Below are 57,391 nucleotides of genomic sequence, written 5' to 3'. Positions count from 1 at the left end.
ACAGAGGGGAAGAACATAATGCAAAAACAGCTTCTTTCGTTATTCGACCTAAGCTTGCTTCCGTTGGAATTTCTTCGTAATCCATCTTGATCCGGTTTTTCAAGGCATTCTCATAAATGATACGAGCTTCTTCTACCGGAGTATTGTTTAAGTATAAATTCCTTTTACCCATAATCTCTGCCTTTCCATGGGGATTCCTGTCATAGATAAAATACTTCCACCCGCTGCTCTTTTTTTATTCCTTCCTGATTTTGTCCCATTATAAAATAGCCGTCTGCTCTTGTTAAAGTACTGATAAGGCCGGATTTTCCGTGCACAGGCTCTGCATAATACTCCTCTTCCTTCTTTATAAGCCTTACCAGCTGACAGGTGGCCCTGCCCGGTGCTCCGGCCAGGTTGGTGGTCATACGGGCAAAAAGGGAATGAGCTCCTTTTTGATTGGTCATATGTTTATAAAGCCAAGCGACCATGAGTTCAAATACCAGTATGGCAGCCACCGGATGACCCGGCAGGCCAACGACCAAAGTACCAGTTAACGGGTCAAATCCAAAGATGGAGGGCTTTCCCGGCTTTAAAGCCAATCCATGAATGAGAGAATTCCCCCCTGTCACTTCATCAATAATCTGGCTGGTGGCATCTTTTTTCCCTTTGGAGCTGCCACCAGATATCATGACAAGATCACTGGTCTTCATGGATTGCAGCACCTTTTCTTTTAAAGGTTCCTTTTCGTCTTTAAGTACCATAACATTTAGCACCTTAAGACCGTAAGCTTCCGCCTTGGCACTGAGGGCGTAGGAATTAATATCTCTGATTTCTCCAGGTAACGGCTGACGCGATGGGTGTACCAGTTCGTCTCCGGTGGAGATAATGGTTATGGTCCAGGGCTCATATACCATCACCTCTAAAACTCCAAGACTGGCCATAACTCCAATCTCCTGGGGACGGATTCTGGTTCCCTTTTTTATGACCACCTCACCATGACGGATATCCTCTCCCTGTGCGACTACATTTTTACCATGAGCCACGGCATCATAGACTGCCAGGTGATGTTCATCGAACAGTTCACAGTATTCCTCCATGACCACGGCATCGGCTCCCTCAGGAATCATGCCTCCTGTGGGCACATATCCGCAGGTTCCCGCTTTTACAATAAAATCAGGCGAAAAGCCCATGGATACCTCTCCAGCCAGCTTAAGCAGTACGGGAAGCCCCTCCGAGGCTCCCCCGGTATCTCCTGACATTACAGCGTATCCGTCAACCATGGAACGGCAATAAGCTGGAACTGGCTCTCCTGCCATGATATCCTGAGCCAGTATGTGATCCAGCGATTTTAAGAGTTCGAGCCGAAGAATCTTAGGTTCTTTCCCCTCCATGACATCTACCAGTTTTTCTCTCGCACCTTCTAAGGTATGGACCTTTAATAACTCCATTGCTTTTCATGCCTTTCCTTAATAAAGTATCCAGTCTCCTTTGGTGTTCCCGAAAAGAGGAGCTTTCCGGCTTCCATCATATGAACTTCCTGGCATAGATTGTAGATATGAGTGGGCTGGTGGCTTACAATCACCCAGGTGATAGGATCTTCTGTTTGAATGTCTGTAATAATGCGCTCAAACGTTCGGATGCTCTCAGGGTCCATGTTTGCCATGGTCTCATCGATAAAAACCAGTTTCGGTTTAAATATGAGTGCTCTGGCAAAGGAAAGCTTCTGGCGTTCTCCACTGGAAAGGCTGGGAGCAAACTGCTCTTCTTTTCCTGTAAGGCCGCACAGATCAAGCCATTTTCCTATCACTTCCTTTGCAGGAATCTGATTTCTTATTTTTAAAGGGTAGATCAGGTTATGATAAACCGTATCATGAAGCATATAGGGTCTTTGGGTGGTAAAGGTAATGTCCTTACTCCTTAGGCTGCCAAGATCAATCGTTCCCTGATCCGGTCTCATCAGTCCGGTGATGAGCTTTATCAACGTGGACTTTCCACTTCCGTTACTGCCAATTAGCCCATGTATCTTTTTTTCCTGAAACAGCAGGCTCTTAATATCCAGTTGAAAACTTTCAATTCTTTTTTCCAGTTCAATAATTTTCACCATTGTTTTCGTACCTTTTTAACGTATCCATTAGTGTCTGTATGCAAAATGAAAGAAGCAAAAGAACCACTCCAAGGGTAATTGCCTCACTGTAATCCCCCTTGTTCCTCATCAAGGAAATTGCAGTGGTCATGGTTCTAGTTTTATACTGAATGTTGCCTCCCACGATCATAACGGCACCTACTTCACTAATAGACCGCCCAAAGCTGGCTGCCATTGTAAAATAGATATCGTGCTTCATTTCCTTTATCAGCAGAAAAAAGGTCTGACTCCGGCTGGCATTCATGCTGATGGCAAATGTACGGATCTCCGATGCTACATTCTTTGCTGCTGTACAAACCATTCCGCTGACAATGGGAGTAATAATGAATAACTGAGCAATGACCATAGCAGGGAAAGAAAACAACAAGGAAAGCTCCCCAAAAGGCCCTCTGCGCATGAATAGCAGGTAGACAATCAGGCCCACCACCACTGGCGGAAATCCCATAAGCGTCCGGTTGATCCTTAAAATAACTCTCTTCCCATAAAAATCTCTGCTTTCTAATAAAAGACCCAGGGGAATCCCAATAAGCGCAGAAAGAAAAGTGGAAACAAGCCCCAGCCTCATAGTCAGCCATATGATATCCATGGTTTCCCGATTAAGAGTCACATTCATCTGCTCCTTTACTCATTGGCCCCTGCATTGGGAGTAAATAAGGATTGTCCATATTCTTCTATTCCATAGCTTCCAATGAGCTTTTGGGTATCATCGGATAGAATCCAGTCTACAAAGTCCTTTGCTCCCTCCTCATTGATCTTGGAATTCTGCTTGGGATTTACCGCAATGACTCCATAATAATTAAGAAGCTGTGTATCCTTTTCACAGATAATATCCATGGAAGTTTTCTCTTTAGTCGTCAGCCAAGTGGCACGGTCGGATAAGGTATAGGCACCTTTTTCATCTGCCATAAGAAGCGTCGCTCCCATTCCCTGACCAGAGCTTAGATAATTAGGATTCTGATCGGGTGTAAGATTTAAGGATTTCCAAATAGAAAGCTCTTTTGTATTGGTCCCCGAATCATCTCCTCTGGAAACAAAGGGATACTGATTGTCAAAAATAGTCTGGAACGTTGTCTTAACGTCTTCATTTGGCTCTATCTTCCCGGTTGGTCCTACCACCACAAAGTCGTTATACATGACATCGTATCGTTTTACACCATAACCAGCTTTGATGAACTCCTCTTCTTTTGCTTTGGCATGAACAAGTAGAACATCTGCCTCACCGCTTTCTCCCATCTTTAATGCTTCCCCGGTGCCAACTGCTACGGTATCCACTTCCCAGCCTGTCTTTTTTGTGAAATCCGGTAGAATCACATCTAAAAGCCCGGAGTCCTGGGTACTTGTGGTCGTGGATAAGATAATTTTACCTTTTACCGGAACCGCCTCATTACTCTTACCTGCTCCAGTGGTTGTTACAGGCTGGGTCTGTGCCGTTGTTTCTGAGGTCTTGACAGTGCCGCATCCCATTAATAAGATACATACCATAAGGCTTAATAATATCATTCGTACACATTTCATCGTTTGTTCCGTCCTATCCTATTTATTATTGTTAATTGCTTTGAGACTGCATTTTCCTTATCCACCGATCTGGGACATATAATCCTGCTCATAGTACTCCGGGTACTGGGGAGTATGAAAGCTGTGTCCATCTGGCTTTCCATAAATACCAAGTGCAATGGCCCGTTCCAAGGTGACATCACTGGTTTCCCGTCTTAATATGGATTTTAAATCCCAGCCTTTTTCATATTGGAGGCAGGTCTTTAAATATCCGTCCGCGGTCAGTCGAATCCGGTTGCATTCGTTACAGAACTTATGAGACATGGCACTGATAAACCCGATGGAACCAACAAATCCTGGTAAGGAATAGTAACGGGCTGGGCCGCCTTCTTTTGCCGAAGGAATGGGAGTCATCTCTCCGTAGGTGTGAGTGATCAGGGTGCGAAGCTCCTCTTCTTTGCAGAAGGTATAATTCTTACCTAGTCCAATGGGCATCATCTCGATAAACCGAACACTCAACCGATTTCTTCTAGCAAGTCCCACCAGACCTTTTATATCTTCTTTTGATGTATCAGCCATTGGGACACAGTTGATCTTAACCTGTAATTCTTTGTACTTAACCGCTTCTTCTATGGCAGAGTACACCTGATGAAAGCAGTCTCTTCTTGTAATCTGTTTGTATCGGTCTGAGACTAAGGTGTCAAGACTGATATTTACCCCGTCTAATCCTGCTGCAAAAAGGCCAGGGAGGTGCTCCATTAATAGGGCTCCATTGGTAGTCAGGGTAACACGGCTGATTCCTTCCAACCGTTTCATCTCTCCCACCAGGGAAATGATATCCTTCCTGACGAGTGGTTCCCCGCCTGTAATCTTCACATGCTTAATTCCCAATCGGGCAAAGCAGCGGCATAGCCTGATGATTTCTTCAAAAGTCAGTATCTCGCTCTTTGGAAGAAAGACAGCACCGTCCTTTGGCATACAGTATACGCAGGCCAGGTTACACCTGTCTGTGACCGATATTCTTATATAATTGATGTCTCTTTTGAATTGATCTATCATTTCTTATCCTTTTAAGCATGCACCGATACTCCAACAGTGGCATAACTGGCAATGTCTTTACTTACCGTATCAAAGGTATCAAACCGACAGGTATCTTCCATGGATCTTGATATTTTCGTCAATCCCTTTCCAAGTCCCACCTCAATAAAACCTTTGGTTCCTGACTGTGAGAGCAGGGTAATTGATTTCCCCCATTTCATGGTACTGTACATGTTCCGTATCAATTCCTCCGAAAGATCTTTCGCTGTCCATCGAATGCTCTGATCAATACTGGATACTACGGGAATGGCGGAATCAAACATTTTGATTTTTTCTACACTGATGGATAAATCTCTCTCCTTTGTATGATAAAGAGGAGTATGGAATGCAAATTTAGAATCAATGGCATAGATATTAAGAGCACCTCTTTCTGCTGCCATCTCACAAACAGTCCGAATAGCACTTTCATATCCTGAGATTCCAAAACAATAGGGATTATTTTCGCAGGCTATATATACCTTGTCCTCACAATAGCTATCCTTTATGATCTCACCAAGCGCCTCCTTCTCAAATCCGATGATGGTCGCCATACCTTCTTTATTACTTTCCTTTTGGTTGATTTCATAAAGCAAAAAGGCCCCATCTTCAAATGTAATGGCATGACTGCAGGCCAGCGCTGTTATGAGCCCCATACTGTATCCGATGAGATAGTCCGGCACCACGCCCTGAGAGGCATACCACTGGTAGATAACATAGTCACAGGTGTAGATGGATAGCCAGTTATAAAAATTATTTTCCGTATCCAGGGGATCACCATCTAAGTAGGAATCAATATCCAGATCATATCTGTCTTTTAATAAGGCGGAAAGCTGACGGATCTTTTCTCTTTCCTTTTCTGGAAGCTTATGAATTGCTTTCCGGTAGTCCGTACCGATCCCTGCAAACATCATTGCCATACTGGTTTTATTTTTAAGATTACGTTCCATAACTGTCTCCTATATCTTTATGCTTCCGTTTGGTTTTAAAATAGATTTTATTGGTCCGCTTGTCCCATAGAAACCAGCTGACGGAAGATAAAATGATAGCTGTGACACACATTGATAACAATTTGATTCCTTTTAACAACCTTTCCACACTCCTCTCCCACTAAAAGTGGTTCCTCTATACAATTTCCCGGTATAAATAAAATGCTTCCGCGTAAGCCGTATTAACTTCCGCTCCCCGATATCCTGCTACCAGCCTGCTGGTATCCAAGGTTCTTGTCTGGACATTGTTTTCTGTAGAATATGCAGAAAGAGCCTCCAGCTTATCCTCTATCTCATGGCTGATATCTACATAGTAATTGGGATTAAACTTTTGGGTGGAAGCAAATATTTCATAAAACAATACTTTCTTTAAAAAGGGAGTTTTTGACGGACGGCACCAGACCATGGCTGCCTGAGAAACAATACGGTGGTCTGAATTCATATCAGCATCATAATGACAGTACAGAACTTCCGGCTTTATTTCAAAGATGATGCGCTCCAGAGAGGTTACGATGTCAAGCTGCGGAATGGTATCTAACATGATTAGGGGATGGTCTGCGAAGAATATCTCCTGTATTCCCAGCACATCTGCCGCTTTTTTTGCATGAGCTTTTCTTGTGTTCATAATCGCCTCATCAAAGCGCTTGGAATCTTTAGAGCTGATAAATACCACATAAACCTGGTCTCCTGCTTTAGTATGTTTTTTTATGGTTCCTCCGCATCCTAATACTTCATCATCAATATGGGATGCTATGACCAGTACTTTCATCCTTTCGTTCCTCTCTTTCGTGATTTATAGTAATTCTCCAGTATTTGATTCATGGACTTTGATGCCCGAAAGTTTATCTCCAGCCCAGCCTTTCCTGCACAAATGACGGAAGGTGCTTCCTCCTTATCTTCCTTTAAGATCAGCGAAGATTTGGAGCTGCACAGAGTAAGAATTTTAGTAACCAGTTGAAGCATAGTCATAGAATCCTCTGGTGCCAGGTTATAAATCCCGCTGCCGGAACATTCAAGGCATTGATAGATGGCTTTAGTAAAATCATCTACATCAAGTAACTGAATGGTTTTAGAAGGAGCTACAGAAAGCTCTAAATCCTCGTGATTCAACGCCCGCTCAAAAAACAGAGGGACCGCTGCAATATTCTTTTGTCCGGCTCCGGAGATGTTGACAGGGCGGAGAATGATCAGCTTCTTATGGGGGATCAGCTTCTGGCAGAGAAGCTCTGCTTCATATTTTGTCTTAGCGTAATTTCCCATAGGAGCTATGTGAGATTCCTCTGTGACAATTTCTTCATCCCTTGCATAAACCGCAGCCGTGGAAATATAAATAAACTTAGAAAATCCGCAGGACTCAATGAGATTTTTTGTACCTTCCACATTGATCTGATGGAATATCTGACTGTCAATGTCTGCACCAATGGTAGTACGGTTTAGTGCCGCCAGATGAATGATTGCATCAAACTCCTGATTTAAATGAAATTTCTTTGTAATATCGACCGAGTAATATTTGTCCAGGTCATAAGGAGAAGACGGTTCCATTCCCAGTCCATGGATTTCATGCTCCAGTGTCTTGAGTCTGGAAAAAAGATACCCACCCACAAATCCATTGACGCCTGTGATCAGCACTTTCATATATTTTCCTCCCCATATGCAATTGCAATCTGATAATCTTCTCTTTTGATCCATTGAATCTTTAACACCTTACCGTAACATTCAAAAGACTGTATGGCGTCTGAAGAAACCTCTTCTACCGGAAGTGATATCTCACCTAAATCAGCGGTAAGACCAAACGAGAGGGCCTTTGTGATCGCTTCTTTCATGACCCAGGTTCTGCAAAACATCTCATACTTTTCTCCTGGTAAAAGCCTCTCATAAGAGGCTAATTCTTTACCGGAATAAATGGCCTCCAGATCCTTATACTTTCTTTTTTGTAAGGAATGGGCTGTTTCTATATCTATGCCTACCTCCCGGTTCTTATCAGCAATCAGGACCAGATAATTTTCGCTGTGGGATAGATTGAACGTTAAATCAGTGACGGGCTCTAAAACATAGGGCTTTCCATAGGAATTTCTGCAAAACCGGAGCGTATCTGGGGAACAGCTTAAAAAACTGCTTATTATGATTCTGGTCAGGGAACGCCGGAGCATTGCCCTGTTTCTTGACCGCAGAATCGTAATATGATCTAACTGCTCCCTCTCTTCTTTCGATAAATAAGCTTCAAAAGGGATTTCATTTACTTTTCTGCACCGGTCTAAGTCTGCCAGATACACATGTTCCTTTATGAGAACCACCGCCCCACGATCCATCAGAGTAAAAAGTCCATACATACCGGCTAAAACCGCTTTATTAGTTCTGAAATAGCCTCTTCCTTACGCGTATCCGCATTATTGGGATCAAAGTGATTCTTATTTGCGATCTCAATCAAAATCATTTTTATAATAAAGCTCTGGGCGGAGATATCCAGTTTTCCTCCCAGGTAAATACTTTCATAGGGATTGCCCTCTAAGTATCTGGATACTCCCTGATCTACGATCTTTGTATATTTGTCCTGAGAGTCCAGCCCATGAATGAAAAAAGTGACAGGCTTTTGACGAAGAACTACTTTGTTTTTCTTTACATAGCTTGTTACAGAGTAAGGAAGCCTCCCGCCATAGATACCGGTACCAATATAGATATGGGAATAAAGGGATAAATTAAGGTCCCCGGTCTCTGAAATCTTATAGATATCAATGGGGTCATTTGCGTGTGACTTAATCCGTAAAACCGTTTCCTCCGTGGTGTTATTTCTTGAAGCATACAGTACTAAATTTTTCATGCTGCCTCCTGCTCTTAATTCCAAAAACCTTTGAAGTATCGCTGATCCATTCCATCTCTTAATTTTTTCCAATACTCCACATGATTGACATACCAATCCACTGTCTTTGAAAGCCCGGAAGTGATATCATATTGGGGCTGCCAGCCGAGAGCCCTTAGTTTATCCGTATTTAAGCTGTAGCGAAGATCATGGCCCGGTCTGTCATTGACATAGCGGATCAGGGATTCGTCTTTTCCCATAAGAGTCAGGATCCGTTTTGTCAGATCCAGATTTGTGACTTCCTGGGCACCGCCTACGTTGTACACTTCTCCATTCCTGCCTTCTTTTATTACCTGATAAATCCCGCTGCAATGGTCTTTTACATAGAGCCAGTCTCTGATCTGACTGCCGTCACCAAATACGGGAACTGAAATTCCTTCATAAAGATTGGTGATAAACAGGGGGATAACCTTTTCCGGATAAGCGAAGGGTCCGTAGGTATTGGAAGCTCTTGTAATACAGACAGGAAGTCCATAGGTAGCATAATAGCTGTATGCCAGACGATCTCCTCCTGTCTTTGAGGCAGAATAGGGGTTTCTGGGTTTTAATTCTGAGGTCTCGTAAAAACTTCCCTCCTGAATCTGTCCATACACCTCATCCGTTGAGATCTGAATAAACTTTTCCAGAGTTTCACGGTTCTTTAAGGCATGCTCAAGGAGTACATATACCCCGATCACATCCGTCATTAAAAAGTCCTGTGTATTTCCAATGGAACGGTCCACCGCAACCTCAGCTGCAAAATTGACCACTACATGAATCCCCTCCATCAGCGTTTCTACCAGGTTGGAGTCGCAGATATCTCCTTTTACAAACTCAAAATCTTCCCGGTCTATAACTTCTGCCAGATTGTCCATATTACCGGAATAGGTAAGCTTATCCAGTACGGTCACATGGATATCCTTTTCTTTCTCATATAAATATTTCACGAAGTTTGAACCGATAAATCCGGCACCGCCAGTAACTAAATATTTTCTCATCTTCATTCTCCTTCGTATTTTTTATATAATATGCTGGCATTATGGCCCCCAAAACCAAAGGAATTAGAGATTGCCACGTTGACTACTTTTTGGATTGGAACATTGGGTACGTAATTTAAATCCAGTTCCGGGTCTGGCTCTTTATAATTGATGGTTGGAGTAATGATACCCCGATTCATTGTTAAAACCGTAACAATTCCCTCAATAACTCCGGAAGCACCCACGGTATGACCAATCATGGATTTGGTTGAAGAAACGTAAAGGTTATCCGCATGGGACCCAAAACAGGATTTAATGGCCATGGTCTCGTATTTATCATTTAAATAAGTGGAGGTACCATGGGCGTTGATATAATCAACATCTTCCGGCTTCACTCCTGCCTGGTCCATAGAAAGCTTCATGGTCTTTGCCATCATCACACCATCTGCTTCCGGTGCGGTGATATCTCCTGCGTCGCTTGTTATGGCACAGCCACCTACCTCCGCGTAGATTCTGGCTCCCCGTTTCTTTGCATGCTCTTCGGATTCTAAGATCATGATGCCAGCCCCTTCTCCCATTACAAATCCATCCCTGTTTTTGGAGAACGGACAGCAGGCCGTTTTAGGCGTTTCATTCTTTACGGAAAGGGTCATGATCTGGTTAAAGCCCCTGATATAATCCTTTTGAATATGGGAATCGGCGCCCCCTGTAATGACCACATCTGCAAGGCCTGATTGAATCAGCTGCTGCCCCAGTGCAATTGCATAGGCAGATGAGGCACAGGCAGTGGAAACATTAAAATTGGGTCCTTTTAACCCATAGCGGATGGAGATCCAGGCACTGGGAGCATTGGGCATGGATTTTACAATGCTATTACTTTCTGATTTTTCTTTCTCCACATCACCGTAAGCAGTGGTTACAATTCCCAAGATCACAGCCACCCGGCTTCTGTCACAGGCATCAAAATCAATGAAGCTGTCTTTGACCGCCTCATCTGCCGCGACCAACGCCATCTGGGTCAAGCGGGTCATCTTGCCTCGTTCTCTCTTTTTTATCAGCTCTTTTGCCTTTTCTAAAAAGCTGTCATCTACCTGAGCCCCTATCTTCGTCTCTAATTCAGAAGGATCGAACAGCGTAATCTGCCTTACGCCAGAAGCTCCCTTTATCATGTTACAAAAGCTTTCTTCCATAGTATTTCCTAAAGCATTTATCATTCCCATACCTGTAATAACGGTCTTTTTTTCTTTCATGGATACCCCCCTAATGTTCACCATATACCTTTAAATCTGCCGGAAGAAACAACGGATCCAATGACTTTTTATATTCTGCCTTTAAGGTTTCTAAAAGCTTCTCCTCTTTTAATTCCTTATAAAGAGCTTTTAATGAAGCAGACAGGCCTAAGACTTCCTCTACGCTCTCCTGAAACTGCTTATTGTCTAAGAGAGGATCTTCCATGTAACGCGCAATTTCATTAAGCAGAAAGGAAAGAAATCTTATCCCATATTTTTCATAACACTCTTCCAGACTTCCAGTAAATGCAGAATCTCTCTTACGGCAATCTTCCAGGGATAAAAGTCCCTCTCCCCTTCTTCCCTCTTTCCCCTGCTTCTTGAGATCAGAAATTTTTAAAAGAAGAGGCTTATAAAGGGCTGAATGAATTTTGTCCGGCAGATTGGTCAGACACTGTGAAATAATTGGAAAGCCGGTGGAATCCACCATTTCAAAGATTCCAAATAAAAGTACCTGCTTGGTAATCTGGTCAAGCTCTTTTAAGGTAAGCTCTCCTTCTAAAGACAGCATATAGGCATATGCGGCCAGTGAGATTAAAATCTTTGACATCACCAGACGGTTTTCTCCTCTTAATACCAAAGGCTTTCTTCCCGTCACGAAAAGGAACTTAACCATTTCCGTTATCGTTTCATCACTTGTATCAGGGCCTGCATTTACTTCTGCTGTGGAAATTAATTTTAATGGATAGAAATAGTGAAGTCCCAGGCATCGCTCTTTTGCCTTTGCGCCACAAAATACATCCGAAACGTCAAGAGAAGAAGAATTGGTTGCAAAGATACAAGTACTTTTCGCAATCCCTTCCAATCTTTGAAAGATATCCTGCTTTACAGCTAAATCTTCTATTACAGTCTCTATAATCACATCACAACCAGCTAAGTCAGACAGCTTGTCTGTAATCATAGGACTTCCTTTTCCCATACGCTCTGGTTCTCTTTTTAATATTTTCTGAGTTTTCTTCGTGATCTTTTCTATTTGCTCCAGGTTCCTGGATACCAGTATGACTTCGCAATCATACTCCATGAAGGAATAGAAAAGATCCTGTCCCATTCTTCCTGATCCAACAATTCCTATTGTCATTCTTATCCTATTCTACCAGCAGGTCGCTTCCGTATTTCAGACGATATTCATCTCCCGCAACTTTGCTGGTTTTATATAATTTTCCAACCTGCTCATAAAATTTCGCTTCCGGCAGCACGGTCTCCACGACTGCATTGGTTAGATTGTAGTAATCCAGATTATGGTTGATGATGTCCTTTTTCATGGTCTCATAGAGGTCTGTTCCAGGAAATGGAGTCAGCACCGTAAATCCGGCATGATAGATGGGATTATCGCTTACAAACTGTGCCACCCGGTCAAAGTCTGACTCCACGTATTCCGGTCTTACTATGTAGTTGCCATTGACTAAGATACCAAGGCTGTTTAAGAACTTTAAGGCACCGGAAATATTCTCGATGGTGTTTTGTTTATTATAAGCTTCCAGCTCTTCATTGCTGGTGGCCTCTAATCCGCAAATTGTAATTCGAAGCCCTGCTTTAACGGCGAGCTCAATAAGGTCCGGATGCTTGATCACCGTATCCGTCCGCACATCTGCCAGATAATAATGGTTGTTTAATCCTTCCTCAATAATTCTTGTGAATAAGAGTCTGGCTTTTTTAATATCACCGAAGGTATTGGCATCGCAGAAACGGATAATAGGATATTCATCCATTGTCTTTAATTCCCGGATAATGCATTCCACATCTTTATGAAAATATCGTCCGCCCGTGGTCTGCCAGATGCTGCAGAAGTTACATTTATGGGTGCAGCCCTGGGAGGTACTGATATAGTGGATCTTTTTTCCCATCTGCCGAATGGTATAATTATATTTATCCGTCAGCTTTCGGTTTGGCATAACCGTATCCAAAATATGCTGCTCCTTAATATCCTCGGTGCTGAGACTGCAAATGGACTGGGTATAGAAAAGGCTGGTCCCTTTATTAAGCCCAAGCCCTGGAATCTGACTGAAATCGGCCAGCCAGCCATCTGCCTTAAATATCTCTATCATCTTTTTAAAGCTGTATTTTCCAATTCCAACGGTAACAAGATCGGCCTTGGAGCCTGCAAAGGAATCAGGGCAGAGGGTGGGGTGTATGCCACCTACCATGGTTAAAATGTTCTTGTTATATTCCTTTGTGATATTTAAGATTTTAAGCACTGAATTATACTGGGCAGTAATGCAGGTAACTCCCACGAAATCAGGAGAAAACCGTTTTAATTCTTCCACATACGCCTGGGTAAAATCATATCCCGGTATATTATCTTCTTCTGTTTTTTGATCCAGAATCACCACTTCATCGTCAGGTACCATACTTGCCAGCTCATTTAAAGCCAGAGGCGGTCCCACCATGACTCTTCTCCCAAAAGATTTTCTTACGGCGTCATCAGCAAAATCAAACATACGGAAAACTCTGGGAATGGGAGGATTTACCAATAGTATTTTCATTCCTTGTTCCTCACTTTATATTTTTCTTAGTGTAAAACCTGCCTGCATGAATTTGCTTACCTCCATGACAAAGCTGAAAATAAGATCCCCGCTCTCATAGGCGTGTTCCTTTAACAAATTGTCAATGGATATTAGAGCGGCAGGAGGTCCTGCATATCCAACATCTTCAATGGCACTGTAAAACTGGTCTTTGCGGATCCCAAGGCCCAGACATTCTTCGATGATCAGCTCTCTCACAAACTTTGAGGGCATATTTACCACAAAATGCTTTAAGTCTTTTAAATCAATGTTCTTTTCATTTAGCATACGAACCAGAGCATTGTAGAAGATGGATTTTCCATTCTCTTCCATGGCATAATCCCGCATTTCATTAAGATAAATCTGACGGATATGGTGATAGCCCTTCTCGTAATCCTCCTTAGGATTGGTCCAGTGATAGGGATAGCTGTTTCCCATGGCTGACAGCTTTTTGCTTCCCGTGGATTCAAAGTAGGTATCTTCCAGATAAAGCCCTTCCTTTTCATCCTTTGCCGCAGTAAATACCATAGCGCCTGCCCCATCGCAGAGATACCAGCGCAGGAAGATGTCTTCTTTGGTAATCAGGGTCTGATTATAAAATTCCGGGATAAAGCAGGAACTTGCTACACTGGAGGAAATCACAAGAGCATTCTTATACTCCCCTGAGGCCAGCATAACATGGGCCAGCTTAATCGCTTTGTAGATGGAGGTACAGTTGGAATGAATGTGAATTTCTCCGCACATATCAATCCCCAGCTCTTCCTGTATTCTTGTCGTAATGGGCGGAATCTGATGGGAATAAGCACCGCCGTATATTAAGAGATCAATATCCTTTGCCAAAACACCGGCTTCTTCCATGGCCTTTTTAGCCGCTTTGACAGACATTGTTAAGTTGTCGTCCGTAAATGTCCTTGTTTCATTGTCAAAGGCATAGTAGCAGTGATTGATCCCAAGCATTTCTTTAATAATAGGCTGCACTCTTCCTGCCCAGTTCTTAATCTTTTTAGGTGCCTCCTTAAATTCTCCCAGATAATCATTGATTTGGTCAAAATCAATGGGATTTCCCGGAAGGTATGTACCTGCGCCAGATAATTTTACATTGATAGCCATCGGCTGGACTCTCCTCTCTAAGTAAAATAGTATTCTTTAAACCCATCTAAGAAACGAAACCGATTGGCGAAATTATAATCACACCGATGTTCCTTGATAAAAGCAATGAGCTTTTTTGCATAATCCAACGAGCTTTTTCTTGGTACCAGAAGATCGACCATTCCCAGCTTGTCCGCTTCCTGGGAATCAATGAGACTTCCCTTTACAATCATTTCATAGGCATGAAAAAATCCTGCTTCTTCCGAAAGCCTCTGGTTTCCATTGACTCCGGGCAGGAGCCCGAAGGTAGATTCCGGAAGCCCAAGCCTGGCACCTGACTCACAAATTCTTATATGGGAAGATAAGGCCAGTTCAAATCCAGATCCAATGCAGAAGCCACCTATGGCACTTACCACGGGAATCTCCATATGAAACAGCTTTCGAAAGCTTTTTTTACACTCCACATACCATTCGGGATAATGAGTTACCAAACCATCTTCTACTGATGTATGAGAACTGATAAAATCCAACAGCTCTCCCACATCAGCCCCAGAGCTAAAATGCCTTCCGCTTCCATATATAATGATTCCGGAAGCACTTGTGGTCAGGGCATATTCCTCTATGACCTTTGATATCTCTAACAGAAACTGGGATTGCATTTTATTGGCTGGAGGCATATTAATGCAGATATATGCAATTCCTTCCGATTCTTCGTAAATAATGGTCTTAAATTTATGTGTCATCACTTTGTATCTTCCTCAGTTTTTATAAGTGCCAGTTTACAAAAATAACTGGTCTCAGGATCGGTGGTGAGTGTTTTTCCTGACAGACAGCAGTCTTTGTAGGCATTCATACAGCTTTTAATCCCATGAAGCTGCTCTCTCGTCCGCTCCAGAGTCAGGTTTACCATTTCTGTTTCCAAGTCTTTATAGAAGCTTTCGTTCCTTAACATTGCATTGGCAAATCCATGATTGATAAGTTCTTCACAATTCATGATCCGGGCTTCTTTTCCGAATGAAGCTTTGGGAGCGAATAGAAGCTGTAAAAAATAAACACCTCTCAAATGCTTTGGATCATACCGCATAGCGCAATCTTCGGAGAGAAAGCACAGATCAAATACATACATCTTTTCGCAAAGACTCATGGAGAACTCACAATCAATGACTAAAACAGAAATGATATAAGGATTAAAAAGAACCTTTTTTATCTCTAGAAAATCACTGCCCGATAGGTCACTGAAACAGTCCTCTTTCAGTTGCAGGATAATGATGTTATGCTCTCCTGTCTCAATCGCTCCGCTTATAAATGGTTCCAGATCCCTTTCGGTCCTGATCTGGCAGATTAACATATGGTTATCCATCAAATCATTCCCCCCTGTGGGCTATGACTGGTTCTTTGGCTGAAAACATCTCTCTGATATGGGGCGGAATATCGTACACAATCCGATCCTCTGACACAAGAAGCATTTTTACCTTTGCTTTCATCATGGTGGTTTTCTGACCCTCACATACCGCTTTATGGTCGGATACAATATAATTGTTTTCTATCCAGTAACGGCTGTTTATCACAAACCGGTCAAACAGCCGTAATTCTTTGATATACTTGACATTTACCTCTATGACAACCGGATATAGCTTCTCCCGTTCTAAGTCCTCCATCATGGAAAACTCCCGAAAGAAATTCCAGCGCACAGTCTCTAAATAATTTAAATAAACCGAATTATTTACATGTTTGAAAGAATCCAGCTCATGCCCCTGAACTTCAAACCAGCACTGATTGGTTAAAATAATATCATCTCCTGTCCAGTCAGATATCCATGGCCTTTATGAGCTCGCCGAAATATCTGCTTTCTTTCTCGTACACGGGCCAGTAATCAGACCCTGGCTGATCCATCATGTGATCAAAGCATTCCATTTGTCTGGCCGAACAGCGTCTTGCAAGTCCTTCCACCAGTTCCACTGCTTTTAAAAACGCTTCTTTCTTTCCCGTGGTCTCATCCACAAGCCCCAGGCGCAGCGCCTCCTGAGCGCTAATCATATCTCCGGATAAAATCAGCTTTTTTGCTGCTCTTTGCCCGATTAGCTTCGGAAGCCTTATGGTTCCTCCAAACCCAGGCAGCAGGCCCAGGGTCACCTCTGGAAAAGAAAATAAGGCGGATTCAGACGCCAGCCGGTAATTGCAGCTAAGGGCAATTTCAAGACCAGCTCCAAAACAGGCTCCTTCAATGGCTGCCACTGTGATAAGAGGCAGTTCTTCTATGTAGGATAAGATTTTCTTTCCTTCATTCAGTTCTTCTTCCAGTATTTCCGGGCAGTCTTTATACCCTTTGATCCGCTCTACATTGGCACCTTTGCTGAAATTCCTTCCGTTTCCTGTTATAATCAGTCCCTGAAAGGAATATTGCTGCAGCCACTGTTTAAGCTCAGTAAGATCCAGAAAAACAGCATGATCCACCAGATTATCTCTTCCGTTATGAAGTCTCAACACTCCGATGTTTTCTCCTGCCGTATCATATTCCACCATGGGAGACGGTTCTCTGTTCATGATTATAATGCCTCTACGATATCATTTTCCTTTTCATAGACCAGATAGGCTGTCTCAACCACCTCTTTAATGGTGTTTGCCGGATTCTTAAGCAGATATTTCCCAATATTCTGCATCTGGATATTTAAACTGTATTTCTTTTTTAACTGCTCAATCATCTCTACAAACATCAGGGAATCCCCATCTAAATCATCAATGACAGATAAGTCCTCTTTCAGCTCACTGATGGAAACCTCACACTCATCGGCTAAAAATGAGTACACCATGTCTTTAATTTCTTTTTTTGTCTCTTCATTTAATAGTTTCATATGATATCTCCTTTGTTCTTTCTCATTCTTTAATATTTTTTAGAAATAAGTAAAGGCAGCTGCTTAGAATAACCGCAATCACCAGAAAACCAACCAGTTCAGATATATCTGTAGCAACTCCATTGATTGACTGATTGATGAACATGGCAATGATCACAATGATAAGTACCATCTGCTTGATCACCATAACCGGTGCTAAGAGGTAGCCAAACTTATTTTTCTTCATAAGTAAAATGCCTGCCAGAATTCCAGTGGGAAGGAGGATGGCAAGGTCTAAAGCCTGAATCACCAGTGTGGTGTAATGCTCCAGTTCTCCTGGAACTTCCTGATGGACCAGGGGAACGCAAATCCGTTTTAACCACATCATGCCAGCTAATGTCGCAGTTATAATGAGGATAATCCCTACAAACTTTTCAGGAAATCCTTTGTCTAATCTGGACTGTATATCTTCTTCCCACAAAGACAAAAACGTCAGTATAAAGGCGAAAAAGCAGGCCGACAACAATGCCACATAGACTAAAAAAAGTCCGTTATACATAGCTCCAAAGGAATACGTCGTATACGTATAGAGAAGGTATCCTAAAAGCCCAAGCAGAAGAAATCTGCCTTTTAGAGAACCTTTTCCTGCAAGAAGGAACGACCACAGCAGTGTGGGAACTCCTAAGACCAGGGTTATCACATCCTGGGCTCTTGCCTGTAATGCCATGGATACAGACTCATTCCTATAAAGTCCCTGTCCATAAGCCATCACCAGATTTTGATGGATGGAACGTAAGGGTATCTCTCTTCCTCCACCCCGTAAGAAAATGCCTGCGGCTGCGGCAATTCCAGCCAGTATAACAATTAATATGGTTAAGAAACCGATTGACTTTCTATATCTCATTATTCTTCCTATTCGTTTTCATAGATTTACTGTTTTCATATCCAAGTTCAAAAGCTTTTAAATTGATGCCCACCAATTTTTCCTGTACTGCTTCTTTTATGGCTGTACGCCATTTTTCTTCCTCTATATTAGTGATAGCTGCCAATGCCCCGATGAGGACCACATTAACAGTCTTTTGATTGCCGGCCTCTTTTGCAAAAGTTAGGGCATCAATGATCTTATAATGGATTGGCAAGGCCTGAAACCGCTCCTCCAAATCTTCCGGATACTCCGCTGCGCCGGTGATTACAGGCATAGGGTCAATCCGTTGACTGCTTGTAATTAAGGTTCCGCCCGGCTTTAGCCATTCCACATACCTGGCGCCTTCCAGCATCTCAAAGGCGAGAATGATATCTGCGGTTCCTTTCTCTATAATGGGAGAATGAATCTTTTCACCAAACCTCACATATGTAACTACACTTCCGCCTCTTTGAGACATGCCGTGCACTTCAGAGACTTTCACATCCAGTCCGCTGTTTTGAGCCATCTTGCCAAGAATTCTGCTGGCCAGCACAGCTCCCTGACCCCCGACCGCTGAAATCAATATATTCATCTCAAATCCCCCTCATCTTACGCCTCTTTTTTAATGGCATCGAATTTGCAGATTCTGGTGCAAAGTTCGCAGCCAACACAAAGCTCTTTTTTTATCTCTGCCCTGCTACGGGAAAAAGAGATGGCAGGACAACCGATCTTCATGCATGCCTTACATCCTTTGCATTCCTTAATGCTCAGAGGCTTACGAATCAAAGAGGAGTTTTTAAGGAGGACACAGGGACGCTTCGTTATGATTACGGAAGGCTCTTCCGCTTGCGTCTCTTCTATGACGATTCGCTCCAGTTCCGTGATATCGTGGGCGTCTACGGTCTGGATCCGTTTGATTCCAATGGCCTTTGCCAGAGCTACAAAATCAACCGCCTGACTTTTCTCCCCCCGAATGGTACAGCCGGTTCCCGGATGATCCTGGTGCCCGGTCATGGCGGTGGTGGAATTATCAAGTATGATGACCGTAGTATTTCCCTGGTTATATACCACATCAATCAGGCCTGTAATGCCGGAATGTACAAACGTGGAATCTCCGATCACTGCAACGGTCTTTTTTGAGAACTCTTTCCCTCTTGCCTTTTCAAACCCAAAAGCCATTCCAATGCTGGCTCCCATACAGATGGACGTATCCATAGAACTTAAAGGTGCAAACGCCGCCAGAGTATAACAGCCAATATCTCCCGAAACATGAAGCTTTAGCTTATTTAAGACATAAAATACCCCTCTGTGGTGGCAGCCTGGACAGAGAACCGGAGGTCTGACTGGGATATCCTTAGTCAGCTCTGATGTCACTCCATCAATCCTTTCCTTAAGCACGGCGGCACGGACGATTTCCTGATTTAACTCTCCAATAACAGGAATCACATCTTTGCCAATGACCGAAAGTCCCCAGGATTTAATCTTCTCTTCTATTATGGGTTCCAGTTCTTCAATGACATAAACGGTCTTACAGTTCCTTATAAATTCCGTGATCTTCTTTCTGGGAAGAGGATAGGAAAGGCCCAGCTTTAAATAGGAAGCTTCCGGAAGCACCTCCTTGGAATATTGATACGCTATGCCGTTTGTAATAATTCCAATGTCCCTGCTCTGATACTCCACCGTATTAAGCTCTGTAGTCTCAGCCAATGCCTCCAGCTTTCTTAACCGCTCCTCTGCTACCACTCTTCTCTTTTTTGCTACTGCCGGAGCCACGATGTACTTATTGGGATTCTTATCATACTCCTTTAACTGAAAGGGTACTTGATCGAGAAGCTCTACCATGCTTTGCGAATGGGAGATTCTCGTATTTAACCTTAAGATTACCGGAGTGTCAAAGGTCTCACTGATTTCCAGCCCGATCCCCACAAAATCCTTACATTCCTGGCTGTCGGAAGGCTCCAGAATGGGAACTTTGGCTGCCATCCCAAAATATCTTGTATCCTGCTCATTTTGAGAGCTGTGCTGGCTTGGGTCATCTGCGACTGCAAGGAGCAAACCTGCATTTACACCCGGATAAGAAATGGACATCAGGGCATCAGCCGCAACATTCAGTCCTACATGTTTCATGGATACAATGGTTCTGGCTCCTGCGATGGAAGCGCCGATTCCTACTTCTAAGGCTACTTTTTCATTGGGAGACCATTCTGTATTAATGGATTCATACTTTTTAATATTCTCTGTAATTTCCGTACTGGGTGTTCCCGGATAGGCAGATGCAACTGTCACTCCATACTCAAAAGCACCTCTTGCAACCGCTTCATTTCCTAAGAGTATATTTTTCATATGTATTTCATTTCCTTTCGAAATGTTCCTGGAGATTATAAATGTCATTTACCACCTTTTGAAAATGGTTCTCCCGTTCCGGGCTGACCACACCGGCTTCTTCCATGGAAAAATCAACAGATACCCCATCATCATTCACTTCAAAGAAAAAACTGCCTGTTGGTGTATAAGGACCATTTAAGATTAGGAAGGAAATCTTTTTATAACGATCACATTCTATGATTTTATAATCTGCCTTGATGGTTCTTGTGGGAGGGCCGTTCATCTCCTGCAAGAACAAGGCCCCAGCGTCAATGGGCTCCTCCGATGAATATTCTACGGATTTCACACCGGGCCGCCATTTCTTATTATTTCTTCCATCTAATATAAATTCAAATATTTCTTCTAATTTCCCGTATAACACGACACTTGCGTTTGCATATGCCACCGCTCTATCTCCTTTATCTTTCGTATTAAAAAACTTCATTATCCCCTATGACCAGATTACAGGTATCTCCAAGAGAAACCGGGGCCTTTGACAGAGGATCATGTGCTATTAAGTTGCTGTATTCTGCACTTATACAGTATCCAGCACGACTAAAATAATCTGCATAAATGGTAGAGCTTAACACGTTAATGAGAGAAACCGATTCTTTTATGGTTCCTGACGTCTTTAATAATTCGAAAAAGACGGTCTCATTCTCTGCTTCTACATCAAGGATATGGATTCGTTTAAAAGGCTGGTAGTACTTATATACCACATATCCCTTCACCGCCCCCTTCTCCTGATAGATAAATATTTTGTAATCTCCAGAAGGACGATTTAAATATCGCCAGGAAAAGTAATCCGCCTCCTTGATAATGGAAAATGATCTTCCAAAAGAGATCTTAAAGGCAAATTCATTAAAAGCTTCTTTCCACAACGGAAAATTAAGAGAGGTGATGGGAGTGATACTCTCATCCTCTAACTGAGTTACGCTCTCATCTTCTATTATCTTTTTTTCAAGATAAAAATTCGGAGGAAATGTAGTCCACCCTACTCTCCGATGCCCCGGAAGAGAACTTTCATTTGGCATTCCTATTAATATCTGTATTCCCATTTCACCGGCCGCTGAAAGTACATACCGCCCAAGCTTTGTAAACAAATGGCAGCCCTGATATTCTGGTGTGACAAACACATTATTGCACAGTCCGCTCTTTACCAGATTCCCTTGAAACACAGCCTGGCTTTGCAGAATACAATATCCTGCACACAAGGTTTCCTGGTCAAAGGCTCCATAGATAAGATTACGGGAATCAAAGATCCATTCATAATCCCGCATTTCAAAGGACCGGCTAAAAGCGTGCTCCCAGCCATTTACAAACCTAAGCTTTTCCGAATCCTCCGTCAGCAATCGAAATTCCAAGACACTCACCTCACCTTATTGGTTTAACCAATTTATTTTTTTGCTTCCAGGTTCTTTGCCAGCTCAGCAAATGTCATGGTCTTTTCCACTTCTTCATCTTCAATATCCATATCCAGTGCTCCGCTCAGTTCAATGATGAACTGAACCAGGTTCATGGAATCAAATCTATTAGCTTCTTCCAACCTGGAAGTGGGAAGGATATCGTCATCCTCAAAAATATCAGTAGCAAGTGTCATAATAATATCTAACATGGTTTCATTCCCCTTTATCTTCTCCGCTTATTTAGTATCGTGTTCTTTCTTTAAATAGCATCCGCCCCAGGAAAGACCGCCTCCAAAGGCTGCAAGAAATACATGATTTTCGTTTTTTGCTTCTTCCGACTCCAGATATTCGTTTAAGGCAATGAGAACGGAAGCACCGGCTGTATTGGCATATTTGTCCACATTGATGAAGAATTTCTCATCAGAAACGTCTGTGCGTCTGGCAATTTCTTTGATGATGTTTAAATTGGCCTGATGAGTGATGACCCTGTCCGCCATTACCTCATTCCGCTTAGAAAGGAGTCCAATCAGCTCGCTTCCCTTCTCACAGGCAAACCGGTACACACTTTGACCCTCCATAGAAAAATAATAATCCCGTTCCTTTTTAACGGCTGCTGCCGGTAGCATACTTCCTCCTGCCGGAACCTGAATCACATCACAGCCACTTCCATCGGAAAAGAGCAGGATATCTTTCAGTTCATAAGCTCCATGGTCGGATAAAAGAACGGCTGCCGCCCCGTCCCCAAAATAAGGAAACGTAGCGATATCTTTTGGATTTAATATCTTGCTGTATACCTCTGAAGCCACCACGATTACATTCTTGGCCCCGTCATTTATGAGGGAAGAAGCGATCTTTAGTCCGTAGATTCCTCCGCTGCAGACTGAATTAATATCAAATGCAAAGGCATTTTTAATCCCGCATAGTTCCTGTATCCTGGTAGCAGTGGCAGGCTGTATCCGGTCAGGGGAGGATGTTGCACAAATAAGAACCTCAACCTCTACGGGATTCATCCTGGTCTTACGTAAAAGCTCTTTCACCGCCAAAGCTCCAAGATCAGAAGTGCACTCATCTGTCACGTGTCTTCTTGTCTTAATCCCAGCTTTTTCTTCAATGAGCTGCCGGTATTTTGACGGAAACTGGGTCAAGTCATCATTGAATATCTCATTGGCAGGCAGATACTGCGCCGTATTTACGATAAAAGCCATAATCCATCTCCCTTATGTATGTATCAGAACAATTGAAATTCCTGGTCTAATTCATCTACCACCTTCTGAAATCCAGGGGATTCTAAAAAGGACTTGCGATATTTGGATAAATTCTTTTTCATGGTATCATCTTCAACTACCTGAAGAATCAGCGCCTTTAAGTTATCTTTCTGGAACGCTTCTGTATTTGCCATGAAAAGCTTTCCGCAGCCATCCGCTTCCACCACTCTTCCATTGCTGGCCTGCTCCGCATGCCCAGGGCAAATAATGAGGGGAGTCTCATACAGAATGGAATCACTGATGCTGTTAAACCCGCCGTGGGATATGAATAATACAGACCGTTTTAATACCTTGCGGTATTCCTCCAGGCTTAGATTCTCATAAACCGTTACGTGTTCCGGTAAGTTTTCTTCATTTACTTTATTATTCTTGTTGCCGCCAAAGGATACTACCACCTGATATCCTAAGTCTTTGGAGGCATCAATACAGATATCCCAATAGGTATGGCTGAAACAAATGGTACCAAGGCTGATGAATATGGTATCTTTTTTTTCCGTGAGATTTTCTTTGTCCACAAAGGCAGGGCCTACAAATTTAACATTAGAAGGATATTTATATCCGCCGGGATGAAAATCCCTGGAGGTCACCACCATCGTAAATTTTCCTTCCGGCTCCATGATATTCCATGGTTTATCGACCACCTTGCCATACTGCTTTTCCAACCGTTTTATAATGGTGTTAAATTTCATGATATAAGGAATGGAAACCGCTGCGCTTTTTACCAGGCTCATGGTAAAAGCAGGTGTTTCTTTCATCATGATCTTATCTCCCATAAAGCTGCTTACAAAATACACATAGGGGATATGAAAATATCTGGCAGCAATTTTGCTCCAAATAGCCAGGGTATCGCATATAATAAGATCCGGCTTCTCTTTTTCCACTTCTTTCATCATGAAGGGGAGGAGCTTCTCTGTAAATGTATAAAATACATAGAGCAGATTCATGAACTGTGACTGAAGCTTCTCATCTGCCGCAAGCTTATTATAATAATGATAGAAATCATCGGGATATTTCCTCAAATCCACCCCATCCATCTGGTCAAACTTATGGAAATACTGCTCAAAGGTATAATAAATCAGGTTCACATTACGCTGGGATAATTCTTTACACAGGTTGAGCTGCGGGTTTACGTGCCCGGATACCGGAAGACTGATAAACATGATCTTTTTCAATTTCCTTTTTCTCCTTCTCTTCTAACTCTTTCATCAATACAGTTGCCTCAAATAACTGTTCAAAGGTTCCCGCATCGGTCCATTTGGAAGTTAAAATCCCATAGGTAAGCTGTCCCTGTTCTGCATAGTGGTGGAGAACATCCGTGGTTTCATATTCATTTCTTGAGCTTAGCTTCATCTGCTTTAACAGCTCAAATACCTCTGGCTTAAAGATCCATAAGCCGGTGTTGACGTAATTGGAAAAAGGTTCTTTGGGCTTTTCCACCAGCCTGGTAATTTTATTTTTCTTAAATTCCACCACTCCGTAAAGCTTTGGATTATCCGACTGGGTAATAAGAATCTTGGCACTGAAATCCTTTTTCTCTGATTCAAAATCTTTTACAAACGATGTTAGATCTTCCGTCACAATATTGTCACCAAGAATGACCATAAACTCATCACCTCTTACAAATTCCTCTGCGCACAATAAGGCTGCTCCGGTTCCTTCATTGCCTTCCTGAATCTCATAATGAAGCTTTACCCCAAACTCTTCCCCTGTCTTTAGAAGCTTGTAAAAATGCCCTAAATATTCTCCGCTTGTAACGATGAGAATATCTTTGATTCCTACTTTAGCCAGGGTCTCTATGGGGTAATAGATCATGGGCTTTTTATAGACTGGAAGCAAATGCTTGTTGGTAATGATCGTTAACGGATTCAGACGCGTTCCATGACCGCCTGCTAAAATAACACCTCTCATAATCAGCACCTCTCTACTTATGTGATTTTTTGTTTCTTTCAAGTTCTTTTTTAATTTGCTTTTTTAAGACAGAATATCTCCAATTCATAAAAGCCAGATGATTGGGAACCAGGCAATAAACATAATACTTATGCACAAGCTTATTTTTACCAGATAGAATATGAATGTTTTCCAGTATGACCCCGCCATCAGCAGGATGGAAATTAAAATATGCCTTTCCTCTCATAGGGCCGCCATCTCCCTTAAGGACAATTGATTTTTCCTTTATCACTTCTGTTACCTTCAATCTGTAATAGAACAAAGGCATGGTAAAACAGATAGTTCCAATGCAGCCTTCCTCCAGCTGTTTCCGGTCAAAGCTGATCCAAAGAACCGGCATAAAGTCAAACCATTTATGAAACTTTTCTCTGTCATACACATGATCAAAAACAATGCCTTTTTGATCCTCAGAAATAGGAATAAAAACCTGCGAACGTATCTCTATTTTCTCTTTATTATCTAACCAATCCATGGGTTATCCGCCTCTGTGAAATGCTACTCATGCTTCATGTTACGCAGCGCTTTTTCGTCCTGTTTTGTCATCAGCTTACAAATCAGGGAGCTCATGACCTCATTGATCCTGTTTTCTTTTTTCGTCAGCTCTGCATTTAGACCAACTTCTTTTAATAAAGCTTCTATGGGCATAACATCTTTAAGCTCTGTGGCTCTTGCCTTATCTATGTACATGGAAATGCCCAATTCCTGAAATCGTTTTACCGTAGGAAGCCCTTCTGGCGTCAGACCTCTGTACCGGAAATATTCCGGAAGCATTCCTTCCTCTCCTCCCACCTTAATGGTAGTGTCTTTCAGGAATTTTTCTTTCACACCATCTTCCTTTTTACGCTCCGGCCAGTGATAATCTTCCAGCTTTAAGCCACACGCCACATTAAAGGCATTTTGAAGCTGATAAATACGCTCTCCGGCAGTATATATCTCTTCGTCGGTTAAATCCGTATTCAGAATTGCGTTAGTCACCTCTGCAAATTCATTAAAATAGGCAACGCCTGCACTCGGAAGTGCTGTGATAGCAAACAGGCACAGCCCCAGGCAGTCAATGGCATATTTATAATTTTCATGCCAGCATACCACACGGCCTTTTTTCTCTACTTTGGAAAAGTTCTTCTCAGCCTTTGTTTTAAAAATATGCTTTGAAACCACTTCGGAGAAAAATCCGCCAAAAACTGCAGTAAATACATAACCCTTTAAGTGATCTGCCCCTCTGGTAGAGGTGAGATAGCTTAAAGATTTTGCCAGATGGGAATTTGAATGAAGACCAGCAGAAGACTTTCTGATACAAAATGCATACTCTTCGGCATGTAACACAATGGAAGCCCGGTAAGCACCTTCTGCTGCAATATCTCCGATTCCTTCTCTGAGGCAGATCTTATGCATTAATTCTTCCACATCATCTGCATTGCCAAATTCATAAATCTTTTCTGGATTTTTTATGATACCTCTTTGATAACACTCTAAGATGAAGCCAATGGTAGAACCACCCTCAATGGCATCAAAGCCAAGATTGTCACTTAGATTTTTAAGATGAAGAATGCTTGCCCAGTCAAAAATTCCGTTTAACGGACCGATGCCTGCGACTGCACCATAGTCAAGACGATCGCCTTTTTCTCCCTTATGCCGCCCTTCCTTAATCTCATATTCCCTGGCGCACCCGACGGGACAGTAAATACAGGCTTTGCGTTTTGTCTCATGTTTGTACAGGAAGTTCTCAGCGTATAACTCTTTCACCTTTTTATCATCAGCCGCCTGAAAATTACGGATGGGCAGGGCCCCCTGCTTGTGATACCGTTTGATTAGCATTAAGGTTCCCTGAATACTTCCGGATTTTAAGATAACCGATGCCCGGCATTTCTTAATCCACCGATCCCGGATTTCCTTGACCTTTTCCGGATTATATACCTGGGGTTTTCCAACCTTTTTTTCTACAACAATGGCTTTTAAGTTTTTTGCCCCCATGACGCATCCCATACCGGTTCTTCCTGCCACATGGCATTTTGACATGATGACACTTGCAAACCGTACCAGATTCTCACCTGCCGGCCCGATGCAGGTAACCTCTGAACCTTTTCCATGACGCTCCGTAAGAAGCTCGGTCACTTTCTCCGTATACATTCCCCAAAGCTCGCTGGCATCTAATATTTCAATCTCACGGTTGCTTTTAATAAGAACATACACCGGATGATCGGATCTTCCGGAAAATACAAGATGATCGATTCCTACCGTACGGAGCCTGACGTTAAATTCTCCGCCCAGATTGGAATCGCCATACGCGTCAGTAATGGGACTTTTCGCCGTAATGGTACAACGGTTACTGGCCGGAAGCCCAGTGCCTACACTTGGCCCGATTCCAAAGATCAATAAGTTCTTTTCTGAAAGGGCATCATGGTCAGCAGCATCAGAATCATACAAAATCTTCGTATTGATTCCCGGCCCGCCTATGTAATTCGTTCTAAGTTCTCTGGTGATCTCTTCAAATCTCACATCACCAGTGGTTAAGTTAATGGTAGCAATCTGATTGTCATGAATATATTCCACGATTACCAGCCTCCTTGCTATATCCGCTTTTTTCGTTGGTGAAGCCACGCCGCGTCATGTGCCTCCAATGTGGGGTGGTACTTCGCAGCAGATTTGGGTCTTAAAAAAAAGATGGTCACCGGCTGCGGCTAAAGGTATTTTGTAAAATTCCCAGTAGTTCTGTTATTACCATGAGAGCAATGGTCAGTAATACAATCCATCCCCCCTGATCATAGGCGTATGCGTAGCAGACCAGACCAATAAGGACCTCTATGATCAGTACAATCCGGGTCCGGAATCCATAAACCCTTTTCTCTACTTCATCCAGTGGCTTATTTAAGTTTTCCACAGGGGCCAAAATTGCTGCCATGCCTGCGGATAAAGTTAAGAAGGCCACCCCTGCGCCCCTCTCCATCATTACGGGAGGGGTGCGAAGGAGCAGAAGAACGAAAACAATGACTGCATTCGACAAAAAATAACAACACAGTGGATTCTCTGCATGATATCCTCCTGCATGACAGCGAAGAGGAATAAAAAGTGCCAGGAACAGAAAGCATTCCAGCAGTTGTCCCATAAAAAGTCCTATGAAAGCTGCCGATAACAAATTAACAAGATTGAGGAACAGCATCTCAAGACCAAACTGGTAGATAGCCCTGTCCTCTTCCATGAATCTCCCCATTGAGATCAGCTGATCGGCTATCCTGATACTTAATCTTCTGAACATGATATTAGAATTTTCTTAATTTCTTTGCTTCTTTTGGCATCTCAGGCTGATAATAAATATATCCGCATGCCAGATTGCTTGTGGTAACAGCTGATTTAAGAGCAAGAGCAGACACAACATTTCCCATAACAACAGATAATTTTTTCATTTTAATACTCTCCTTTGTTTTAAAATATTGAATTAGAGTTACTTAATTTTGCCTAGTATAGCATAATCTTTTTTTCTGTAAAATATCTTTTCATTTTCTCTTATAAAATAAGCAAATTCTCTTAAATCCCCTTTTTCAACATTTTTTTAATACTTTTTTTGACATACCTATGATAAAATATTTTTTAGTAAAAGAATGGAAGGAGACAGAGACATTTATGATTAAAATTGCTATCTGTGATGACGAGCCCATATTTATTGAGCAGATTAAATCCATGATTCAAAGCACATTATCAGAGGCGCATATCTCTTACTTCACCGATTCTTTCACATCAGGGGAGAGTTTGTGTGAAAAACTAAAAGGAGGTACTTTTTATGACTTGGCATTTCTGGATATTAGCATGAATGGCATGAACGGAATTGAAGTCGGAACGAAACTAAGATATTATTTTCAAATTAAAAAAACCATTATTATCTACATATCTTCCTACGATAACCGGGCAAAAGAGGTTTTTTGCTTAGACACCTTTCGCTTTTTATCAAAGCCTATAGATCCTCAGCTTTTTAAAAAAGATCTTTTAAGTGCTTATAAACGGTTAAATGAAACACAGGACGATTTTTTTTGTTTTAAGGACATTGACAAGGGACAATGCAATATTCCCATTGAGGATATCATTTATATGGAGATATCCAAAGGTCATAAAATTAATGTAATTACAAAAGATAACGGGTATATCTTCTATGGAAAGCTGACGGAAGTATCTGAGAGATTAGAAACACGAGGATTTTTATTGATTCATCATTCTATCTTAATTAATTACAACCATATTCGGCAAATGTCCTATGATAAGGTTCACATGTCCAATCAGACTGAATTAGCAATCAGCGGCCCAAAGAGAAAGGACATAAGGGCGAAGTATTTGCAGCTTAGGAAAAATAAGGAAGATAACAAATGAACGTAGTCATTACATATTTAATTATGAATATCATTCGGACTTATGTAATATATGATTTTATTGATACCTTTTTAAAGAAAAGGAGGACCCCTGTCTGGGCCATTGGAATTGCTTATACAGCCTATTACCTTGCTGGGGCATACTTGTACTTTTATTTATTCAATCCCATGTTAAACATCATTTTTAATTTGACTGCATTTTTTCTCATATGCTATTTTTACAAGACATCTGTATTTAAACGCCTTCTCGCTGCTTCCTTCATCTATATCCTCTCTCTAGCAAGTGAAGATTGTACGGCGGCGGCACTTGTTCTTTTTATTGGAGCTTCCTTTAATACCATCATACAACAAGATTTTTTCGTTGTAATTGGAATCATCTTATCAAATATGATGATGTTCGGTCTGGTAAAATGGAGTAAAATCTTCTTTTACAAACAAGAAACTTATAACACGGATATAAGGCCTCCTCGCTGGCTGGCTATGTTTTTGATTCCTGCCGGTAGTATCTATATCTTAAACAGCATGACGTTAGAGATCATTTCCAATCAAGCCGAATCTTCTTTTTTATTAGCCAGTGCGTCTCTTGTTTTATTAGTCGTTAATATTTTACTGTTTTACTTATATGATAAGCTACTACTGGAAGAGAATTTAAAGTATGAAAACCTCCTTCTCTCTCAACAGAACAATGCATATGAAAAGCAATCCGTTCTGATCCAGCGGTTCCAAAAAAGTCTGCGGGAAGACCGCCACAACATAAATAACCATCTGGCCGCCATATCAGGACTGGCAGAACAAGGGCAGAACACAGAATTGATCGAATATATCAGAAAGCTTACGGTCAATGTAAAAGCCCAGGAAGCCGGTGTCAACAGTGGACATCCGGTCATAGATGCACTGATTAACAATAAGCTTTATCTTTCCCAGCATTTTTATGTAAAAACCCAAGTGCACATCCGGCTTCCCAAAATTCTTGACATTGACAAGATGGATCTCACCATTATCTTAGGAAACCTTTTGGACAATGCGCTGGAAGCTTGTATCAAACTTCCAAAAGAGCAAAGAGAGATTTTAATTCATGTCTCTGCCATCCACGGAGTTCTTACTATACAGGTAATAAACTCCTATGATTTCTCCCAGTTAAACATCAAAGACGGAAAACCATACTCAACCAAAAAGGATAAGACCTGGCATGGAATCGGATTAAATTCTGTTAGTCATACCGTCAAAAAATATAACGGGGTTCTTGAATTTAATTACGGAGAGCAGCAAAGAGGAGAAAAAAATTTATTTACAGCTAATGTTTTACTATATTTACCTGATGAAGCCTGCTGATTATATGATTGATGAAAAGGAGAATCCATGCCAGATACAAACCACATCAGCAAAAATTATAAGATTTTAGTATGCAGCACTGATTCACAGTCCGAAGAGCATCAGGACATCTTAATAGAATACAAGCTATCTATCTTTGTAAACGGCATTCGTTATGTAAACCTTATTTGTACCCATAAGAATTTATATGAATTGGTCCTTGGAAATTTATACACGGAAGGAATCATTGGAGGAATGTCAGAGATCGAATCCATTGAAATAAAAGAAGATGAGGGAAAAGCGTTTGTCAAATTAACGAACAATGATATTTTTAAAGATATGATTGAGGCGACCGAAGGAATCCGTACCGTTACTACAGCCTGCGGGAAACAACATTCCATCGCTTATTATCTCATGAACGACAGTGACTTAGCTCCTCTGGAGTACTCTTATACGATCCCATTTGGGGCGGTTCTGTCTTATATGAATGATTTTCAAAAAAGCAGTGAAATTTACAAATCAACCCGTGGAATCCATTCCTGCGCACTTTATAATGACAAGGGCTTACTCTATCTGATGGAGGATATCGGCAGACATAATGCAGTGGATAAAGTCCTGGGTTACGCCATGGACCACAGAATTGACTTATCAAAGACCGTCCTTATTACCAGCGGCAGAGTCCCCAGCGATATGATATTAAAAATCATTAAGGCTAAAATCCCTATTCTGGTGGCCCGCTCTGTCCCCACAGATGTGGCCATTGAAATGGCGGATAAGTACAATATTACTTTGGCGGGCTTTGCAAGAGGAACGAAACTTAATTTATATTCCAATGAACAAAGGCTTCTATATTGACACCAAGAAAAAAAGGACTTGAAACGTTTCGTTTCAAATCCTTTTTTCTATTCACAATTTATAAAGGCATAATTGTCTTTTTAAATTCGTTGTTTATAACCTGTCCCATAGAATTATAGATAGCGGAAAGACCGCAGAAAATTCCTACATATCCAGCTAAAGTATGTATGGATTCAGAACCGGTAAAGTTTGCCATGGAAAGCAGGAAAAACAAAACAGTAAGGGAGCCAAAAACCACCTGGCTGGCACGGTTATGTTTCAAAGTTCCAATGAACATAAAGAGAGTGAATACACACCAAAGACCTAAGTAAAAGCCCATGCTCATAGGATCAGCAGCTTCGATTCCTTTAAATGGATTGATCCAGATGATAATCAAGGACCACCAGAAGAAACCATAGGCTGTGAATGCCGTTGCGCCAAAGGTGTTATTTTTCTTAAATTCCATAATGCCAGCTATGATCTGAGCGGCACCGCCTAATGCAAATCCCATCGCTACAATAACAATGGATAAAGGTATGATTCCTGCATTGTGGAGATTGAGCAGGCAGGTAGTCATTCCAAATCCTAAAAGTCCAAGAGGAGCTGGATTGGCTATGGCAGCGGAAGCTGTTTGTGCTGCTGGTGTTGTCTGAATGGATTGTGCTGTTTTGGTTGACATTATTTGAAATATCCTTTCGTTATATAAATATGCGAATACGCACCTGGCATATAATATCATCCATTATGACAAAATACAACATAATTCTTTGTAAGAAACCAGGGAATTCTTTGCACTTATTTCATTTTATGTGAAGGATTGGATCGGTTATTTGATTATAGGTTTGCTATTATGACCTGTATTTGATATCATGTAGTAATAGGAAAATTCCAAGCAGTCAGTTTTGGTGACACTTTGGATCATAAATAATAATTACATGTTAAAAGGTGGATAAAGGAATGGATAATCAGGAACAAAAACATCAGCGCCGGCCCAGGTATAAAGGCACTCACCCAAAGACCTTTAAGGAAAAATACAAAGAACTGCAGCCAGAGCTATATGGGGATACAATTGCTAAGGTAATTCAAAAGGGCAGCACGCCTGCCGGCATGCATCGTTCCATTTGTGTGAATGAGATACTGGAGTTCCTACAAATAACTCCGGGACAAATTGGTATGGATGCCACCTTAGGTTATGGTGGTCATACCTTAGAAATGCTTAAATGTTTAGATTCAAAGGGACACTTGTATGCCACCGATGAAGATCCTATCGAATTGCCGAGAACAAAGGAGCGTTTGGAACGCTTAGGATATGGCCCGGAAATTTTAACCATCAGAAATACGAATTTTTCTAATATCGATCAGATCACTTCCGATTCAGGCCCTCTTAACTTTGTATTGGCAGACTTAGGTGTCTCTTCCATGCAGATTGATAATCCCGATCGAGGATTTTCATTTAAAACAGAGGGACCTTTGGACTTACGGTTAAACCCTTCCAAAGGCATCTCTGCCGCGGATCGGCTGAAAACCATATCGCAAGACGAATTACAGGGAATGTTATTGGAGAATGCAGACGAGCCTTATTCTGCGGAGATTTCTCGTGCCATTGTATTCGCAATAAAAAAAGGAAAAGAGATTATTACAACGAGTCAGCTGCAACAAATCATACAGGATGCCCTTAGATTCATTCCGGAAAAAGATAAGGATCTTGCAATTAAAAAATCATGCCAAAGATGCTTTCAGGCCCTTCGAATTGATGTTAACAAAGAATACGAAGTATTATATGAATTTCTTGAAAAGTTACCTTCTGCTTTGGCTGAGGGGGGACGAGTTGCCATTCTTACGTTTCATTCCGGAGAAGACCGGCTGGTCAAAAAATCGTTCCAGCGCTTCTATCGTGAAGGTCTTTACAAAGAAATCGCTCCTGAGCCCATTCGCCCATCAGCAGCGGAATGCAGTTTCAATAGTCGTGCAAAATGTGCGAAATTACGTTGGGCAATCAAAGCATAATGTAAAGCCATTCTATTGTTTACATTCGATTGTTTACAATAAAGGAAAGCAAGCATAATAAGTATCAGCACACTTATTATGCTTGCTATTTTGTATTCTCCACAAAATCCCATGAATCGTAATGCCGTCAATCACAATATTACCACGTTTCATAATGGACTTTTTCTTTATGATATCTATCTATAAATTGATTCTGTTGGCTCTCTGGATAACCAACTGCAATGAATGCAAAAGGTTTTATATGGGCTGGTAATTGATACATCTCCCGTACGTAATCTATCGCAGTATCCACTGATGAAATGCTCATCCACACGGCTCCCAGTTCCAAATAGACGGCTTCCAATAATATATTTTGAGCCGCAGCGCTCATGTCCAATTCCCAATCCGGTTCATATCTGAATTTTTCGCTATTCGCTGCCAAAATAATTGTTAATCCGGAATTACCCACTGGCTTCGCATCAGGCATAGCTTTTGATAGTTTTTGTAAAGCTGTTCTATCTTCAACTACTATAAATTCCCATGGCTGTTGGTTTAATGCGGAAGGCGCCTGCATGGCTGCCCGTAACAGTTTATCTATTTTTTCTTTCTCCACAGGTAAGTCTCTAAACTTTCGAATGCTTCTTCGGTTGAATATTTCTTTCACAGTTATACCTCCCATTCTCTGTTTTCCTTTATTACAACTATAGAAATAATAATAATAAGCGCTAGTTATGATTTCTGACATCTGATATCATCATATCATGTTAAGTATCATAGGTAAAACCAATTATTTTTATATATGCAATCGAAAAATCAGATGGTTAGCGTATTATTAATGATTTATGTTCCACTATAATTTTTGTAATTGCTGCTTTCATTCCTTCCCATACAAAAAAGAGATATCTTCTTCCATAGAGGATATCCCTTTTCCTAAAACTACGATTTTATTTTACTAACAATTTAAAAATCTATGATAAGTACTATGATTTTAATTTTTTATAATAACGCAAAATGGGAACTCTCCATAACGGATTTCATCTCGCATAAGCAAAAAGGATGTCCTGCGGGATCAATCATAACGGTCCACTCATTGGAAAATTGTTCTTCTGCGACCGATGCCCCACATTGGAGTGCATGCTGAACTGCTTTTTCCAAATCATTCACGGCAAAGTCTAAATGTGCCATCTGCTGTTGAGCTTCAGGCTTATCTGGCCATACCGGTGGCTTATATTCCGTATTTTTTTGAAACAGTATACCTGGATATGCTCCCTGATTCGTACCTGGAGCATATACACATGCCCACCCTTCATCAATAGCCCTTGTCTCCCACTTAAGCAATGCCCCATAAAACGCTGCTAATTCATGCGGGTCTTTGCAATCCATCGTAAAAGAATACATCTTGATTTTTAATCCATCATCCATACGAGTAACACCTCCAATATTTTTACTTCTTGCTTTTAACACCAATCATTCTCATTATTTATCCAAGCTTCATTTTTAAAATGGGAAACGGATTTCCCATCTCATCTTTTTCTGTACGCTCAAATACAGCAAAACCAGCACGCTTATAGAATTCGGCGGCATGAGGATTTTGTTCATTCACATCTACATAGGATACTCCATATTCTTCTATGGCTTTTGTGATAAGCTTCTTCCCTATTCCTTGTCCAATACAATCGGGCTCCAAAAATAACATTTCTACTTTTTGGTTTTCGATTCCCATAAAGCCTACGGGCTTCTCACCTTGATATGCCACAATTAACTGATCAATCTCTTTGAGAGCTTCTTGTACATATGGACGCAGGGAAATCCGGTCTTCTTCCTTCAGGAAGGTATGGGTTGCTTTTACAGATGCTTCCCATATAACAACCAGCTCCTTGATTAATTGTTCCGTTCTGTCTGGATTCTCAATAAACATCTTAATACTCCGTTCTCTCTTGCTATCTTATATAATTTTTCCTTCTGCAGTCTCCACTTTATGCACAAAGTCCATCTGGTAACAAACAGCACCATGATCTTTAATGACTGTAGCTCTTGTAATTTTAATCGCCAATATAATGCAGGTTTCATCCTTTTCATTATTTACAGCGTCGTACCAATCGGCAAATGCTTTACGAAGCTTAGATCTTATCTCAGCATTATTCGGATCCAGGACCCAGCCTAAATTTACCCCAACACCATTGCCGGAAAACCATTGGCTGCAAACAGAAAATGCGACTTCCTGGTTCTTCGCTATCTGTTGCATTTTAGTTGATTTTTCCCATGTAACAATATAGAATACTCCATCCTCGTAATATGCATCCACATCACGAACATATGGGCGGGGAGCGCCATCTGCGCCTGGCTCCATTGCAATCGTCGAAAGTGATATGATATTATCTTTTCCGTTGCCACATCTCTCCTCAATTACGCTCAATCCTTCTTCATACCTGCTCACCTTTATATCCTCCTTAAAATAATATAATCTGAAAATCTATCCGAACTGAATGAGATTTTTGATTTTCCACTTATTAATCTTATATTACTATCAGCAGATTTCTTATGGGTCTGTTTTATCTGGGGGATTGCGTTACTTAAATTAGAAGGGAAATCATTATGTATTTGTGACTCATAGAATAACTTTTCTCCAAATCGAATGTATGTTCTATTCTTATTATACTACAGCTTTTTAATACTTACAAGAGTAAATTCAATTTTTATCCGAATATTTGCGTAAAAATGCTCCCACTTAAGTGACAAGCTTTATTGATTCACTCGTCTACCTTAATAGGAGCATGTAATAAAATTTTTAGATAAAATGAAATATCTGCTTTGGTAATAACATCTGGTATTGAATTGTGATTTACAAGCCTGGGTTAATGGTCATACGGAAACTCCAATTACCAATAGCCGAATCTTTCATCGGTATTGTTTTGTAATCGAATTGGGAGAACCCATTTTTTATATAAAACTCTTTATTTCTTTCCGTATTTGTAAATGTAATAAATGTTTCTGGTTTGTCGCCGATGCTTTGTTCTTTTATATACGGTATTATGCATTCATTCAGCATTTTAGACCCTAATTGCTGGCCTCTTAAGGATCTGTCTACTGCTAATGATTCCAGGAGCCAGGAGTGCTCCTTAATTCCACTGCATGGTTTGTGCCCTTGTTCAAGAACATTTAAAAACCTTAATAGGCTTGGCAGGCTGACTTTTTTTAATAACAAGAGTGCACCAGATCGGAAGTAATCCACCAGCCCCACCTCTGGGCTTCGAGGGCGTACCAAAACAGCAAAGCTCTTCACTTTCCCATCATCCTCACCTACAAAAAACTCGCTCTTTCTAAAATAAGCCCTGATATAAACATAATATACATCATTCATAAAATCTAGAAAGGAATCTACATTTGGGAACCCGCTTTTTATATCATTACAAATAGGATAATCGATAAATGTTAAGGCACACATTCTTGCGATATCTTTTAATTCTTCTAATTTCGGTCTTCTATAACGTATCATTCTTTTTCCTCCTATAGATTATTTTTCTGATTTTGATCAAACTATTCATAAAAATTTACTTTACTTCAAATCATAACTAGAAAACGTTTCATCGATTTATTATCTTTTCATATGTATAATATCCTAACTATAGTCGCTTTTCTATATTCAATTACATCGTTAAATGTCTGCTAAACGGCAGAATAATGCGAAAGTGTCGGAAACAGGGATTGTTTTAGCTATACGGGTGTATTATAATTATACTCGAGTCGTTTTTCTTCATTACACTATAATGAGGTTTATCGATTCAATGTAACAACAAAAATTATGGAAAGAAGGATTCATTTATGCCTGGGATTGAGAAAGATGATAGACGAGTAAGAAAAACAAAGAAAGCATTGAGAAACGGTCTTGCTGAATTAATGGTTCGTAAAGACCTTCGTAATATAACTGTCCGGGAATTAACGGATAAGGTGGATATTCACAGAGCCACCTTTTACGCCCATTATAAAGACATCTACGATCTCTACGAACAAATGGAGGAGGAGGTAGTTACAGAGCTTAATGATTTGATTATGCTAAACTATTCCCAGCCTCCTGTCCATTTTTATAAAATTATATTTGAATACATTATGGAGAATAAGCAAATATGCCATATGTTATTTAGTACAAACGGGGAAGGAAGCTTTGTGATCCGTCTGAATGATTTATTCGAGGAAAAATGCATGGAAACCTGGTGTAAGGAATGGCAGTATTCTGAAATCAGTGAAGAATTGAAATTTAAAGTCCGCTATCATGTTCAGGGCTGCCTGGCTATCATCAGCAAATGGGTAGAATCTAATTTCACATATCCTATGGATCAGGTGATAGAGATAATCGCTGATATAGATAGAAATATGGAATATTTTGTTATGAAAAAGCAGAAAATGGATGCCGCATTCAAGTAATACTTAACGAATGAAACTTATGATATCTAATTGGTTAAAACATGATTAAATTCAAGCAACTTTGATAGTCTTTTAATCCCATCTCTGCTAACAGGTAATTTAGTACCATTGATCAACTGCAACTGTTGAGCCGTAAACTCACTTACAAAAGAACTGTTCACGATACAACCTTTATCTACATAGATAAAGGTCTTTTCATCTAATTTTTCATAAATGTGCAGTAAACTCATACGATAAGTCACGCATCGATTGTCCGCAGTAAATATTTTTACATTTTTACCTTCCCGGTTAATATACAAAATATCATTAAAATAAATTTTATCATATCTTTTCTTTGTTACCAATTCAAGTGTTCTGTTTTTTCTGCCAGCAACACTATGATGCAGAATGGACAGTATGGTTTCCAATTCCTTTATTATATTTTTTTTGGACATATATTTAAATATTTTATATTTTAAGAACCAGTCGATACATTCCAAATTATCAATTAAAACGATTATTTTTGTATGAGGATAGTGTTGAATGAGCTTTGATATAAATCCACATGACTCTTCCCTGGTGTTATTTGTAATATCTATGATAAAACCATCACAATACTCTTCGTCAATTAAAAATAATGCGCTCTTAATATCCTCCCAGACATTTAGCTCCAACGGGGAATATTTATATTTGATTATGGTATGTACCACTTTATTGACTGAGCTCATGAAACTAACATCTTTTGTATAAAACCCAATATTCATCCTATTCACCTCCGTAGGTTATAGGTTATCCTGTTTTATCTTCATAAATAACAGCATGTAAAAATTCCTTAACTTATTGTAATTTTCTCATTTATCTTAGATTCGTTATCGGTCTTGATTGCACAATATATATTTTTCCATTTACAATTCCCCATTCAATATCCTGAGGACAGCCAAATCTACCTTCAATTTTTTTGCATACCTTAACAAGTCTCAATACATTCAGATAATTTAAGGAATAAGTCTGCTTCAATTTCCCGCTGTTAAGTACCTTTTTTATGCCATTATCAGAATTAATAAACCGATATTCTTTTCCTCCTTTTTGTCTGTAAATAATTCTTTTTTTGTTCATATCATAAACATATGTATCTGGAGAAACTGTACCGGAAGCAACCGCCTCGCCCAAGCCGTATGCTGAATTGACCAGCACTTCTCCTTTTTGATCATTCATTGGATTGCAGGTAAAGACAACGCCTGCTGCATCAGGAGAAATCATCTTTTGAATGAGAACCGCCATCTGAATAGGATTATCTTCAAAATTATTTTTCCTTCTGTAATCGATTGCTCTCGGTGACCAGAGGGAGGCCCAGCATTTTTTCACATGTTGAAAAACATTAAAATCTCCGGAGATATTTAAATAGGTATCCTGCTGCCCTGCGAAACTTGCATCCTTCCTGTCTTCCATATTAGCGGAGGATCTTACCGCTACACATGCTTTTTTTCCCAGAGCCCTGTATTCCTTTATAATTTCTATTTTTATAGGAATGGGTATGTTTCCATGTAAAAAACTTTCTAAGATGCATTGGCTGCACTCTTTCAGAGATATCTTTCCATTCAAATTTTCACTTAAGTAACGCTTTATAGATTCATTAATTCCGTTTTCCTTAATAAAGTCTTCATATGCATTGTAGGTAATGCAAAATCCCATTGGAATATTAACCTTTAACGAGTGTAATTCTCCAAGATTTGCAGCCTTGCCGCCAACATTTATATTGTCACGAATATTTAACTCCTTTAAGTTCCTAACATACATACGTCATAAATCTCCTCATTATCCTGAAAGTAATTAATTTGGGACGCACTTAATGGTAATTGCACTATATATCATCTTCTTTGAAATGGTATAAACAATGAACTCCTTATCCTTATTATCTCTGCAATATTCAATTCCTTTTTTTATATCAAAAATTGTTTGGGAGCCAGAGGAAAACGGGAGATCAATAATCTGCTTCCTGGATTCTCTAAGGTAGATACCATGACTTCCATTCTCCTTCTTCTCAACATCTATATGTAACCTTTTAAAGATACTTTCGTGCTGATGAAGAATCCCTCTCTGTATCTCTGTTATTTCCCCTAAGGCCCCATTTCCAGACTGTGAGTCCAGCAATAATGCGGCTCCGCACTCACCAAAGTCTTTCACATCATCCTGACAGTAATTTCCATGTACCGCTGCTCCAAATTCACCATCGCAGGAATCACTGCTAACAACCAATACCCGGCCTTCTCTGTTTTCCATGATTAGCTCATATCCGTCTATCACAGCATCACAGGATGAGTTTACACCTGTTGATACCGTATAATTAGCACCTTTTAGCTGCAATGCAATTGCAATAACGGCAGCTTGCATATTGGAAAGTATTTTAGTGATAAAAACAGGTGATACCAATCCTGTTTCATGGTACCTTGCGACTTCATCGGTTATTGTATTCATGGCCCCAAAGCAGGTTGCTGATAAAACAGAAATATCTTCCCCATGTTCAAAAAAATCCGGGTTACATTCATGTATCTTTTTGGAGATTGCTAATGATATTTGAGAATATCGGTCAAGCTTTCTTTTTTCCCTGGGAAGCAGTAACAAATTTGTATCTATGCAACCGCTGACCTCATCCGGATAAAGGCAGACGATATCTTTAATAAATATACGATTCAAATAGATTCTCCTTCCCACTTCTTTAGTATCAGAGATGCATTCTGTCCTCCAAAAGCAAATGTGTTATTCATTACAACATTTAACTTTATCTGCAGATTTTCAGACAGCAATCGAATGTGATTGTTTTTTATGGGATCTTTTAAATTCACGGTACCCGGAATCAAGCTATGTTTCATTGACAGACATGAAAAAATCGTTTCTATTATTCCACAAGCACCCAGTAAATGACCTGTCATTCCTTTGGTTGAGCTTGCATAGACCGAATGATTGAAAATCAGCTCCATTGCATTGTATTCCGATTCATCATTTAGCTTCGTTCCGGTCCCATGGCAATTGATATAGTCTACTTCTTCGGATTGAATCCCTGCATCCTTTAGCGCCTTCTTCATGGACAATGCAGCTCCCTCACCTTTCCCGTCAGGAGCGACGATGTGATATGCATCACAACTGGCACCATACCCGATAATTTCCGTACAATCGTTTAAATGACCTTCTTTTATGTGATCTTCTCGCTGCAATATTAAAGCCCCGGATCCTTCACTTAGAATAAATCCGTTATGATGAACATCAAACGGTCTCATTGATTCATCACTGCTAAGTACTCCTAAAGCAGAAAAGCTGGCCAGACCTATGTCTGAAAGCACAGAATCGATACCGATTACATAAGCGCAGTCAATCCTATCGTTCTTAATCAGACGGTATGCTTTCCCTATTGCATTGGATGAGGAGGAACAGGCACTGTTTATCACCATTACAATGGAATTCACAAAATATTTTTCAGCCAATTTATGAGCAAGAACTTCAGGTAATACTTCCTCTAATTGCAGCTTGCAGTACCGATCAGATGTGTTTTGAGACATGTATTCGCTGTTTCCTAAGCTGCTGCCTATTATCAATGCGCATCTCCCCTGGTTTTCCTCTGGGTTGATTCCTGAATCGTGAATTGCCTGAACCAAAGCGTCTTCCGCTAATTTACTGTATTTTTCTTGTTCCAAACTGCACGAAACCCTTCCGACATAGAATTCTTCCATCTTTTTGCCCTTTCCCTTAAACAGCTGATAGGGCACAAAATGGTTTGTTCTTTGTATCAGACTTTTCCAGTTCCCATCTACATCATCACCAAGGGGTGATATCATACCCATTCCCGTTATAAAGACACGATTACTCATTCAAACCTGATCCTTTCTTTCAGAATAGATGATAATTCACTGCATATACAAACAACATAAGATTCAAATATCTCAGAGGTAATAAAATAGGCTGTCTCTGTTTTGCTGTATACCTTTTGCAAATTAAAGTCTATGTAAATTTCATTGGGTTCTATTCCTACCCAGCCAGTGCCCAGCCATTTAACAAAGCTTTCCTTAATGGACCATATTTTACTAAACATCGGCACTGATATGCCAGTTTCACCGGTTACATATTCTATAAAGTCCCTGCTCTTAACTTTATAATGCTGGATATCGACTCCAATCTTCTCTTCTCCTATACCGATTACCGCCCACTGGCCGGAATGAGAAATACTAAGAAATAGATCCGCCTCTTTAATGACAGCCTGTCCTTTCTTATTATAAATCACAATTCCCCTGGCATCGATGGAATGAACCATACGGAGGACCGACTGATAGGAATACACATTTTTATGAAGTAGAAATAGTTTTATCATAATGGATTACTCCGGTTTCACCGTCTAATATGATCTGGTCTCCATTCTTTAAGATGGAAGTAGCATTCTCTACATTAACAATGGTAGGTATATTGTATTCTCTTGCTATAATAGCGGCATGTGACAAGATTCCTCCAAGTTCAGTAACCAGGCCGCCTGCAACGGAAAACAAAGGAGTCCAGCTAATATCAAGGGATTTTATCACAATAATATCTCCCTTTTTTATGTCCCCGGCATAATCCTGATTTATTACCTTTACCTTTCCCATTATCCGTCCATAGCAGGCCGGTATTCCCCGAAGCACTTTCTTTGCTGGTGTTTTTGTTTCAGGTTCGTCACTGTTTAGCCGGAATTCAGAATATATCTTCTTTCTTACGGTGACATTTGCTTTTATTTTCTCAAACTCAGAAATATCCCCAATCAGCCGGCCCAGCTCCTCATATTCCATAAAATAAATGTCATCCTGCTCCATTTGGGGTATGGTGCTGCATAATTTTGTATTCAATATTCTTATGATTCTTTTGATCTCTGCGATAATAAAATACAAATAATGCTTATTATTTTCTCTCAGCATGGTAAAGGTTCTGGCCTGCCCGATTAATTTCCCGAACTTCTTATCCTCTACATTTATTTTTTCCTGTTCTTTTGACCTGTAAGCTTCTTTATTCTCACATCTTTCAATTATCATATTTAAAAGCATACGGGGATTTTCAGCCCAGTATGGTTCTTTTATTTCCAGCTCATTCTTTCCCCGATGACCATAATTGCCGATAATATTATCCTCAATAAAATGGCTGACCTGTGTAAAGCCTGAATCCAGCAAGGACTGTTTCCAGTTTTCATGTTTCAGACATTCCAAGATCTGCTGTTTTTGTTCCAATGGCTCAATCATATTTTTTAAAAGTTCCATATACTGGTTGATCTCTGCCATCTCAATCCCTTCAATATCATTTACCAGCTTTAATAAGCTTGAATTATCATAACCATTTTTCTCAAGCTTCCATTGGAGCATTGCCATTTTAGAAAATGCAGCGGTTGTCGCATCCGTATGTAAATGCATGTTTGCTTTTCCATAGACAATTCTTTCCTTGAATAAATGAAAAAGCTCATCTAAATTCATAGAATTATAATCCAATTCAGCCCATTTTTTATGATAGCGATGAAACTCTCTCCATTTTATACGGGATTCTGCTTCCAGCTTCCCATTGTTTTTTTCCGCTTTTATACTGCCGGGTAAATGAACCATAAACTTGAGCCAATGAATTCGTCTCTTTTGCTTCTTCTCTTTATATGCTGTTTCTCCACCGACAATCTCGTCCATAGAAAATAGGCCTATTCGTTTCATGTACAGATTGACCAATCCGATATTGTAGTAAAGCTTTCCATTTTTCAGCATAATAAAGCACTTTTCTTTCACCTCTGATGAAAACGAATAATACCGGAAGGCATTTCTTAACAGCTCATTCATGGTCTCTCCCCACAGCGACCAGCTTAGGGGTGTCATGATATCGGGGAAGGCTTCCGCTACATTCCCCCTTGTCCAGACATCAAATGGAGACTTTTTGCCGTGATAACTTTTACCTCCCGTGTAAACTTCATTTTTGCTATTATATTTCATATTCATCTCCTCCTGGGTTTTAGTTTCAAACCAAAGATGCCCCACCGTCTACAATAATTGTCTGACCTCTTATCATCTCAGACTTTGAATCGCAAAGAACTAATACCAAATTTGCAATGTCCTCCGGTAAAACCATGCGGCCCGCTGGAACTCTCTTTATAAACTCTTCCATTACCAGTTTTTTGTCCTGAAAATAATTTAAAGAGTCTGTTTCGACCAAACCTCCTGAAACCGCATTTACGTTAATTCCATAGCCGGATAATTCACATGCCAGATACTTCGTAAGATTTTCAATATAGGCTTTGGTACCTCCTATGAGTGAATATCCTGGAATGAACCTTTGACTACCGGTACTGGTAATATTCACAATTGCTTTATATCTTGATGTCCCTGCTTTCATCAAAGGAACTGCATATTTGCTGCAGAGAAATGTTCCTCTTGCATTTACCTCAAAAGTAAAATCCCAGTCTCTCTTTCTGGTATCTGTAATGTTCTTATGGACTCCAGTTGCTGCATTGTTTATAAGTACATCTAAATACCCCGATTCTTCCTGAATTTTCTGAAACATCTGCTTTATTTCCTCTTCATTTGATATATCAGAACAAATCAGCTTTGCTTTCAAATCCCGTTTCAAAAAATCGATATAAGTATTTTTTGCTATTTCCTCATTCATGCAATAATGAAGATACACCGTATAGCCTTCTAACAGTAATTGTTCAGCGATTACTTTCCCAATTCCTCTGGAGCTTCCCGTAACAAGCGCTACTTTTTCCATTCTATCAACACGCCCCCATACATCCATTTGGAAGCTTCCCCTCCAATTATGGCTATTTTGTCTCCGTATGACAGTTCCCCGTTTTGATCGATCTCATATAGAACATGAAACAGTGATGCAGTTGCGCTATTTCCTACTTTATTTACGTTATATCTGATTTTTTCCACTGGAAATCCGCTGGATTTCAATGCTTCTATATCATTTAACAGTAAGGAAGGATTCGCCTGAGGGAAGATAATCCATTTTAAATCCTTTATTGCCAGGCCCGTCCCTTCTGCCAGCTCTTCCATTGCACTCTTTGATAAAGCGCTGCCATGTTTTTTAATCAGTTTAGGCCTTTGACTCCATTTATGCCGGTTCTCGGAAAAATCCATCTGGTCTCCTGGGTATACAGCCCCGCCCATATCCAGAAAAATACCCTTTTCAATCCCACTGCCCACGCTTTCTGAAAAACTATATAAAATTCCTTCTTCCTTGGATTCTTGTATCACAATGGCACTGGCACTGTCTGAAAACATGGCCATATTCAGTTGATCTGCCATCCCATCTACTTCTTTATTTTTCCAATCCCGAAGCCAATAGGTACTCATTAGATTCCCTGCAGCAATTACCACAGTTTTGGCTTTCCCGCATTTAATATAGCAATTTGCAATATCAATTGCCTGAAGCGCTCCAACACATCCGCAATGAATCTCCAGGGCATTACACTTTTTGATTTCCAACAGCTCCTGTACCAGAGTAGCAGTTGTTGGCAGGGTATAATCCGGAACCGTTGATGTGGTAATCAGCAGGTCTATATCCTCCTTCCTGATCTGTGAATCAGCAATGGCTGCTTCTACGGCCTTTGCCATCATCTCACTTTGTGTCTCATTAAGAATAAGACTCTCAGGATCAGAGGCCCAAAACCGGTTCTCCACTCCTAATTCTTTTAAAAGCCAGGGATCTATTTCATACCTTTCCGTCAATAACTCATTTGATATAGCAGTACCTGGAAAATAAGAACCTATTCCTGATATTTTTGAATTCATAGCTCATTCCTCCTTATCACAATGATTGATACTTCTCCTCCAAAACCAGCAGATAGTTTCATAAATACCTGTGATTTGTTTTGATCTATTTCCTTTTTATTTAAATCCTCGGCAATTTCTACAATAGGAGCTGCCCCAAGCAGATTTCCAAACTGATTCTTTGAATTTATCTGCGGTGCGTCGTGAAAGATATCTTTAATGGCTTTTTCCTCAATCACATTATAATTTTTATAGGTCAGACCATCGGCATGAACAAATGCAACGTTAGTAACATCTTCATGAGCAGATGCCAGGCTTTTGCATATCCCCTTTTTTAGAATTCTTATATTCTCTGTTTCTTCCTGATTGAGATCCAAAAAAGTTTCCCCATGTCCGATAATCTCACCATATATTTTTGCATTTCTTGAAACAGCATGGTCATAATCTTCTAAAATGAAGGTACCTGCTCCTTCTCCTAACACCTCACTGCTTTTTTCCTCGCCTATAATATCAGCTATAAATCCATATTGTTTAAAATTATAAGCTTCTTCCTCATCCATATGAGAATCGAATCCTCCAGCCAAACACCAGATGCAGTCGTCCCTTAGAATCGTATGATACGCGGCCGCGATTGCCTGAGAACCTGCTGCTCCATTTGTTATAAATAAGGAATTACTTCCCCTAATGCCAAATTCCTCTGCGGCATAATGAAGACAGGCATTGGGCAGAGATTTAATTACAAAAAGAGGAGACATATTTTCTGCTACGGCTTCTGCAAACTCTTTGTGTCTGATTTCTCCATCATAGATGCTCTTTAAAACATTTAAAAGCTCCGTTCTGGAAGAAGATTCTTTTGTTGTACCAAGAAATATTCCTCTTTTTTCATTTGCAGTATCAGCTTCCAGAATTCCGGAATCAAGAACGGCATCAACGGCAGAACGGCAAAAGATTTTTTCTCCTCTTGATAATAGCTTTTTTATTTTTCTGTTTTTAAAAGCTTTTTCATTTTCAGCTGATTTAAGGCTGACTCCTAGACCTGTGATTGCAACTCTTTTTCCCATGCAGTTTTCTCCTTTTCCACAACAACTTTAACTTCTTTTAATTTCGCTGCTATCGTTTCATTATGATAAATAGCTGCATCAAACACATAGCAATCATCAGCTTTACTGATTAAGAATACTTCCGTAAAAATTGCATCTCCAGGGCACAGGGCTTTATATACCTTCAGCTTTTTCACTCCCTGAAAAAAGCATATCTTATCTTCTTCATTATTTCTTATGAATAAATCAATACTCTGTTTGACATTTTCTAATAAGAGCACAGCAGGAAGCACTGGAAAAAAAGGAAAATGTATTTCATATACAGGCTCGGCGATGGACAGCAGCTTAATTGTCTTTATGCCGGAATAGCTGACTTCGCAGATTTTATCAACCATTTTAAAGCTCATTCTCCGCCCTCCTGAAAATGACACTTGCATTAGATCCCCCAAACCCCAAAGAGTTTGACATGGCGTAATCAATAGGTCTTTTTAATGGTTTATGGATATGTAATAAGGAACATTTTCCGTCTATATCCTCAAGATTCAGGGTTGGCGGAAGACACTGATCCTTCAGGGCCATAATAGAAAAAATAGCTTCTATGGCTCCGGCTCCAGAGATTAAATGACCGGTGGATGCCTTTGTAGAACTTATGGGAATATTCATGGTATCTTCACCAAATACTCTGGTCACAGCTGCAGATTCTGAGGAATCATTATCGCGTGTTGAGGTTCCATGAGCATTGATATACCCAATCTGTTTTTTGTTGATTCCAGCCTCAGCCAAGGCAATTTCCATGGCTTGTGCAAGATTTTCACCATTGGGAGGCGTATCGAGAATACTGTAGCCGGAGATGGCATTGCCAAAACCCACTATTTCAGCATAAATTTTAGCCTTCCTGTCCAGAGCATGTTTCTTTTCTTCAAGAATCAACATGCCTGCCCCTTCTCCCAGAACAAAACCGCTTCTGTCCTTATTAAAGGGCCTGCTTCCCTTTGACGGATTTTCATTGTATTCGCTTGTTACAGCTCCAAGCATGCAAAATCCCATTAAATCAATCTCCGTTATCATGGCATCGCACCCTCCTGCCAGCACAACCGTATTTTCTCCCGCTTTGATGCTTTCATAAGCCATACCAATTGCCTGAGTGCCTGATGCACATGCTGTAGTAATGGAGTAACATCCGCCGTATAGTTTCAGTTCCTTTGCTATGGTTTCTGCGGCAGCTGAATATCTGCTTTTATCAAACTGGTGGTCACTGTTTAGGTTCCTTAAGGTTAACTCTTTTAAATTTCGGGCCTTAAATTCTCCCGAAAAATCATCAAGCCCGGTTCTTGTTCCTGAATTGCCAAGGAAAACAGCCATCTCATCAAGTATATCCCCATCATTGATCACATTCCCATCCTCAAGTGCCTCTTTTGATGCCGCCAGTCCAAAATGTGTGCCCCGGCTATATGGCAAATCAGTGCGATATGTCTCATCGTTTACCTGTCCTGCAATTTTACAGGAGAACCCTTCCGTATCAAATAATGTGATTCGCTGTATTCCCGACTGTTCCTCTAATAAATTCCTCCAGGACTGCTCCACATTATTACCAATCGGCGAAATCATACCCATTCCCGTAACGACTACTTTTCTATCTTCCTTTGTTATCATAGTTTCGCCTTTCTAAAAAAGGGATGTTATATTCCAACATCCCCTCATTTTTGAGTTAAGTACTTTATATACTTTTTTGTTATTTCCGGATCCTCTAACTCTGAGGTATCAACCAGCTTTAAAATGGCATTCTTTAATGTTACACATAATTTATCTTTTTTATAGACTTCTCCACGAATGGTTGCGTACTCTGCATTATAATCCTCAATGGTAATATTAATTTTCAACTGTTCGCCCGGAGAGGCATGTTCGTATATCTGGTATCCCTCTGCCGTTACAATGGTTGGTCTCAATGTTTGACCGGATGATATGACAATCAGCCATGCGGCACACTGGAAAATACTCTCCAGCAAAAGGGTATCGTCCATGTAATGATTCTCATTTATAAATTCCGAATTTCCATAGGTGACATTCTTTAATGCCGAAGCTTCCTTCCACTCCGTAAATGATAATAATTTATCAATCAGATGAAACCGCATGTTACACTTCTCCAGCCGGGGTTTCATTGAAAATTTTCATAATATATTTAATATCGATCAGCCTTAAAACTTCTTTTGATGTTATATTTTCAGCCTGAATATTGTCATCTCCAATCGCAGCCTTGATTTTTTCGACTCCCTCTCTGGTAACATATCCTGCCTCATCTATAAATTCATCTTCTGTCAAACCGCCTCTTACATCTTTTTGGATCACCTGCATGGTTACCTTCTTACCGGTCTGCCGGCTTAACTTAAACAAAATGTCCAGCAAATCCAAAGATTCTGCATCCAAATCAACAACAGGTCTTGTTACTTCACTGATTTCCTCCTTTTCAACGTCAAGTACCTCTGCAACCGTCTCCTGTACCATGTCAAATAATTCCTTGTTCTCCATCGCTTTATCCACCTTTCTTATTAACTGACTGGAAGCGTTCTTCCCAGACCACCGCCAATCAGTATATTTTCACCAGTAATGTAACTTGCTTTCTCAGAAATTAAAAATACCATTAAATCTGCAACATTTTCAGCAGAACCGAATTCCTTGCAGGGAATTAGTTTTTTAACACTTTTCCCAATTTGCTTTTGAGCCCCTTTCGACATCTGGGTATCAATCATACCTGGACTGATACAATTGACCCGTATTCCAAAACGCGCCACTTCGGAAGCAAGTGATTGTGTAAATCCGATCATAGCGCTTTTAGAGGAACAATAGTCTTCCATTCCGGGAATGCCAAAGGTGCCTAAGATAGAAGATACATTAATGATCACTCCCCCATACTGCTCCAGCATAATTGGAACCACTGCTCTGCAGGAATAAAATATGCTGAATAGATTCGTTTCCAAAACAGTTGTCCATTCATCAATGCTTTTGTTCACAAAAAGACTTTCTCCTGAAATTCCTGCACAATTAATTAAAACATCAACTCTGCCACATTCCTTTTTAACCCTGTCTATTAACAATTCCACCTCTTCATGATTGCGGATATTGCAGGAAATGCCATGAAGATAGCCGGGAAATGCCTGCTCTAATTCACTGGCAGTATCCTTATTTTTCAGGTAAGTAAAATATGTATGATAGTTTTCTTCTGCAAGCCGCTTACATATTTCACTTCCAATGGCACCGGAACCTCCGATTACAACTGCTGCCTTATTCATATTTCACCTCTTTCCTATGATTGCTCTTGTTTATTTAAAATTTGATTCAGTAAGACTTTATCTTCCTCATCTTCATAGGAATAAACTTTCCCCTTACTCAGGCTTCTTTTCATCATGCCTTTTAAAATGCTCTTTGGTCCCAGGTCAATATAAATATCAACGCCCTCCCCCTCCAGATATTTTATGGTTTCATGCCACCGAACCGTGGAAACCATCTGTTTTGACAACAGACTGTAAATATCTCCTCCATACGGAAGACTGCTGACATTTGAAATTACTTCACAATTAGGGGTTGAAAAGTTTATTTTTGATAATAAAGATGAGAACTCACGGGATGCCATATCCATATAACTGCTGTGAAATGCAGCGCCAACATTCAATCTGGTCGTTAATATACCATTAGATTCCAATGTCTTTTCTATTATATTTAATGTATCCGAGTCACCAGACAAAACGATTTGATTTGCTGAATTGTAATTAGATATACTGATTTTGGAATGATGCTGTTCCATAAATTCTTTGCACAAAAGATTCACATTTTCATAGCTTGATTTTACCGCAAGCATTCCGCCCTGGGATTTGTCTGCCTCTATCTGCATGAGCCTTCCTCTTTCAAGTACTAATCCCAGAGATTCTTCAAAAGATAATGCCCCCGATGCTGCAAGCGCAGTAAATTCGCCAAGGCTGTGACCAGCCATATATTCAGGCCTAATATTAAATTCATTTAAAAAAGCAAGATAGTTCATGTAACTAACCACAAATATGGCGATCTGAGCATGATCCGTTCTCGTCAGATATTCCAAATCGCTTTCGCAGCTCAACTTGTAAAGGTCCAGGGCAAAGCGATTACTGATATCCTGGTAAATCTTTTTTACCCAATCGAACGTTTCGTAGAGTCCTTTTCCCATAGAAACATATTGAGCACCCTGTCCTGGAAATAACATTGCAAACTTCATGATCCATATCCTCCTTTCTCTCTCACAGAGTATTCCTTACAGAATACTTCAGATCCTGTTCTTTTCATTGATAGATTATTTTATCTGTTATGGATTAAAACATAAAAATGAGCAAATTTAAAAAAATGTCCACTTTCTGTCGTTTTTTGTCCACTTTAATTACGCGCAAATATTTGTAATTTTTATTTATATTAAGTCATTATTGTTTTTTTATCATTATTGCATGTTTTAGTTGACAGATATTATTTGTTTTGATACAATTACAAAAACCGACCAGCGGTCTTTTTGGAGGTAAGAATAGATGTCAAGAATAGATAAAGCCAGTATTACAAAACAGAAGATCACAACAACAGCCACCGTTCTCTTTTCTCAAAAGGGCTTTGAAAATACGACCATGATGGATATTATGAAATCTACTGGATTATCTAAGGGCGCTTTATACCATCACTTTAACAGCAAGCAGGAAATTATGGAATATATCATTGCTCAAAGAAAAGAGGCTATAAAAATTTTGTTTGAGAGATTGGTTGAGAACAGAGATTTGAATTCCGTAGAAAAAATTGATCTGCTTGTAAGAGAATTACAAGGGGATGACACTCTTTATAATCTAACTCAAAATCATTGGGCGGAAAAAGTTCCTTATGCTTTACTTAATACATTAAGAAATTCCATCAATGTTTTAAGTAAGTATGTGGAAGAGATCATTCGTCAGGGAAATGCTTCCTTGGAATTTAACTGCAAGTATCCCAAAGAGATGGCAGAAATTTTTATACTTCTATTTGATATTTGGCTGGATCCTATCATCGTCAACAGCACATATATTGAAGTATATAATAGAATCCAGTTTATTGTGACAATGCTGCAAAAATTCGAGACACCTCTCATTAGTGAAACCAGTGAAAATATAATCAAAGAAAGGTTAAAAGTATATTATGAACAGTAAAAAGAAAATTTTAATGGTCAATCTGCCCTTTTCCGGTCATACCAACCCCACCCTTGGACTTGCAAAGGTGATCATTAGCCTAGGGCATGAAGTCACCTATGTACAGGCTCCTGACTGGAAGACAAAAGTGGAAAAAACAGGGGCTCATTTTATCCCCTATGATGATTATCCAGAAACATTATCCCCCTCTCAAAAAGAGTTAAAAAGCTGGGGCTCTGCTTATAAGACTGTGAAACGAATTGGCCGTGATTATGACTGTCTCATTTATGAAATGTTGTTTTTACCTGGCAAGTCTCTGGCTGATGAACTGGGAATCCCAGCATTCCGGCTGTTTTCCACCTTCTCTTTAAATGAGCACGTTCTGAGTTATTTCGGTCAAACAGGGGGATGGTATATGACCTGTATTTTCCGGTATCCCTTTTTATGCAGCCTGATTTCTAAGAGAATTCAGAAAAAGTTTCATTTGCGCTATAACAGCATTGCAAAAGAAATGGTCGACAATGCCCCGCCTTTAAACTTCACCTACACAATCAAAGAATTTCAAATTTTCTCTGAAGAATTTGATCCATTCCATTATAAATACATAGGAGCAGCAATCAGTGACAGGCCAATTGATCCATCCTTTCATTTTCCCGAGCTGCGCTCTCCCTTAATTTATATCTCTCTAGGCACACTTTTAAATAATTCCACATCCTTTTTTAAAAAATGTATTCAGGCATTCAAGGATAAACCTGTGACTGTAATTATATCAATCGGATTGCTTGTGAAAGCGGAAAAACTAGGTTCCATCCCTGATAACATTTTTATCTATCCATTTGTACCCCAGTTAGAAATTTTAAAACAAACAAGTGTATTTATCACTCATGGCGGAATGAATAGTGTCAACGAATCTATTTATTATGGAGTCCCTATGCTTGTAATGCCAGTGGGAAACGACCAGCCTGCAGTAGCAAGACAAATAGAGACCCTGCATATGGGGAAAAGACTGTCAAAAAAACATCTGACTCCTGAAATCTTAGCAGATAATGCAATGAATATATTAAATGATGATTCTTATAAGAAAAGCATTCAAATCTTTCAAAAGAGTATGCTTAATGCCGGTGGAAATAATCAGATCGCAGAAGAAATTCTGGAATATTTAAGTTGATACACTTTTAAGCGTGCTTATTTACTGAATGTCACAACCGCAGTTCTTTCATAACTAATTTTCGTTAAAAGATAAGAAGAACATGTATAAACGATGATTTCAATGGAGGACTGCGGTCAATGCATTGTGATTCAATTTCTGAAAATCTTCTCCAATGATTTTCCTTTTGCCAGCTCGTCCACCAGTTTGTCAAGCCACCTGATTTTCTGCATGAGAGGGTCTTTAATCTCCTCAACACGATGACCGCAAATCACACCTGTGATTTTGACCGCATTGGGGTTTATCTTGGGGGCTTCCAAAAAGAAAGTTTCGTAGTCAATATCCTTATCAATTTGCACCTGCAAGCCGGAAATCTCATAGCCCGTCAGCCAGCAAATCACGGCATCGACTTCTGATTTGGTACGCCCTTTTCGCTCTGCCTTTTTAACAAGCAACGGATAGACCGAGGAAAACGCCATTTGAAATACACGCTCATTTGTCATGATATTACTCTCCCTTTCTCTTTTATGATTAAGTTACTGCTATTTGATTCCTCTCTTAGGAATCTATAATTTATTATTGGGGTGAAATCTTCTATCTGTTTAATCCCTGTCCGATTGGAGTATTCATTTACATATCCTTAATTAATGATTTCCCCTTTGTTATTGGCCAGCTTTTCACGCCACTTTCGCACTTGCTCCGGGGTCTGTTTTAACCATTCTGTTTCTTCTCCTACAATCTTAAGAGGCTCTGATGAGCGGTAAGAACGTGTCAAATTGCCTGGGAATTTCTTATCTGTAACATTAGGGTCATTTTCATATTCCCCTGTTGGTTCCACGATATAAATTCGTTCTCTTCCATCTCCTTTTGCTAAGGAAGCTGCAAGCCCTGCACCATTTAAAAGAGCAGTAAAATAAATATGGTTCATCTTTAGTTCGGGTTTATAATTGGATTCTCCTCCTGGAGTCAATAAATCACCCACCTGTAAATCCGCTTTTGTCCCATGATAAAAGGGGCCTTTATCCGTTGGCGGAACCTCATGTAATTTTGATTGTTGGTCATTCATTTTTGCCTTATCTAAATTGCCCATATCCTCATAGCATTTTGCTATGTTTCGATATAATGCTGGGAAAACACTCTTAACGCTTTCATCATTCCATTTTAAGGCGAACTGCAAAGATGTTTCAAACCATTTTAATTTCTCGAAACGATCTAATTGGCGCCTGGCTATATAATACGCTGAAATAAATCGTTCAAAGTCATTGGTTGCTTCACTCCATGCTTTTTGAAAGGATTCACCTGCTTCTTTGAGTTTGCCGCTGTCTTCCATGCCCATTCCTATCATACATAATCTAACAATGTTATTGTTCGGATCAAATTGGATTTTCATCTTATCATACCTCTCTTCTTATATTCTGTACATTTTTGCCTTCTGTTATTTGACCTTTCGTTTATTTCATTATCATATCTCTTGGTTTAGCTGGCAGCATACCCTTTATTTTTTAATTCCGAATAAGAATCTGGCTATTTTGATTCGTTTGAATAACTCATATACCAGTAAGGTAAATCCAAAGGAGGCCAGGCATATAATCATATACTGAATTATTGCAGCCTTTACGTGACGAATCGTAAAATACCCTATCATTACTATGATAGACTGGTGGAATATATATAAGGGAAAAGCAACCGGTGTAAAGTATACAGTAAATTTATTATGAAACTCCAGATATTTTCTTCCAAGCCCCAATACTGCCAGTATTCCTACCCATGCCAGAAGTCTCTGCTCCACGTTCCATAGAAGAGAATTGCTTAATCCCATTTTATACATAACACAGCGCCAGACAATAAGCGCTCCCCAGAGTACAGCCAATATTGCACGATGCCTCTTAAGCCTCTCCTGGACTTCTTCCATGCTAAGAATAAAGTAACCTAATAAGAAATAAGAAGCATATTCTCCCAGACTCTTATTCCCAATATTTAAGATAGGAGTTGCCACAACAATCAGTATAAACATAGAGATCAGCGGGATCAAAGTGAATTTCTCTCCCTTAAGTTTCTTTTCTTTGTTCCTGTACCAGACCATAGGAAATAAAAAACAGAGGAAAAAACAAAGAGATCCATAATAAACCAAAGATGTCCCGGTGTAAAATGTCCATCATAGCCTCTCAAGTCAGTCATTTGAAAGAATACTCGAAGGTGTTGGAGATAGGTTCCACCATAGCCGTAAAAACTACGGCGCGCGATATAGGTCTGCACCGGCACCAGTAAAATGATTCCGGATATACAAGGAATGAGAAGCTTATGTACTCTCTCAACCAAAAATTCTTTCGCTGTTCTTTTATTCAACGCATAAACCGTGGACATACCGGCCAACGCAAACAGGATTGCCATCCACCAGGGATAGAGAGATATGAGGAATAAGCCTGCAGCCTCAGTGCCTCTACTATGTACATACCAACTATCACCGTAGTTATTAAATATCATGGCTGTATGATACGGAAACAACAACAGAATGCATAGATTACGAATATTATCAATATAATACTTTCTCATATATTTCCCCCCCCATACAAAACAGGTGATAAATCTTGCTACCATAATAGTATGTACTTTAAAATGAACTCATACATACTCTGCACCATTTATAAAAGAGGTATAATACTGGTCATAGGGAAAGGAAACTGCCTGGGCCATGAGGCCACTTTTCAAAAGGGCAGATATTATTTCTGTCATGATTGAATTACGTCTATGCCATATTATCAAACTTGTGCTTTATTGTTACTTACCAGTTATTTTGCCCATAAAGAAAACCTTCAAACTGAGTTATATTATTATACCTCAGTTTGAAGGTCTAAACAAACATTTGATACTTCTATATCACACCCTATATCAAACAATTTTTTCTAGGTTCCTACTATTCCCCCGTCTAAAATTCTATATCACTTACATACGTTGATGTTATCGGATATGCAAAAAACAAATTGATTTTTGGTGTAAAAGTATTATTTTTATTGTATTTGAAATTTATTTGCCAACTGCTTTTAAGCGGCATATTCAATGAAACAAGACCAGTTTTATCCCATGAATAATTGTTCAAAGAAATCGTATTGTTTTTAGATACATTTTTTACTGTAATACCATTTACAGAAGTACTTTTTACCCCACTCATTGATATGGTGTATACGACGGAACCTTCCGGTATTGTGTCCTTTGATCGTAAATCAACAGGAACAGTAACATCTTTGCCACTCATATTAATACTTCCTAATGAAACAGTACAGGTTGCGACTGAATAAGTAGGTCCGCCAACCAATAATATATAGCTTGAAGATGCAGATGTCATACCCTTGACTTTAACATAATAATTTCCGTTTGAAGATACGTTAAAAGGATACCCTACTGGGAATAATCGACTCTTGGTATATGTACCTGAAGTTACTAAATTACCATCAGAATTATATATTTCATAATCAAATGGATTATCATTACAGGTAATATATTGTACGCCAGCATTTAAATAGACCTTATACCAATCCTCATCTGTTTTACTTGTATTCCCTTTTACTACATATTGATTTGGTCTATTGCCGCTAATAACCTGTGCCGCACTTTCGTAATTTGCCTGGATAAGTTGTGCCGTTTCCATACTATCATTCGGTTCTGTTTCATTTACAGTTTGGGCTTTCGCAGTGAAACCACTTACCCAGAGCATACAACTGACCATAGCAACTGTAGTTAATACTTTAAAGCTTTTGGTTTTCCTTATCATTGAACCAACCTCCACATTTTAATACTGTAAGATATTTAATTTGGACAATCTTTCAATAACTTACCTTATCATTTTATGTGATGGTGGGGACATTTATGTCAATTCATATCTTCTTCCTTGATCTCTCATCCCAGGAAGGATATATTTCCATATCATAGCGATATGCAGGTACGTGGTCCGTCACATAATAACCTGTTGCCTCATAAAATGGTTGATCTCCACCAGTCATGCCTTTGCATTCCGGATATTTTAACATAACACGATTGGAAGCCTCATTTAATATCGCAGTCGCCAATCCTTTTCTCCGTTCCCAAAAAGCAACTCCCAATGGCTCTAATTCACAATATGGCATCCTCTTGTCATACCATATGATTGCCATGGCTACAGGTCTGTTTTGCGGATCTAAAATGCAAAGATCCAGGTATGGATCGTAATGCTTTTCGTTGCGCATTTCAAAAAATGCCTTTGCACAATCCGGCACCTCACGAATGCTATAGTTAAATGAAGCCATATGTACATTTGCTAAATAAAA

General features: G+C 40.1%; 68 protein-coding genes (2 of these 68 only partly in view). 7 read left to right on the top strand and 61 right to left on the bottom strand.

Going from position 1 to position 57,391, the window contains the following annotated elements:
• The 34 genes from T546_RS0110485 to T546_RS25025 all read right to left on the bottom strand — a co-directional run.
• Positions 1-172, bottom strand: the beginning of a protein-coding gene (locus T546_RS0110485; protein WP_026891570.1) for a molybdopterin biosynthesis protein. 1,739 nt of this gene lie to the left of the window's left edge; the window shows 172 of its 1,911 coding nt (coding positions 1-172); it begins with the start codon at positions 170-172; its stop codon lies off the left edge, out of view.
• Positions 173-200: 28 nt separating this feature from the next.
• Positions 201-1,430: a molybdopterin molybdotransferase MoeA gene (locus T546_RS0110480; RefSeq protein ID WP_026891569.1), complete on the bottom strand. Its 1,230-nt coding sequence runs from the start codon at positions 1,428-1,430 to the stop codon at positions 201-203.
• Positions 1,418-2,086, bottom strand: a complete 669-nt coding sequence (locus T546_RS23325; protein ID WP_051629748.1) for an ATP-binding cassette domain-containing protein — start codon at positions 2,084-2,086, stop codon at positions 1,418-1,420. Before T546_RS23325 ends, T546_RS0110480 begins: the two co-directional genes overlap by 13 nt.
• Positions 2,070-2,732, bottom strand: a complete 663-nt coding sequence (locus tag T546_RS0110470; RefSeq protein ID WP_026891568.1) for an ABC transporter permease — start codon at positions 2,730-2,732, stop codon at positions 2,070-2,072. The genes T546_RS23325 and T546_RS0110470 overlap by 17 nt, the downstream gene beginning before the upstream one ends.
• Positions 2,733-2,746: 14 nt before the next feature.
• Positions 2,747-3,640 (bottom strand): substrate-binding domain-containing protein, encoded by an 894-nt coding sequence (locus T546_RS0110465; protein WP_026891567.1) that lies wholly within the window; start codon positions 3,638-3,640, stop codon positions 2,747-2,749.
• A 57-nt stretch (positions 3,641-3,697) separates the two neighbouring features.
• Complete coding sequence (gene moaA, locus T546_RS0110460) at positions 3,698-4,678, bottom strand: GTP 3',8-cyclase MoaA (RefSeq protein WP_026891566.1); 981 nt, start codon at positions 4,676-4,678, stop codon at positions 3,698-3,700.
• A gap of 11 nt (positions 4,679-4,689) precedes the next feature.
• Complete coding sequence (locus tag T546_RS0110455) at positions 4,690-5,643, bottom strand: ACP S-malonyltransferase (protein ID WP_026891565.1); 954 nt, start codon at positions 5,641-5,643, stop codon at positions 4,690-4,692.
• 175 nt (positions 5,644-5,818) lie between these two features.
• Positions 5,819-6,451 (bottom strand): PIG-L deacetylase family protein, encoded by a 633-nt coding sequence (locus tag T546_RS0110445; RefSeq protein WP_034598880.1) that lies wholly within the window; start codon positions 6,449-6,451, stop codon positions 5,819-5,821.
• On the bottom strand, positions 6,448-7,317 hold the full coding sequence (locus T546_RS0110440; RefSeq protein WP_026891563.1) for an NAD-dependent epimerase/dehydratase family protein: 870 nt from the start codon (positions 7,315-7,317) through the stop codon (positions 6,448-6,450). The genes T546_RS0110445 and T546_RS0110440 overlap by 4 nt, the downstream gene beginning before the upstream one ends.
• On the bottom strand, positions 7,314-8,012 hold the full coding sequence (locus tag T546_RS0110435; protein WP_026891562.1) for a 4'-phosphopantetheinyl transferase family protein: 699 nt from the start codon (positions 8,010-8,012) through the stop codon (positions 7,314-7,316). The genes T546_RS0110440 and T546_RS0110435 overlap by 4 nt, the downstream gene beginning before the upstream one ends.
• Positions 8,013-8,017: 5 nt before the next feature.
• Positions 8,018-8,500 carry a flavodoxin domain-containing protein gene (locus T546_RS0110430; protein ID WP_026891561.1) on the bottom strand — a complete coding sequence of 161 codons (483 nt, stop codon included), beginning with the start codon at positions 8,498-8,500 and terminating at the stop codon, positions 8,018-8,020.
• 14 nt (positions 8,501-8,514) lie between these two features.
• On the bottom strand, positions 8,515-9,516 hold the full coding sequence (gene rfbB, locus T546_RS23320) for a dTDP-glucose 4,6-dehydratase (protein WP_034598877.1): 1,002 nt from the start codon (positions 9,514-9,516) through the stop codon (positions 8,515-8,517).
• 2 nt (positions 9,517-9,518) lie between these two features.
• Positions 9,519-10,745, bottom strand: coding sequence for a beta-ketoacyl-[acyl-carrier-protein] synthase family protein (locus T546_RS0110420; RefSeq protein WP_026891560.1), 1,227 nt, complete (start codon positions 10,743-10,745; stop codon positions 9,519-9,521).
• Positions 10,746-10,755: 10 nt separating this feature from the next.
• On the bottom strand, positions 10,756-11,862 hold the full coding sequence (locus tag T546_RS0110415; protein ID WP_026891559.1) for a 3-hydroxyacyl-CoA dehydrogenase family protein: 1,107 nt from the start codon (positions 11,860-11,862) through the stop codon (positions 10,756-10,758).
• Positions 11,863-11,869: 7 nt separating this feature from the next.
• A complete protein-coding gene (locus tag T546_RS0110410) occupies positions 11,870-13,267 on the bottom strand; it encodes a B12-binding domain-containing radical SAM protein (RefSeq protein ID WP_026891558.1) in 1,398 nt (465 codons plus the stop codon).
• A 15-nt stretch (positions 13,268-13,282) separates the two neighbouring features.
• Entirely contained in the window at positions 13,283-14,395 is a 1,113-nt protein-coding gene (locus T546_RS0110405) for a 3-oxoacyl-ACP synthase III family protein (RefSeq protein WP_026891557.1), read from the bottom strand.
• A gap of 17 nt (positions 14,396-14,412) precedes the next feature.
• On the bottom strand, positions 14,413-15,117 hold the full coding sequence (locus tag T546_RS0110400; RefSeq protein WP_051629742.1) for an enoyl-CoA hydratase/isomerase family protein: 705 nt from the start codon (positions 15,115-15,117) through the stop codon (positions 14,413-14,415).
• A complete protein-coding gene (locus T546_RS0110395) occupies positions 15,117-15,734 on the bottom strand; it encodes a hypothetical protein (protein WP_026891555.1) in 618 nt (205 codons plus the stop codon). The genes T546_RS0110400 and T546_RS0110395 overlap by 1 nt, the downstream gene beginning before the upstream one ends.
• Positions 15,735-15,738: 4 nt before the next feature.
• On the bottom strand, positions 15,739-16,161 hold the full coding sequence (locus tag T546_RS23315) for an acyl-CoA thioesterase (RefSeq protein WP_330371915.1): 423 nt from the start codon (positions 16,159-16,161) through the stop codon (positions 15,739-15,741).
• Between the two features lie 19 nt (positions 16,162-16,180).
• The gene (locus tag T546_RS23310) at positions 16,181-16,918 is read right to left on the bottom strand and encodes an enoyl-CoA hydratase/isomerase family protein (protein WP_051629739.1); all 738 of its coding nucleotides are present in this window, start codon (positions 16,916-16,918) and stop codon (positions 16,181-16,183) included.
• 2 nt (positions 16,919-16,920) lie between these two features.
• Positions 16,921-17,226 carry an acyl carrier protein gene (locus tag T546_RS0110380; RefSeq protein ID WP_026891554.1) on the bottom strand — a complete coding sequence of 102 codons (306 nt, stop codon included), beginning with the start codon at positions 17,224-17,226 and terminating at the stop codon, positions 16,921-16,923.
• A gap of 22 nt (positions 17,227-17,248) precedes the next feature.
• Positions 17,249-18,109, bottom strand: coding sequence for a hypothetical protein (locus tag T546_RS23305; protein WP_026891553.1), 861 nt, complete (start codon positions 18,107-18,109; stop codon positions 17,249-17,251).
• Positions 18,099-18,701 (bottom strand): indolepyruvate oxidoreductase subunit beta, encoded by a 603-nt coding sequence (locus tag T546_RS0110370; protein WP_026891552.1) that lies wholly within the window; start codon positions 18,699-18,701, stop codon positions 18,099-18,101. Before T546_RS0110370 ends, T546_RS23305 begins: the two co-directional genes overlap by 11 nt.
• A 17-nt stretch (positions 18,702-18,718) precedes the next feature.
• Positions 18,719-20,458 carry an indolepyruvate ferredoxin oxidoreductase subunit alpha gene (iorA, locus tag T546_RS0110365; protein ID WP_334291589.1) on the bottom strand — a complete coding sequence of 580 codons (1,740 nt, stop codon included), beginning with the start codon at positions 20,456-20,458 and terminating at the stop codon, positions 18,719-18,721.
• Position 20,459: 1 nt separating this feature from the next.
• The gene (locus tag T546_RS0110360) at positions 20,460-20,879 is read right to left on the bottom strand and encodes an SRPBCC family protein (protein ID WP_156951318.1); all 420 of its coding nucleotides are present in this window, start codon (positions 20,877-20,879) and stop codon (positions 20,460-20,462) included.
• Positions 20,880-20,904: 25 nt separating this feature from the next.
• Positions 20,905-21,837, bottom strand: coding sequence for a GNAT family N-acetyltransferase (locus T546_RS0110355; protein WP_026891549.1), 933 nt, complete (start codon positions 21,835-21,837; stop codon positions 20,905-20,907).
• Positions 21,838-21,869: 32 nt separating this feature from the next.
• Positions 21,870-22,088, bottom strand: a complete 219-nt coding sequence (locus T546_RS0110350; RefSeq protein ID WP_026891548.1) for a hypothetical protein — start codon at positions 22,086-22,088, stop codon at positions 21,870-21,872.
• Between the two features lie 27 nt (positions 22,089-22,115).
• Positions 22,116-23,084 carry a 3-oxoacyl-ACP synthase III family protein gene (locus tag T546_RS0110345; protein WP_034598870.1) on the bottom strand — a complete coding sequence of 323 codons (969 nt, stop codon included), beginning with the start codon at positions 23,082-23,084 and terminating at the stop codon, positions 22,116-22,118.
• A gap of 23 nt (positions 23,085-23,107) precedes the next feature.
• Positions 23,108-24,316, bottom strand: a complete 1,209-nt coding sequence (locus tag T546_RS0110340; protein ID WP_026891546.1) for a nucleotide disphospho-sugar-binding domain-containing protein — start codon at positions 24,314-24,316, stop codon at positions 23,108-23,110.
• Positions 24,249-25,052 (bottom strand): sugar phosphate nucleotidyltransferase, encoded by an 804-nt coding sequence (locus T546_RS23300; protein WP_051629735.1) that lies wholly within the window; start codon positions 25,050-25,052, stop codon positions 24,249-24,251. Before T546_RS23300 ends, T546_RS0110340 begins: the two co-directional genes overlap by 68 nt.
• Positions 25,053-25,065: 13 nt before the next feature.
• Complete coding sequence (locus T546_RS0110330) at positions 25,066-25,563, bottom strand: hypothetical protein (protein WP_026891545.1); 498 nt, start codon at positions 25,561-25,563, stop codon at positions 25,066-25,068.
• 23 nt (positions 25,564-25,586) lie between these two features.
• Positions 25,587-27,641: an aldehyde ferredoxin oxidoreductase family protein gene (locus T546_RS0110325; RefSeq protein WP_166429812.1), complete on the bottom strand. Its 2,055-nt coding sequence runs from the start codon at positions 27,639-27,641 to the stop codon at positions 25,587-25,589.
• Between the two features lie 115 nt (positions 27,642-27,756).
• On the bottom strand, positions 27,757-28,344 hold the full coding sequence (locus T546_RS0110320; protein ID WP_084326326.1) for an accessory gene regulator ArgB-like protein: 588 nt from the start codon (positions 28,342-28,344) through the stop codon (positions 27,757-27,759).
• 4 nt (positions 28,345-28,348) lie between these two features.
• Entirely contained in the window at positions 28,349-28,492 is a 144-nt protein-coding gene (locus T546_RS25025) for a cyclic lactone autoinducer peptide (protein ID WP_081752313.1), read from the bottom strand.
• Between the two features lie 217 nt (positions 28,493-28,709).
• Here T546_RS25025 and T546_RS0110310 point away from each other — a divergent pair, with 217 nt between their 5' ends.
• Genes T546_RS0110310 through fdhD form a run of 3 tightly spaced genes read left to right on the top strand, consistent with a single transcriptional unit; the run spans position 28,710 to position 31,612 of the window.
• Positions 28,710-29,447, top strand: coding sequence for a LytR/AlgR family response regulator transcription factor (locus tag T546_RS0110310; RefSeq protein WP_026891542.1), 738 nt, complete (start codon positions 28,710-28,712; stop codon positions 29,445-29,447).
• The gene (locus T546_RS0110305; RefSeq protein ID WP_026891541.1) at positions 29,444-30,778 is read left to right on the top strand and encodes a sensor histidine kinase; all 1,335 of its coding nucleotides are present in this window, start codon (positions 29,444-29,446) and stop codon (positions 30,776-30,778) included. Before T546_RS0110310 ends, T546_RS0110305 begins: the two co-directional genes overlap by 4 nt.
• 27 nt (positions 30,779-30,805) lie before the next feature.
• Entirely contained in the window at positions 30,806-31,612 is an 807-nt protein-coding gene (gene fdhD / locus T546_RS0110300; RefSeq protein WP_026891540.1) for a formate dehydrogenase accessory sulfurtransferase FdhD, read from the top strand.
• Positions 31,613-31,670: 58 nt separating this feature from the next.
• On the opposite strand, the gene T546_RS0110295 is transcribed toward fdhD, so the two are convergent.
• Positions 31,671-32,270 carry an acetate uptake transporter gene (locus T546_RS0110295; protein WP_084326320.1) on the bottom strand — a complete coding sequence of 200 codons (600 nt, stop codon included), beginning with the start codon at positions 32,268-32,270 and terminating at the stop codon, positions 31,671-31,673.
• A 278-nt stretch (positions 32,271-32,548) separates the two neighbouring features.
• On the opposite strand from T546_RS0110295, the gene rsmH reads away from it, so the two are divergent.
• Positions 32,549-33,598 carry a 16S rRNA (cytosine(1402)-N(4))-methyltransferase RsmH gene (gene rsmH, locus T546_RS0110290; RefSeq protein WP_026891538.1) on the top strand — a complete coding sequence of 350 codons (1,050 nt, stop codon included), beginning with the start codon at positions 32,549-32,551 and terminating at the stop codon, positions 33,596-33,598.
• A 139-nt stretch (positions 33,599-33,737) separates the two neighbouring features.
• Here rsmH and T546_RS0110285 read toward each other — a convergent pair whose 3' ends face one another.
• The 5 genes from T546_RS0110285 to T546_RS0110265 all read right to left on the bottom strand — a co-directional run bounded on the left by T546_RS0110285 (position 33,738) and on the right by T546_RS0110265 (position 37,073).
• Complete coding sequence (locus T546_RS0110285) at positions 33,738-34,241, bottom strand: nitroreductase family protein (RefSeq protein ID WP_026891537.1); 504 nt, start codon at positions 34,239-34,241, stop codon at positions 33,738-33,740.
• Between the two features lie 332 nt (positions 34,242-34,573).
• The gene (locus T546_RS0110280; RefSeq protein WP_026891536.1) at positions 34,574-34,999 is read right to left on the bottom strand and encodes a VOC family protein; all 426 of its coding nucleotides are present in this window, start codon (positions 34,997-34,999) and stop codon (positions 34,574-34,576) included.
• Positions 35,000-35,057: 58 nt separating this feature from the next.
• Positions 35,058-35,495: a GNAT family N-acetyltransferase gene (locus T546_RS0110275; RefSeq protein ID WP_034598865.1), complete on the bottom strand. Its 438-nt coding sequence runs from the start codon at positions 35,493-35,495 to the stop codon at positions 35,058-35,060.
• Positions 35,496-35,522: 27 nt separating this feature from the next.
• A complete protein-coding gene (locus T546_RS0110270; protein ID WP_026891534.1) occupies positions 35,523-36,014 on the bottom strand; it encodes a pyridoxamine 5'-phosphate oxidase in 492 nt (163 codons plus the stop codon).
• A 405-nt stretch (positions 36,015-36,419) separates the two neighbouring features.
• Entirely contained in the window at positions 36,420-37,073 is a 654-nt protein-coding gene (locus tag T546_RS0110265) for a GNAT family N-acetyltransferase (RefSeq protein WP_026891533.1), read from the bottom strand.
• Positions 37,074-37,399: 326 nt separating this feature from the next.
• Between T546_RS0110265 and T546_RS23295 the strand changes: the two genes are divergently transcribed.
• Entirely contained in the window at positions 37,400-37,999 is a 600-nt protein-coding gene (locus T546_RS23295; protein ID WP_051629733.1) for a TetR/AcrR family transcriptional regulator, read from the top strand.
• Between the two features lie 26 nt (positions 38,000-38,025).
• Here the strand turns inward: T546_RS23295 and T546_RS24615 are convergent, their stop codons facing one another.
• From T546_RS24615 to T546_RS0110185, 15 genes are all read right to left on the bottom strand, one after another.
• Positions 38,026-38,742, bottom strand: a complete 717-nt coding sequence (locus T546_RS24615) for a LytTR family DNA-binding domain-containing protein (RefSeq protein WP_026891532.1) — start codon at positions 38,740-38,742, stop codon at positions 38,026-38,028.
• Between the two features lie 91 nt (positions 38,743-38,833).
• On the bottom strand, positions 38,834-39,775 hold the full coding sequence (locus tag T546_RS0110250) for a PEP/pyruvate-binding domain-containing protein (RefSeq protein ID WP_026891531.1): 942 nt from the start codon (positions 39,773-39,775) through the stop codon (positions 38,834-38,836).
• A 33-nt stretch (positions 39,776-39,808) separates the two neighbouring features.
• Entirely contained in the window at positions 39,809-40,672 is an 864-nt protein-coding gene (locus T546_RS0110245) for a beta-ketoacyl synthase N-terminal-like domain-containing protein (RefSeq protein ID WP_026891530.1), read from the bottom strand.
• The gene (locus T546_RS0110240) at positions 40,669-41,841 is read right to left on the bottom strand and encodes a beta-ketoacyl-[acyl-carrier-protein] synthase family protein (RefSeq protein ID WP_026891529.1); all 1,173 of its coding nucleotides are present in this window, start codon (positions 41,839-41,841) and stop codon (positions 40,669-40,671) included. The genes T546_RS0110245 and T546_RS0110240 overlap by 4 nt, the downstream gene beginning before the upstream one ends.
• Positions 41,838-42,338, bottom strand: coding sequence for a 4'-phosphopantetheinyl transferase family protein (locus T546_RS0110235; RefSeq protein WP_026891528.1), 501 nt, complete (start codon positions 42,336-42,338; stop codon positions 41,838-41,840). The genes T546_RS0110240 and T546_RS0110235 overlap by 4 nt, the downstream gene beginning before the upstream one ends.
• Positions 42,313-43,956 carry a PEP-utilizing enzyme gene (locus T546_RS0110230; protein WP_026891527.1) on the bottom strand — a complete coding sequence of 548 codons (1,644 nt, stop codon included), beginning with the start codon at positions 43,954-43,956 and terminating at the stop codon, positions 42,313-42,315. Before T546_RS0110230 ends, T546_RS0110235 begins: the two co-directional genes overlap by 26 nt.
• 25 nt (positions 43,957-43,981) lie before the next feature.
• Positions 43,982-44,731 carry an SDR family oxidoreductase gene (locus T546_RS0110225; protein WP_026891526.1) on the bottom strand — a complete coding sequence of 250 codons (750 nt, stop codon included), beginning with the start codon at positions 44,729-44,731 and terminating at the stop codon, positions 43,982-43,984.
• Entirely contained in the window at positions 44,719-45,759 is a 1,041-nt protein-coding gene (locus T546_RS0110220; protein ID WP_026891525.1) for a 3-oxoacyl-ACP synthase III family protein, read from the bottom strand. The genes T546_RS0110225 and T546_RS0110220 overlap by 13 nt, the downstream gene beginning before the upstream one ends.
• Positions 45,756-46,799, bottom strand: coding sequence for a beta-ketoacyl synthase N-terminal-like domain-containing protein (locus tag T546_RS0110215; RefSeq protein ID WP_026891524.1), 1,044 nt, complete (start codon positions 46,797-46,799; stop codon positions 45,756-45,758). Before T546_RS0110215 ends, T546_RS0110220 begins: the two co-directional genes overlap by 4 nt.
• Positions 46,769-47,185 carry a hotdog family protein gene (locus T546_RS0110210; RefSeq protein WP_026891523.1) on the bottom strand — a complete coding sequence of 139 codons (417 nt, stop codon included), beginning with the start codon at positions 47,183-47,185 and terminating at the stop codon, positions 46,769-46,771. Before T546_RS0110210 ends, T546_RS0110215 begins: the two co-directional genes overlap by 31 nt.
• Entirely contained in the window at positions 47,175-48,431 is a 1,257-nt protein-coding gene (locus tag T546_RS0110205) for a beta-ketoacyl-[acyl-carrier-protein] synthase family protein (RefSeq protein ID WP_026891522.1), read from the bottom strand. The genes T546_RS0110210 and T546_RS0110205 overlap by 11 nt, the downstream gene beginning before the upstream one ends.
• A gap of 44 nt (positions 48,432-48,475) precedes the next feature.
• The gene (locus T546_RS0110200; RefSeq protein WP_026891521.1) at positions 48,476-48,910 is read right to left on the bottom strand and encodes a hotdog family protein; all 435 of its coding nucleotides are present in this window, start codon (positions 48,908-48,910) and stop codon (positions 48,476-48,478) included.
• Position 48,911: 1 nt separating this feature from the next.
• Positions 48,912-49,304, bottom strand: a complete 393-nt coding sequence (locus tag T546_RS23285) for an acyl carrier protein (protein ID WP_026891520.1) — start codon at positions 49,302-49,304, stop codon at positions 48,912-48,914.
• 20 nt (positions 49,305-49,324) lie between these two features.
• Positions 49,325-50,065 carry an SDR family NAD(P)-dependent oxidoreductase gene (locus tag T546_RS0110190; RefSeq protein WP_026891519.1) on the bottom strand — a complete coding sequence of 247 codons (741 nt, stop codon included), beginning with the start codon at positions 50,063-50,065 and terminating at the stop codon, positions 49,325-49,327.
• A gap of 14 nt (positions 50,066-50,079) precedes the next feature.
• Complete coding sequence (locus T546_RS0110185) at positions 50,080-51,021, bottom strand: ACP S-malonyltransferase (RefSeq protein WP_026891518.1); 942 nt, start codon at positions 51,019-51,021, stop codon at positions 50,080-50,082.
• A gap of 301 nt (positions 51,022-51,322) precedes the next feature.
• On the opposite strand from T546_RS0110185, the gene T546_RS0110180 reads away from it, so the two are divergent.
• Both T546_RS0110180 and T546_RS0110175 read left to right on the top strand, forming a co-directional pair.
• Positions 51,323-51,964, top strand: a complete 642-nt coding sequence (locus T546_RS0110180) for a TetR/AcrR family transcriptional regulator (protein ID WP_026891517.1) — start codon at positions 51,323-51,325, stop codon at positions 51,962-51,964.
• Positions 51,954-53,111, top strand: a complete 1,158-nt coding sequence (locus tag T546_RS0110175) for a macrolide family glycosyltransferase (protein WP_026891516.1) — start codon at positions 51,954-51,956, stop codon at positions 53,109-53,111. Before T546_RS0110180 ends, T546_RS0110175 begins: the two co-directional genes overlap by 11 nt.
• A 131-nt stretch (positions 53,112-53,242) precedes the next feature.
• On the opposite strand, the gene T546_RS0110170 is transcribed toward T546_RS0110175, so the two are convergent.
• The 6 genes from T546_RS0110170 to T546_RS23270 form a co-directional block, all read right to left on the bottom strand.
• The gene (locus T546_RS0110170) at positions 53,243-53,593 is read right to left on the bottom strand and encodes a DUF2200 domain-containing protein (RefSeq protein ID WP_026891515.1); all 351 of its coding nucleotides are present in this window, start codon (positions 53,591-53,593) and stop codon (positions 53,243-53,245) included.
• A gap of 137 nt (positions 53,594-53,730) precedes the next feature.
• Positions 53,731-54,156 carry an NAD(+)--rifampin ADP-ribosyltransferase gene (arr, locus tag T546_RS25920; RefSeq protein WP_242842224.1) on the bottom strand — a complete coding sequence of 142 codons (426 nt, stop codon included), beginning with the start codon at positions 54,154-54,156 and terminating at the stop codon, positions 53,731-53,733.
• A 429-nt stretch (positions 54,157-54,585) separates the two neighbouring features.
• Entirely contained in the window at positions 54,586-55,173 is a 588-nt protein-coding gene (locus T546_RS24610) for an acyltransferase family protein (protein ID WP_330371912.1), read from the bottom strand.
• Positions 55,119-55,643, bottom strand: coding sequence for an acyltransferase family protein (locus T546_RS24605; protein WP_051629729.1), 525 nt, complete (start codon positions 55,641-55,643; stop codon positions 55,119-55,121). The genes T546_RS24610 and T546_RS24605 overlap by 55 nt, the downstream gene beginning before the upstream one ends.
• Positions 55,644-56,016: 373 nt before the next feature.
• Complete coding sequence (locus T546_RS24600) at positions 56,017-56,859, bottom strand: hypothetical protein (RefSeq protein ID WP_051629728.1); 843 nt, start codon at positions 56,857-56,859, stop codon at positions 56,017-56,019.
• A gap of 103 nt (positions 56,860-56,962) precedes the next feature.
• Positions 56,963-57,391, bottom strand: partial view of an N-acetyltransferase gene (locus tag T546_RS23270; protein WP_051629726.1) — the end only. The gene runs 531 nt beyond the window's last position; 429 of the gene's 960 nt are visible here — the last part of the coding sequence; its start codon lies beyond the right edge, outside the window; its stop codon occupies positions 56,963-56,965.

The sequence above is a fragment of the [Clostridium] aerotolerans DSM 5434 genome, assembly GCF_000687555.1.
GTDB classification, from domain to species: domain Bacteria; phylum Bacillota; class Clostridia; order Lachnospirales; family Lachnospiraceae; genus Lacrimispora; species Lacrimispora aerotolerans.
Note: the sequence above shows the minus strand (reverse complement) of the source record. Positions and strands in the feature narration are given on the sequence as shown.

Coding starts and splice junctions, on each gene's coding strand:
- T546_RS0110350 (WP_026891548.1), bottom strand. CDS start 22,088: ATGTTAGATATTATTATGACACTTGCTACTGATATTTTTGAGGATGAC.
- T546_RS0110310 (WP_026891542.1), top strand. CDS start 28,710: ATGATTAAAATTGCTATCTGTGATGACGAGCCCATATTTATTGAGCAG.
- T546_RS0110295 (WP_084326320.1), bottom strand. CDS start 32,270: ATGTCAACCAAAACAGCACAATCCATTCAGACAACACCAGCAGCACAA.
- T546_RS0110330 (WP_026891545.1), bottom strand. CDS start 25,563: ATGGATTGGTTAGATAATAAAGAGAAAATAGAGATACGTTCGCAGGTT.
- T546_RS23295 (WP_051629733.1), top strand. CDS start 37,400: ATGCCTGGGATTGAGAAAGATGATAGACGAGTAAGAAAAACAAAGAAA.
- rsmH (WP_026891538.1), top strand. CDS start 32,549: ATGGATAATCAGGAACAAAAACATCAGCGCCGGCCCAGGTATAAAGGC.
- T546_RS0110215 (WP_026891524.1), bottom strand. CDS start 46,799: ATGGGAAAAAGAGTTGCAATCACAGGTCTAGGAGTCAGCCTTAAATCA.
- T546_RS0110190 (WP_026891519.1), bottom strand. CDS start 50,065: ATGAATAAGGCAGCAGTTGTAATCGGAGGTTCCGGTGCCATTGGAAGT.
- T546_RS25025 (WP_081752313.1), bottom strand. CDS start 28,492: ATGAAAAAATTATCTGTTGTTATGGGAAATGTTGTGTCTGCTCTTGCT.
- T546_RS0110200 (WP_026891521.1), bottom strand. CDS start 48,910: ATGCGGTTTCATCTGATTGATAAATTATTATCATTTACGGAGTGGAAG.
- T546_RS0110435 (WP_026891562.1), bottom strand. CDS start 8,012: ATGTATGGACTTTTTACTCTGATGGATCGTGGGGCGGTGGTTCTCATA.
- T546_RS0110180 (WP_026891517.1), top strand. CDS start 51,323: ATGTCAAGAATAGATAAAGCCAGTATTACAAAACAGAAGATCACAACA.
- T546_RS0110220 (WP_026891525.1), bottom strand. CDS start 45,759: ATGAATTCAAAAATATCAGGAATAGGTTCTTATTTTCCAGGTACTGCT.
- moaA (WP_026891566.1), bottom strand. CDS start 4,678: ATGATAGATCAATTCAAAAGAGACATCAATTATATAAGAATATCGGTC.
- T546_RS0110380 (WP_026891554.1), bottom strand. CDS start 17,226: ATGAAACTATTAAATGAAGAGACAAAAAAAGAAATTAAAGACATGGTG.
- T546_RS0110240 (WP_026891529.1), bottom strand. CDS start 41,841: ATGAGTAATCGTGTCTTTATAACGGGAATGGGTATGATATCACCCCTT.
- T546_RS0110445 (WP_034598880.1), bottom strand. CDS start 6,451: ATGAAAGTACTGGTCATAGCATCCCATATTGATGATGAAGTATTAGGA.
- T546_RS0110465 (WP_026891567.1), bottom strand. CDS start 3,640: ATGAAATGTGTACGAATGATATTATTAAGCCTTATGGTATGTATCTTA.
- T546_RS0110225 (WP_026891526.1), bottom strand. CDS start 44,731: ATGGAAAAAGTAGCGCTTGTTACGGGAAGCTCCAGAGGAATTGGGAAA.
- T546_RS0110455 (WP_026891565.1), bottom strand. CDS start 5,643: ATGGAACGTAATCTTAAAAATAAAACCAGTATGGCAATGATGTTTGCA.
- T546_RS0110265 (WP_026891533.1), bottom strand. CDS start 37,073: ATGATACGTTATAGAAGACCGAAATTAGAAGAATTAAAAGATATCGCA.
- T546_RS23325 (WP_051629748.1), bottom strand. CDS start 2,086: ATGGTGAAAATTATTGAACTGGAAAAAAGAATTGAAAGTTTTCAACTG.
- T546_RS0110440 (WP_026891563.1), bottom strand. CDS start 7,317: ATGAAAGTGCTGATCACAGGCGTCAATGGATTTGTGGGTGGGTATCTT.
- T546_RS24600 (WP_051629728.1), bottom strand. CDS start 56,859: ATGATAAGGAAAACCAAAAGCTTTAAAGTATTAACTACAGTTGCTATG.
- T546_RS24615 (WP_026891532.1), bottom strand. CDS start 38,742: ATGAATATTGGGTTTTATACAAAAGATGTTAGTTTCATGAGCTCAGTC.
- T546_RS0110405 (WP_026891557.1), bottom strand. CDS start 14,395: ATGGCTATCAATGTAAAATTATCTGGCGCAGGTACATACCTTCCGGGA.
- fdhD (WP_026891540.1), top strand. CDS start 30,806: ATGCCAGATACAAACCACATCAGCAAAAATTATAAGATTTTAGTATGC.
- T546_RS0110415 (WP_026891559.1), bottom strand. CDS start 11,862: ATGACAATAGGAATTGTTGGATCAGGAAGAATGGGACAGGATCTTTTC.
- T546_RS23300 (WP_051629735.1), bottom strand. CDS start 25,052: ATGAGAGGTGTTATTTTAGCAGGCGGTCATGGAACGCGTCTGAATCCG.
- T546_RS0110370 (WP_026891552.1), bottom strand. CDS start 18,701: ATGAATATATTGATTTCAGCGGTCGGGGGTCAGGGAGCTGTGCTGGCC.
- T546_RS0110170 (WP_026891515.1), bottom strand. CDS start 53,593: ATGACAAATGAGCGTGTATTTCAAATGGCGTTTTCCTCGGTCTATCCG.
- T546_RS0110345 (WP_034598870.1), bottom strand. CDS start 23,084: ATGGCTTTTATCGTAAATACGGCGCAGTATCTGCCTGCCAATGAGATA.
- T546_RS23305 (WP_026891553.1), bottom strand. CDS start 18,109: ATGAGATATAGAAAGTCAATCGGTTTCTTAACCATATTAATTGTTATA.
- T546_RS0110185 (WP_026891518.1), bottom strand. CDS start 51,021: ATGAAGTTTGCAATGTTATTTCCAGGACAGGGTGCTCAATATGTTTCT.
- T546_RS0110320 (WP_084326326.1), bottom strand. CDS start 28,344: ATGTTCAGAAGATTAAGTATCAGGATAGCCGATCAGCTGATCTCAATG.
- T546_RS0110400 (WP_051629742.1), bottom strand. CDS start 15,117: ATGACACATAAATTTAAGACCATTATTTACGAAGAATCGGAAGGAATT.
- T546_RS0110305 (WP_026891541.1), top strand. CDS start 29,444: ATGAACGTAGTCATTACATATTTAATTATGAATATCATTCGGACTTAT.
- T546_RS24610 (WP_330371912.1), bottom strand. CDS start 55,173: ATGGTCTGGTACAGGAACAAAGAAAAGAAACTTAAGGGAGAGAAATTC.
- T546_RS24605 (WP_051629729.1), bottom strand. CDS start 55,643: ATGAGAAAGTATTATATTGATAATATTCGTAATCTATGCATTCTGTTG.
- rfbB (WP_034598877.1), bottom strand. CDS start 9,516: ATGAGAAAATATTTAGTTACTGGCGGTGCCGGATTTATCGGTTCAAAC.
- T546_RS0110395 (WP_026891555.1), bottom strand. CDS start 15,734: ATGGATAACCATATGTTAATCTGCCAGATCAGGACCGAAAGGGATCTG.
- T546_RS0110205 (WP_026891522.1), bottom strand. CDS start 48,431: ATGATAACAAAGGAAGATAGAAAAGTAGTCGTTACGGGAATGGGTATG.
- arr (WP_242842224.1), bottom strand. CDS start 54,156: ATGAATGACCAACAATCAAAATTACATGAGGTTCCGCCAACGGATAAA.
- T546_RS0110480 (WP_026891569.1), bottom strand. CDS start 1,430: ATGGAGTTATTAAAGGTCCATACCTTAGAAGGTGCGAGAGAAAAACTG.
- T546_RS0110250 (WP_026891531.1), bottom strand. CDS start 39,775: ATGTATGTTAGGAACTTAAAGGAGTTAAATATTCGTGACAATATAAAT.
- T546_RS0110420 (WP_026891560.1), bottom strand. CDS start 10,745: ATGAAAGAAAAAAAGACCGTTATTACAGGTATGGGAATGATAAATGCT.
- T546_RS0110275 (WP_034598865.1), bottom strand. CDS start 35,495: ATGTTTATTGAGAATCCAGACAGAACGGAACAATTAATCAAGGAGCTG.
- T546_RS0110175 (WP_026891516.1), top strand. CDS start 51,954: ATGAACAGTAAAAAGAAAATTTTAATGGTCAATCTGCCCTTTTCCGGT.
- T546_RS0110235 (WP_026891528.1), bottom strand. CDS start 42,338: ATGATAAAACTATTTCTACTTCATAAAAATGTGTATTCCTATCAGTCG.
- T546_RS23310 (WP_051629739.1), bottom strand. CDS start 16,918: ATGAACAGAGAACCGTCTCCCATGGTGGAATATGATACGGCAGGAGAA.
- T546_RS0110230 (WP_026891527.1), bottom strand. CDS start 43,956: ATGAAATATAATAGCAAAAATGAAGTTTACACGGGAGGTAAAAGTTAT.
- T546_RS23285 (WP_026891520.1), bottom strand. CDS start 49,304: ATGGAGAACAAGGAATTATTTGACATGGTACAGGAGACGGTTGCAGAG.
- T546_RS0110430 (WP_026891561.1), bottom strand. CDS start 8,500: ATGAAAAATTTAGTACTGTATGCTTCAAGAAATAACACCACGGAGGAA.
- T546_RS0110280 (WP_026891536.1), bottom strand. CDS start 34,999: ATGGATGATGGATTAAAAATCAAGATGTATTCTTTTACGATGGATTGC.
- T546_RS0110410 (WP_026891558.1), bottom strand. CDS start 13,267: ATGAAAATACTATTGGTAAATCCTCCCATTCCCAGAGTTTTCCGTATG.
- T546_RS0110210 (WP_026891523.1), bottom strand. CDS start 47,185: ATGAGCTTTAAAATGGTTGATAAAATCTGCGAAGTCAGCTATTCCGGC.